Source organism: Vreelandella hamiltonii, from assembly GCF_014651775.1.
GTDB lineage: Bacteria > Pseudomonadota > Gammaproteobacteria > Pseudomonadales > Halomonadaceae > Vreelandella > Vreelandella hamiltonii.
This window is the reverse complement of record NZ_BMXN01000028.1, coordinates 1-44,879: the sequence shown is the minus strand read 5'-3', so window position 1 is coordinate 44,879 and position 44,879 is coordinate 1. Positions and strand designations below refer to the sequence as shown.

The window sequence follows — 44,879 nt, the reverse complement described above, 5'->3', positions numbered from 1 at the left end:
GCCCAGCCGTTATCAGAGACTTCATAACGTTCGACCATGACGGTTCTCCTATGCAGCTATCGCATAGGCAAATTTAGCAGATATGACTTTTCGTACAAAACCTAGTGCTGGCGACACGATGCTAGGGGCGAGTTGACGGGGCCAGTGCGCCTTGAGTCTGCCCTGCCAGCCGGATAATTCAGCTGGCAGGGGAAACCAGTGGTCGAACGGGGCAGAAAATGACCGCTGCTTCGTTGATTTGACCGCACTGAGTGCATCAGCTGCTCAGCGACGAATTGTTCAGCTGTTCCTTAAAACTCGACCGTCGCCGACAGCTTGAAGGTGCGCGGTTCGCCTTGGACCAGGTAGTTCGCAAAGGAGGTCGAGGCGCCGGACCAGTAGTTTTCGTCGGTCACGTTGTCGATGCCCGCGCGCCATACCCAGTCAGCGCCACCCAGCGGGGTGGTGTAGCGCAGGCCGAGATCGAGGCGTGTCCAGGAGTCCAGCTGCAGGTCGTTGGCGACATCGGCGTACTGGGAGCCCGTGTGCAGGACGCGACCCGTGGCCGTGAGGCGTTCGATGAAGGGCGTGTCCCATTCGCCACCGAATACAAATCGGTACTCAGGCACGCCCGTGGCGTCGTTTCCTTCGTTGCCATCCTGGGTTTTGGTGAGTTTGGCGTCTATCCAGGTCGCGCTGCTGAACAGGCGTACTCCGGGGGTCGGCTCGCCGTAAAGGCTTAGTTCCAGGCCGCGATTGCGCTGCTCGTTATCCAGGTTGCCGACGCCATCGACGACTGCAGCCGAGGGCAACTCGATCTGGAACAGGCTGATGCCTCCACCCAGGTTGCCGTAGTCGAACTTGGCGCCCACTTCGTGCTGCTCGGCGCGGGCAATGCCCAGGTGCTGGCCAAAGTTCATCGCAGTGGTATCGGTGACCGTGCCGCCATCCTGCAAGGCTTCGACGTAGTTGGCGTAGAGCGAGACATTCTCCGTGGTCTTGAACACCGCGCCCACGGCGGGAGTGACCCGACGGTCGGCATAGCGGTTGCTGCTATCGGCATTGGGGCGCTCGTCGATGTCGAGTTCCTGATAGCGTGCGCCCAGTGTCAGCAGCAGCCGGTCATCGATGAAGCCCAGCGTATCGCTCAGCGTGACCCCTTGGGAGCGGGTGCGCGTCACGCTCCCCCCCACGAACGGCGTGCCTTCCGGGCGGGATAAATCGACCGGGTTATAGATGTTGGTGGTGCCTGCCGCGAGGAAGCTCCAGTCGGTGTCGAACTTGCGATAGGCGCTGGAGTAGCCAACGGTGATGTCGTGGCTGACCGGGCCGGTCAGCACGTAGCCACGGAACCCTGCCTGGCTGGCGATGTTGTCGATGTGGTTGCTGGTTTCGAAGTCGTTGACGCTGGCGTTGCCCGCGTCATCGGTCAGGCGCGGAGTGGCCGACACGATGCCTTCGAGCGTGCGATTACCGCCTAGGGCCGCGAACGCGGTCCAGGAGTCGGTGAGGTCATATTCGCCCCGGACCATGCCGAAATTGGTTTCCAGTGCGGTTCCACCGAACGAGGGGGTGTAGTTCAAGGAGGCGTCCGGCGCAGCGGGCACCTGGGTGGCCACGCCGGTGTTGACGCTTGAACGGCCATTATCCAGGGTGAGCTTTTGATGGCCGACATCGAGCAGTATCCGGCCCTGTTCGCCACGGTAGTCGAGCCCCACGACGGCGGAGGTATCGCGCTGGTTTTCGTCATCGATGGCGGTATCACCCCGGCCGCGCGTGGCGCTTACCCGCGCGCCCCATTGCTGTTGTTCACCATAACGCTGGCTGGCATCGACGCCCACTTCGCCGTAGCCATCGGAGCGATAGCCACTGGAGAGGTTGAGCATCGGGTCATTTCCTGCACGCTTGGGCTCGATGTTGACGGTGCCGCCAATGCCGCCGTTCCCGCCGATGGGAATGCCCGAGGTAAAGGCACTGGCGCCTTTGAAGACTTCGACGCGCTCGGCCAGGTCGCTGTTGATAATCTGCCGTGGCAGGACACCGTAGAGGCCGCCATAGGCCACGTCGTCACCGGTCAGGTTGAAGCCGCGCACCTTGTACGCTTCGCCGTAGATGCCAAAGCCCAGCCCTACCGATACCGAGGCATCGTTTTGCAGCGTATCGCCCAGCGTCTGGGATTGCTGGTTCTCCATCAGCTCACTTGTATAGCTGATGACGTTGAAAGGCACGTCCATCGCGTCCCTTTCACCGATCAGGCCCACGCGGCCCCCTGCCGCGATTTGGCCACCGGCGAAGGCTGGCGGCGGCGTATCGCCGTAGGTGGGGATGGTGCCCGTGACGGTGACGGTATCCAGGGATTGGGTGTCGGCACTCGTTTGTGCCCAGGTGGCCACGGGCGTCATGCCCATTGCGAGCAGTGTCATCGCGCGCAACAGCCGTGCTTTGCGGCGCTGGGCCGCTGTGTTGGAGGTGTTCCCGAGAGGCATGGTATCGATCCAGTTTTGTGTACGGCAGCGCCTGGCGTTGGCGCCACGGCCACCTGCCCGATGTGGATCTATATGATAAACAAAATGAGAGGCATTAGCATATGCGGGTGTGATTTTTTCGTGATGCCTTGCAAAAAGTGCCTATTGACGTCTAAATGTGGTCTCTCTTTTCTGATGCTCTCGCTGCCATGTGCCACCGGTCGATGCTTTCTTTCCTGGCTCGCTGCTGTTTGATGGCCGCTTGCTGGCTGCCCTTGTCGAGTGCCCACGCGCAGTGGGCCACCCTCAACTGGACCATTGCCGAAACGCTGCTGGCCATCGACGCGCCGCTGAGCGGTACCGCTCAACACAAGGGCTACCATGAGTGGGTAGGGGAGCCAGGAATTCCCGATGGCGTTGCAGACCTGGGCCTGCGGTCGCAGCCCAACCTCGAACTCATGGCCCAGTCGCCCCCGGCGCATACGTTCATTTCACCGATGTTCGCCGGTTTGACGGAGCGGCTGGAACGAGTGGCCCCGGTCACGTCGTTTTACCCCTATTCCCCCGGCACCCATACCTGGCAAGAGATACACACACTCACCCGCCAGCTGGGGGAGTTGACCGACCGCCGAGAGCAGGCCGCGCAGCTCATCAACGAAACGCAGGCGCTGCTGGCAACACTTCGCCAACAGCGCCCCGATACGCCGCCGCTACTGATAGTGCAATTCATGGATGCCCGTCATGTCAGGGTGTTTGGCGACAACAGCCTCTATCACGCCGTGCTGGAGCAGATCGACTTGGCCAATGCCTGGGATCGGCCCACTAACGCCTGGGGATTTTCACTGGTGGGGATCGAAGCGCTCTACGACTACCCCGAGGCCACGCTGGTCGTGGTCGAGCCGCTGCCCGCCGGGGTCGAAGCATCACTGGCAAAAAGTGGTTTATGGCAGCACTTACCCAGCGTTAAAAACGCCACGCTATTGCGTTTACCGCCGGTATGGAGTTTTGGCGCGCTGCCTGCTGCGCAACGCTTCGCGCGGGAGCTGGTGGCTGCCCTGATGTTACGCAGTTCCTTGTAGTAAGGGGTTGTGCTGTTAAGGCTATTTTGGGGCGGGCTGGAGGCTGTTCTCCATACATCTGCCCAGCCTCATCAAAGCCTATCCCTCCCCAAACGGCACCACATGCTCAACAAAGCGGCGCACCTTGGCGAGTTCTCCTAGGTGTTCGGGGTAGACGAGGTAGTAGGCGTTGCGGCTGAGCAGTTGGTATGGCCATGCCAGGGCGAGCCGTTGGCTCTCCAGCTCTTCATCCACGGTGAAGTGGGGCACCAGTGCCACGCCGCCGCCTGCCATGGCGGTCCTGACCAGCATGGGGAAGGTTTCGAAACGGGTGCCGTGGTAGCTGCGCTCGGTCATGACGTGCTGGCTGGCAAACCAGTGGTGCCAGGCATCCGGGCGGGTCGAAAGGTGTAGCAGTGGGCGCTGGGTCAAATCGTCGAGTGAATGAATCGGGTGCTGGGCCAGCCAGGCTGGGGAGGCGACGGCGACCATGAGGTCGTCGGCCAGCTTGTGGCAGGCCAGGTTGGGCCAGCTGCCGTGCCCATACAAGAGGGCAATGTCGATGTTCTCCTGCTCCAGGTCGAAATCCTCGACGCGGTCATGAAACGCCAGGCTGATACCAGGATGCGCCGCCATGAATGAGGGCAGCTTGTTGGCCAGCCAGCGACTGCCGAAGCTGGGCAGGGTGGCGATGTTGAGCACTTCGCTGTGGCCGCTGTACGTCATGATGGCCTGGGTGGACATCTCGATCTGGGTCAGCACCTTGCGCACATCGCTCAGAAAAATCGCCCCTTCGGGGGTCAGCAGCAGGCTGCGGCGTACCCGGCGAAACAGCTTGTGCTCCAGGGTAGTTTCCAGCTGTGCCACTTGTTTACTGACCGCGCTCTGGGTCAGGTTCAGCTCGTCGGCGGCCCGGGTGAAGCTCATGTGACGGGCGGCCGCCTCGAAGCACTGCATGGCGGTGATGGAAGGAAGATTGCGCATGGTGAACGCGGGCGCTCCTGGGCAAGCGTCACTCAACGGAATGACGGTAAGGAATCCCACCCTACCAAAGGGCACTCCTGGGCGCCATGCTGTTGCGTACCCAGTGCTAGCCGCTCTTTATAAAAGCCTTCAAGCATTCCTTTTTGGCATGCATTGAGTGCTTTTTTTCGTTTGTGGTTCGCTCCCCGAGTCGGTTTGATAGAACGCAACGCAAGCACGTGTCATAAAGAGGCCATGAGGCTGGCGACGCTTGCCGTTCTTTATCGACCCCAGAGAGCCACAACATGTCCTTTATCACTACTGATGCAATACGCGACCGTTTCTCCAAAGCGATGTCGGCCATGTATCAAGCGGAAGTGCCGCAGTACGGTGCGCTGCTGGAACTGGTCGAGCGCGTGAACCAGGAAACCCTTCAACAGCAGCCCGCGCTGCGCCACCGGCTGGAGGCGCAGGGCGAGCTGGCTCGGCTGAGCGTTGAGCGCCACGGGGCGATCCGGGTGGGCACCGAGGCCGAGCTTGCCATGTTGCGCCGGTTGTTTGCGGTCATGGGCATGTACCCGGTGGGGTATTACGACCTCTCGGAAGCGGGCGTGCCGGTGCACTCTACGGCGTTTCGGCCCATCGAAGACGAAGCCCTGGCGCTGAACCCTTTCCGGGTCTTTACCTCTTTATTGCGCCTGGAGCTGATCGAGAGCGAGGCGCTGCGCCGTCGCGCCGAGGAGATTCTGGCCCAGCGGGATATCTTTACCCCAACGGTGCGGGCGCTCATTCAGCGCCACGAAACCCAGGGCGGGTTGAACAGTGAAGAGGCCGACCAGTTCGTCAGCGAGGCGCTGGAAACCTTCCGCTGGCATCAGGAAGCGACCGTCGATCTGGAAACCTACCAGGCGCTGCACGACGAGCATCGCCTGATTGCCGATGTGGTGTGTTTCAAGGGGCCGCACATCAACCACCTGACGCCCAGAACCCTGGATATCGACGAAGCACAGCGTCGCATGCCGAGCATGGGCATGAACCCCAAGGCGGTGATCGAAGGGCCGCCCCGCCGTGAGTGCCCCATGTTGCTGCGCCAAACCAGTTTTAAGGCGCTAGAAGAGTCGATTCGCTTTGCCGGAGACGATCAAGGCACCCATACCGCCCGCTTTGGCGAAATCGAGCAGCGCGGCATGGCGCTGACCCCTAAAGGGCGGGCGCTTTATGATGAGCTGCTGAACCAGGGGCGTGCCCAGACCGCTGGCCTGGATAATGACGCCCATCAGGCCATCATGGAGCGCGTGTTCGCCGCGTTTCCGGACCACCACGAGGCGATTCGCACCGAGCAGCTGGCCTACTTCCACTATCACCTGACCGACGCCGGGCGGGCAGCCAAGGGCCGCGCCGAGCACGCCGACCTGGAATCGCTGCTGGCCCAGGGGTGGGTCGAGGCCCAGCCGATCACCTATGAAGATTTTCTGCCCGTCAGTGCCGCCGGTATTTTCCAATCCAACCTGGGCGGCAGTGAAAACGGCGCTTACGCCGGTAACGCAAACCGCGACGCCTTCGAAGCCGCCCTGGGCGCCCCGGTGCAGGATGAGCTGGGGCTGTATGCCGAACGCGAACAGCGCTCGAAAGAGGCCGTGCTGGCGTGGTTGGGTGGAGCAGGTTAGGCGGGGAGAGAACTTATAGAAGAGTCTTGGATGAGCATATTGCGGCACGATGGTTTTAATCAGGCCACAAAAACTCAAGTGTGCCAAGAGGTCTGCAGAATACCTACTCCTCTTGGCAACCCTTTGCTTTACAGTATGGTTTGAAATATCAGTGCTTTGTTTAGGAGGGCATCAATTCATTAAAAATGAGCAATATGGCACTCAGCCTAGAAAATCAGCATCAATAGGCCTATGACGACCAGTAGGCCAATCATGAAAATGATGCCGACGGTGCTTGCCAGAAATTTCAACATGTTATCTCTCCTTGATTGTGAAGATTAGCTCCTCATGAGCTAACGAGATAGGTGTATCCTTAGTTCATATACTGTGCTCAATGTAGAAGCTAGCCGATGTTTGTGCAAAAGTTGAGCACAAGCAGTTATATGCTTTGCTCAGCTATCTTCATGAAAATGAATGAAATATTTTAAAGATAGCTGGCGGTGCGCGCATTTTTCTCGACTGCTTCACGAAGCTTGAAGCTCAATGCTAGGCACTGATCGTCGAGCGGATCAAACGCCCTTTTTCCTGCAGGAGCGGCAGGTGGTGTTTAAGCAGCGTCTCCATATCGACCCTGGCCGCATTGGTACTGATATTGATGGCGCCCAGCAGCTTTCCATTCATATCAAATGCAGGGACAGCCAACGACCTCAAGCCTGGGTCCAGCTCCTGGTCAGAGATGGCATAGCCTTGCTGACGAACCTTGTTGATGCATTTTTTAAGGTACTCTTTATCGGTAATCGTTTTCTCAGTATGGCGCTCGAGTACAATTCTCGATAAGTAGGCATCCAGTGCCGATTCAGAGAGCTGAGCAAGCAGCACACGGCCCATGGATGTGTGGGCCGCAGGCAGGCGTGTGCCCACAGAGAGCGAAATAGACATCAACCGATGGGGGGCGGCGGAGCGTGCGACATAAATCACCTCATCGCCATCCAGAATGCCTAGTGATGACGATTCCCCGCACTGCGCAGTAATATCCTCCAGATACTGCTGGATCACACTGCGATAATTGTTGGCAGAGAGAAAAGAGTAACCGAGCTGTAATACTTTGGGAGACAGCTCAAAGTAACGCTGCTGTTTTCTAACGTATCCCAGCGCATGTAGCGTCAGCAAAAATCGACGTGCTTTTGCGCGGTTCATGCCGGTACGCGCAGCCACTTCGCTGAGGGTCATTCTGGGGTGTGAATCGTCAAACGCCATGATGACTTCCAGGCCGCTGGCCAAGGCGGTAACAAAGTCTCTGTCATCAGGCTGCAGGGCATCTGCCTGTAGAATATCTGCCATGTTGCATTCTCATTGGTGGATGCTTGGTCAGGCAACAATGTAGCATATTGTTCGAATGCCGAACAATTATTCCAGGCTCAGCAGCGCCTCTTCCAGTTGACGCAGGTCATTGATGACCACGGTATCGGCAGGGAAAGGGGATGGGTGGGGCTCTGCAGCGACGCCAATGAATCGCGTGCCGTTGGAGCGAGCCGCGCGGTAGTCATTGTAAGAGTCGCCAATCATGACCGTGCGCTTTGCCGCATGGCCTTGTCTGACCAGCAGCTGCCCCAAACCAGTGGCTTTATCAGGGGGTGCCCCCACCGTCTCAATAAAGAATTGCGCAAGCTGCCCGCCGAGTTGGTAGAGGCACGCCATTGGATCTTTGACGCGGTGTACGTGCCCGCCGTCACCGAGTTTGTTGCGGCGGCGAAGCAGGTCGGTGCTGCGGTGGTGAGCGGTGTTAGCCTGTTCGTCTTTCAAGGCGTCGACGCCTTCAAGTTTTTTTGTGAAGATGACGCTAAACGCGAGGCAGCAGCACAGCAATCGGCCACGCTATTTGCCCACTATCGCCGCCAACTGCTGAAGGAGAATGATGCATGAGCCAGGCTAAAGTGCTTGTCCTGCATGGGCCCAACCTGAATTTGCTGGGCACCCGGCAGCCGGAAATCTACGGCTACGAGACGCTGGAAGACGTCAATAACGCGCTGCGTGAAAAAGCGGTCATGGCGGGATGGACGCTGAACTGCCTGCAGAGCAACCACGAGGGCGCCCTGATCGATGCCATCCACGCTGCACGGCTCGATGGCACCCAGGCGATCATTATCAATCCTGCCGCTTACACCCATACCTCTGTGGCTATCCTGGATGCTCTGAATGCCTTCGAGGGCACGGTGATTGAAGTGCACATTTCCAATGTGCACAAGCGTGAGCGCTTTCGCCACCACTCCTATGTCTCACTGCGGGCCGATGGTGTGATCGCCGGGCTGGGCACTCAAGGCTACCAGGCGGCCCTGGACGCGGTGATGAAAGCTGCCGATCAGTAACACTCGCGGGAGCCATATCGCGCCTGATGACGAGCCGCTTCCTATAAGGGCGGCTCTAACCGTCACGAAGCGCACATCATTGGCGCTATCAAAAAGCCAGCCATTGGGTAAGGCTGACCAGCCAGAGAATGAGGCTAAGGGTAAAAAAGGAGGCCACCGTGGCTACCAGCATGGCCGCCGCGCTGACACCCCCCAGGCCATAGCGTTGCCCTAGCAGTGGGTAGATACTGATCATCGGGGCCGCCGAGAACAGCAGTGCCCCTACGAGATAGATAGGCTCGATGCCGGGTACCAGCAAAAAGACGATAAGGATGGCCAAGGGGTGCAGGATGAGTTTGCCCATCACGATCTGGCTCACATCGCGCGCCATGCCTTTGATCTGCAGGCCAAAAAGAGTGCCGCCGATGACAAACAGGGCGGCCGGGCCAGCTGCATTGGCCAGCATGTCAATGGCTTTCCTCAGGGGCAAGGGGATGGTGACACCGGTCGCCGCCAGCAAAATACCCACACACAAGCCGACGAGTACGGGATTTTTAGCGAGGCTCGATACGGTCTTCGTGACGGTTTTCCATGCACTGCTCCCTTGTTGTGTCGTCATCTCTGCGAGAATGATCGCCATGGGGATGATCAGCAGTGTCTCGATGATCATGTTCAGCGCCAGCAGCACCGCCGCGGGTGACCCGATGACCATCGCCGCCACGGGGTAGCCAACAAAGCCGCTATTGGCCGCGGCCATGCCGAGTGCTTGTATCGAGCTGACATGAGGTGGTTGGTGCTGATACCGCCAGGTGAGCAGTAGCGCACCGCCAAAGATCAGCAAAGAGCCTATTCCGTAAGCGATCAGATAATTGAGCTGAAAAATCTCTTCCAGCGGGTGCTGGGTCAACGCTCTGATGATCAGGGCAGGTAGGGCACAGTAGAGCACGAAAATGGCGACCCCCTGCATCTGCTCGCGCTCAATCACCCCGCTCCAGCGGGCGATATAACCAGCACTGATGAGTAAAAATATGGGCGTGGTAATCGCAAGAATGGCGAGCATAAGATCTCGGATTGGCGGTCAGTGAAAGAATGAGCATTGCCCTACTTATCAGACCAATTTAGCATGGCGTTCGAATTGCGAACAATTGTACGTTTGTTTATTGCGCGCTACCTACCGTTTCAAACAGCGAGGTTGATATGCCTTCCGCATTTCTAAAGCATCCGTTTATGAGCCAGCACGGCCTCTGTGCCTGCGATGACTCGGCCATGTTACAGGCCATGTTGGCCTTTGAGCTTACGTTAGCCAGGGTGCAAGAGGAGAGCGGCGCCATTCCGCCCGGGGTGAGCCAGAAAATGCGCGAGGCGTTAGCAAACGCGACGTTTGATATGGATGAGCTGGCTGCAGGTATCGCGAGCGGCGGCAATGCGGCGATACCTTTCGTCAAGCAGGGGCGAAAGCGTTTATCCGATGACCTGAAGCGTTACTGGCATGTCGGCGCCACGAGTCAGGATGTGGTCGATTCAGCCATCATGCTCCTGCTGAAGCCTCGGCTAGCGGCCATGGATACGCTACTGCTGCGGTGCCGTGCAGCGGCGCTGGCGCTGATGGAGGCCCATGCAAAAACGCCAATGGTCGGTCGAACGTTAATGCAGCAGGCACTGCCCATGACCTTTGGGGTAAAAGTCGCGCATTGGGCCGTCGGCCTGGAGCGGTCCCGGCGTCGTTTGGGTGCCATCGAGCTTCCTGTGCAGTTTGGGGGTGCCGTGGGAGTGCACTCCGGCTGGGATGCTCAGGGCCTTGGGTGGATGGATGCGTTGGCAACGCATCTCGGTTTGGCAGCTCCAACGCTGTCTTGGCATACCGATCGTTACCCTGTTCACGCGCTTGGTACGGCCCTGGATGCCGTGGTCGGCGCTGCAGAAAAGGTAGCGCTGGACGTCTCCCTGCTGACCCAGACAGAAGTGGGCGAAGTCGCTGAGCCCTCTGCCCCCGGCATGGGGGAGTCCTCTTCCATGCCCCATAAACGCAACCCCGTACGCAGTGCCTTGATCCGCGGGGCTGCACGCCAGGTACATGGTCACGCCTCGGTGCTGTTGAATGCTGCCGCCCATCCTTTGGAGAGGGGGCTGGGGGAGTGGCATGCCGAATGGGCGCCGCTCATCGAAAGCGCGCTGCTCACGGAAGGTGCGCTGGAGCAGCTGGTGGTGTTGCTCGAAGGGCTGGAAGTGTATCCAGAGCGCATGCAGCGCAACTTGCGGGCGACGGGCGGCGGCATCATGGCAGAGCCCGTGGCGAAGTTACTGACGGCCTGCCTCGGGCCTGAGCGCGCGAAGGCCTTGAGTGCTGAAGCGGCAGAAACCTCCCGTCTTCAGGCGCGACCCTACGCGGAAGTCCTGCTCGAATATCCTGACGTTAACCGTCAACTAACGCCTGAAGAGCTGAGCCGGGTGTGTGACCCCGCTTTATACCTTGGTAGCAGCGAGGAGCAGGTGATACGCGCAAAAAATTGGCTTTTAAAACTGTAAGTTGTTGTTATTTAATATTTTTGTTGGGTTTTCGAGAATGCCTTTCATCATGCCCGCGAGGCATTCAGTGAAGAAGCCATTTGACCCCATTATCGTTCGACAGTAACTTGTTCGTATAGAGAATCTATGTTCGTTTAACGAACATAACGAGTTAGTACGCCAATACGAATAAGTACGCCAACGTCCAGTGAAGAGGCAACCAACAATGGCCGAGTTTCTCAGCTTGCATGACGCGGTAGCGCGCTACGTCCAGGACGGCGCTACCGTGGCCATGGAAGGGTTTACCCATTTGATTCCTTTTGCGGCAGGTCACGAAGTGATCCGCCAGAAAAAGCGCGACCTGACGCTGATTCGGATGACCCCAGATATCATCTACGACCAGCTGATCGGGGCGGGTTGCGCCAGGAAAGTGATCTTTTCCTGGGGCGGTAATCCGGGCGTGGGTTCCTTGCATCGCCTGCGCGATGCCGTTGAGAAAGGCTGGCCGCATAAGGTCGAGATTCTGGAGCATAGCCACGCCGCCATGGCCTGTGCCTTCGAAGCAGGGGCCGCTGGCCTGCCGCTGGCCGTGCTGCGTGGCTACGTGGGGAGCGAGCTACCCAGCGTCAATGAGCAGATCAAGTTCATCGAATGCCCCTTTACCGGCGAGCGCTTGGCCGCCGTGCCCTCCGTGCGCCCCGATGTTTCCATCATCCACGCGCAGCGGGCCGACCGGCAGGGGAATGTACTGGTGGAAGGAATCGTCGGCGTGCAGAAAGAAGCCGTGTTGGCGGCCAGGCAGAGCATCGTCACGGTGGAAGAGATCGTTGATGACCTGAACGCCCACCCGAATGCCTGTGTGATCCCCAGTTGGGCGATCAGCGCGATTGCCGTCGCCGAAAAAGGGGCGTTGCCCTCTTATACTCACGGCTACTACGGGCGCAGTAACCGTTTCTATAAAGAGTGGGATGCCATTGCCCGTGACCGGGATACCTTCACCCAGTGGCTCGACGACAACGTGTACCGCACTGCCAGCAATCCCGTAGGAGGCCAAGCCTGATGAGTCTGGAATATACCTCTTCTGAAATGATGTCGGTGACCGCCGCGCGGGCGCTGGAAAATGGCATGACCTGTTTTGTGGGCATTGGGCTCCCCTCGGAAGCGGCCAATCTGGCGCGCCTGACCCATGCCCCGGAAGTGGTCCTGATCTACGAATCCGGCACCCTGCAAACCAAACCCGATGTGCTGCCTCTCTCCATTGGGGATGGTGAGCTGGCCGAGACGGCGCTGACCACCGTGGCCGTGCCTGAGATGTTTCGCTACTGGCTGCAGGGCGGCAAGATCGACGTGGGCTTTCTGGGCACCGCGCAAATCGACCGCTACTGCAACCTGAACACCACCTTGATTGGTGATTATCGTGAGCCCAAAGTGCGCCTGCCGGGCGGCGGTGGTGCCCCGGAAATTGCCACCAACGCGGGCGAGGTGTTCATCACTCTCAAGCACTCTCGGCGTGCCTTCGTAGAGCGCGTGGATTTTGTAACGACGCTCGGGTTTGGCCGTGATGGCAAGGGGCGCGATAACGTGCCCAATATCGGCAAGGGCCCCACCCGTGTGATCACCGACCTGTGCGTGATGAAGCCCGACCCGGACACCAAAGAGTTGGTGGTAGTATCGCTGCATCCGGGCGTGAGCCGTGACGATGTGATTGAGGCCACCGGCTGGGAGATTCGCTTTGCCGAACAGCTCGAGAGCACACCGGAGCCCAGCGAACACGAATTAACCATCTTGCGTGAGCTGAAAGCGCGCACCGAGCGGGCCCACGCGGGCGCATGAGGAGTTTGCCATGAGTGACGTTTATCTTTGTCATCCCCGTCGCACCGCCATTGGTCGCTTTGGCGGCACCCTGGCCAGCGTGCGTCCCGACGACTTTGCCGCCGCGATTTTCAAGGCAGTACTGGCTGACGCGCCGAACCTGGACCCGGCGGCCATCGAAGAAGTCTTTATGGGCTGCGCCAACCAGGCGGGAGAAGACAACCGCAACGTGGCGCGCATGGCGTCGCTGCTGGCGGGCATGCCCACCTCGGTTCCCGGCACGACCATGAACCGCCTGTGTGGTTCGGGGATGGATGCCGTGGGCACCGCTTTCCGTGCCATCAAGGCGGGCGAAATGGAGCTGGCGTTGGCGGGCGGTGTGGAGTCCATGTCTCGGGCGCCCTACGTCATGGGCAAGGCCGACAGTGCCTTTGCCCGCAGCCAGACCATCGAAGACACCACCATCGGCTGGCGCTTTATCAATCCTGCGATGAAGAAGGCCTATGGGGTGGACTCCATGCCGGAAACCGCCGAAAACGTCGCGGAGCAGTTCAACATCTCCCGGGAAGACCAGGACGCCTTTGCGCTGCGCTCCCAGCAAAAAGCCGCCGCGGCCCAAAAGGCCGGTCGCTTTGCCCAGGAGATCACTGCCATCGAGATTCCGCGTCGCAAGCAGGCAGCGCTGCTTTTCGACCAGGACGAACACCTGCGGGAAACCACGCTGGAGAAGCTTGCGGGCCTGCCGACGCCTTTCCGTGATGGGGGCAGCGTCACGGCGGGCAACGCCTCGGGCGTCAACGACGGAGCGGCGGCCATGCTGGTGGCCAGCGAAGCCGCGGTCAAACGCCATGGCCTGACCCCGATGGCCAAAATCATCGGCATGGCCACCGCCGGTGTCGAACCGCGCATCATGGGTTACGGTCCGGTGCCCGCCGTGCAGAAGTTGCTCGAGCGCACGGGGATCGCCATGGACGATATCGATGTGTTCGAATTCAACGAGGCCTTTGCTGCCCAGGCCTTGGCCTGTATGCGCGACCTGGGGCTGGCCGACGATGACCCACGCGTCAACCCGAACGGCGGTGCCATCGCTTTGGGGCACCCGCTGGGGATGTCGGGCGCGCGGCTGCTGCTGACGGCGGCCCACGAACTGCAAAACAGTGGCAAGCGTTATGCGCTGTGCACCATGTGTGTCGGCGTGGGGCAGGGCATTGCGACGCTGATCGAACGCGTTTAACGGAGGCAAGCATGGCTTTTCATACCCTCAATGGCCGCAGCGTCGCCTATCGCCTGATGGGGTCAGAAGTGAACCCGCTGATCGTGCTGGCGCACCCGCTGGGCATGAGCCAGGCCGTATGGGATGACGTAATCCCCGCGCTGCTGCCCCGCTACCGCGTACTGACCTGGGATCTGCCTGGCCACGGTGCCAGCCAGGCAGTGAGCGGCCGCCAGGTGACACCGGCAGCGCTGGCCGACGAGGTGCTGGCCTTGGCTGCGCTGGCGGGTGCTCAGCGTTTTCACTTCGTGGGTACCTCGATTGGGGGTGTGGTGGGCCAGCAGTTGATCGCCGCGCATGCCGAGCGATTATTGACGGCCACCCTGACCAATACTGGCGCAGTGATTGGTCATCCTGATTTATGGAATACGCGGGCCGAGCGCGTTCGTCAGGAAGGCCTGGCGGCGATGTCTCAAGAGATCGTGCCGCGCTGGTTCGCCCCGGCAGCGTTCGAGGCAAGCCCCGCACTTAAAGCAGGCTGGTGTACCGAGATGGGGCGTGGCGACGACGAGTCCTATGCCCAGCTTTGCGAGATGCTGGGGCGTGATACCTTCACCGGCAAGCTCTCGGGGCAAAAGGTCAAGGTACAGCTATTGGGCGGCAGTGAAGACATGGCCACCCCGCCTGCGACACTAAAAGCGCTGGCCACGGAGCTCGATGGTGCGCCTTTGGAGATTCTGGACGGCGTTGGCCACGTGCCCTCGGTAGAGGCCCCAGTGCTGTTCGCGCAAAAGCTTCTTGCTCTGCTGGCTACGGACCTGGGCGATGTGGCGAACCAGGGCGTGGCATACGCCACGGGGCTGGAAACCCGCAAACAGGTATTGGGAGAAGAGCATGTAGCGCGCTCTACCGCCAACGCCAATAGCCTCGATACGCCTTTCCAGCAAATGATTACCCGCTTTGCCTGGGGAGAGCTGTGGAGCAACGATGACTTGACCCGCCGCGAGCGCAGCATGATTACCACCGGCATTCTCGCTGCCCTCGGCCGTGAAGAGCTGTCGCTGCACTTGAAGACTGCCAAACGCATTGGGCTGACAGAAGCCGAGCTGCGCCAGGTGTTGATGCACGTGGCGATTTACGGTGGCGTGCCGGCAGCCAATCACGCTTTTGCCCTCGCTAAAGAGCTGGGCTGGGGCGAGTAGCCTAGTGACGATGAGAAACATCGATACAAACAAGAGGTAAAGGCGATGACCCACGACAATAAACGCTTTGTGGCCCGCGACCGCAGCTGGCATCCACCCGCTTACGCGCCGGGTTACAAGACTTCCGTTGCCCGCTCCCCCCAGCAAGCGCTGGTGAGCATGCAGCAGCCTACCGTCTCCGAGCTGACCGGCCCCGATTTTAGCCACTTGCGCATGGGTCCCCACGATAACGACCTGCTGATGAACTTTAGCCACGGTCAAGGGCTGCCCCAGGGCGAACGGATCATGATGTTTGGTCGCGTCGTCGATCAGTTTGGCAAGCCCGTGCCCCACACGTTGGTCGAAATGTGGCAGGCCAATGCCGGTGGTCGTTATCGCCATAAAAACGATAAGTATCTGGCACCGCTGGATCCTCATTTTGGAGGGGTAGGGCGCTGCTTGACCGATGAACAGGGTATTTATCGGTTCCGCACCATCAAACCCGGCCCCTACCCTTGGCCGAATGATATGAATAGCTGGCGGCCTGCGCATATCCATGTGTCGGTCACGGGGCCTGCGATCTCCACCCGGTTGATTACCCAGATGTACTTTGAGGGTGACCCACTGATTCCGCTGTGTCCCATCGTCCACACATTGAAAGATCCTGACGCCGTGGAAACCATGATTGGGCGGCTCGACATGGCCCACAGCAAACCCATGGACTGTCTCGCCTACCGCTTTGATATTGTGGTACGCGGCGAGCTGCAAACCTTCTTTGAAAATCAATAAGGTCAGGGGACGAAGGATGAAGCAACCTGTGATTCAACCCAATAGTCAGCCGACCAGTGCACTCATGCTGCGCGAAACCGCCTCGCAAACCGCTGGCCCTTACGTACATATCGGCCTTGCCCTCGCGGCTGCCGGTAACCCGACGCGGGACGAAGAGATCTGGAACGAGATGGCCAGGTCTGACGCCCAGGGTGAACATATCGAGGTGATGGGCACCGTCATTGACGGCAACGGCGATCTGGTACGCGATGCGTTTTTAGAAGCGTGGCAGGCCGATGCGAACGGCGATTACCAGGCCGACTATGACCTGAGCAAGCCGTTCAACAGCTTTGGCCGCACGGCCACCACCTTTGATCGTGGCAGCGAGTGGTCGTTGACCACCATCAAACCCGGCGCGGTAAAGCACCCCAGCGGCCAGCGCATGGCGCCGCATATCAACCTGGCGATCTTTGCGCGGGGGGTGAATATCCACCTGCAGACCCGGCTCTATTTCGATGACGAAGGGGCCGCGAACGACCAGTGTCCGGTGCTATCGCGCATTGAATCACCGGCGCGCCGCCAAACGCTGATCGCCAAGCGCGAAGAGGTGGACGGCAAGGTGCGTTACCGGCTGGATATCCGCCTGCAGGGTGAGGGGGAGACAGTGTTTTTTGATTTTTAAATCACCTCGTTGACTGGTCTTTTAACGAAAAAGCGCTGCGGGTTGTTACGCAGCGCTTTTTTTGATGTTGATAACAACTCGGAAATATTTGAAAAGTCCAACTTTGTTTGCTCAAAGTGCTTTTTATATCCGTTTCTTTAAGGAGTATTCAGGGCACTGGTTTTGTTCATGAAATGGCACCGTTGTGCCGCATTTGACATAGACGAATGTCGATTGGCTTCACGTGGAATAGTGGACTAATGTGTGGGTTGTGGCGAACTTGAATTCGCTATGCGAACCACAAATAGTCCAAGAATAAGCCGGAGCCCCCATGAACAAACATTTTTCCAAATGCCTCCTTGTGGCTGCTATTACAGGCCTTGTTGCAAGCTCTGTTCAGGCCAGCACGTTACGTATGGCCCACTTCTGGCCCGGTGCTTCGGGAGTGAATGAAGATGTTCTGCAAGCATGGGCGGATACGATTGCCGAAGAGTCCAACGGCGAACTCACTATCCAGATGTTCCCATCTGGCACTTTGGCCAAACCCGATTCCATTTATGAGGCGGCGGCCAACGGTATCGCGGATATTGGGGCCACTGCCCAAGGGTACACCGCAGGCCGCTTTCCTCTTTCTCAAATTGTCGAGCTGCCAGGGATAGCCTCGACGGCTACTCAGGGGGCTTGCGTCTTGCAGACGCTTTACGATGATGGGCATCTGGATGCCGAGTATGAAGATACGCGTCCCCTCTTCATGTTTACCACCGGCCCAGGCGGTATCCACACCATTGACACCGACGTGCAGACGCCCGCTGACCTGCAAGGGCTGCGCATTCGGCGTCCCACCGCCGTGGCGGGAGAAATGCTCGAAAACATGGGAGCGAGCCCGGTGGGGATGCCTGCCCCAGATATTTATACTTCCATGCAGCGCGGGGTCATTGATGGCCTGAGCTTCCCTTGGGAAGGTCTAAAAGGATTCCGCGTGAATGAGCTGGTCAGTTATCACACCGAAGTACCGTTTTATACGCTGATTTTTGTCGCCACCATGAATCAGAGGACCTATGACAGTCTCTCTGCAGAGCAGCAAGCCGTCATCGACAACAACTCAGGCATGAAGTGGGCCGAAAAGGCCGGTGAAGTGTTTGATCGCCTTGACGTAGAAGGTAAGCAGGAAGCTGTCGACGCCGGACACACTATCCGTGAAATTGAGAATCCCCTTGAGCACCCGGATTGGCAAGCGCCGCTGCAAACGGGCATTGAAAGCTATTTGACTCAACTGGAAGAACGCGGTTTGAGCCAAGCCCGTGAGGTGTATGAAGCTGCCCTGGCGGCGAGCGAGTCTTGTGGTGCCCAACAGGGATAAGGTCTCATGACGTCTACTCTTCACTTGCAGCACGTTCTCGACAGGGCCAGCCATTGGCTGGCCCTTGTTTGCCGCCTGGTTGCCGGTATCGCGCTGATTGGTTTGCTGGCCGTCACGATTGCCGACGTCAGTACTCGCTATCTTGCTCGTGTGACCGAAGGCGCGATTTCGCTGCGGGTCTCCGGAAGCGTCGAGTTAGTCAGCTATTTAATGCTGTTTGCGCTATTAGCGGCGATGGCCGCCAATGTCGAGAAAAGCCAGGTAGTGGTAGAAGCTTTTTCACACCGCTTGCCTCAAACCATCAAGAACCGCCTGCAAGGCCTCTATTTTCTTGGTTTCATGGCGCTCGGGTTGATCCTGTTCGTAGGTCTGCTGGACTCGGCTTCGGCGGCGGCCCGTCATGGCACCACCACGCAAGACCTGCGACTGCCCATGGGCCCCATTTATCAAATGGCTGCTGCGCTAAGTCTGTTGTTAGGGGTGCGCAGCTTCCTTCATGCCCTGCTAGGCATCGTTTATGGCCGGGGTGAGGAGGCGACTCATGGGGAGTGAAGCGATCGGTGCGATTGGCCTTGGTTGTTTGCTGGTCCTGATGATCTTGCGCGTACCGGTCGCGTTGACCATGTTAGTGGTTGGCGTGGTCGGGTTTGCCAGCATCATTAGCTGGGATGCCGCGATTGCGCAGCTTAAAACGGTGCCGGTCGAAGTGCTCTCCAACTACAGTTTCAGCGCTGTACCGATGTTCATTCTGATGGGGGTTCTGGCTGCTCACTCCGGCATGGCCGGTAAGCTATTTGATTCGACGCGAACCATTTGCGGCGGTTGGAAGGGCGGATTGGCGATTTCGGCGATTGGTTCGTGCGGGATTTTTTCGGCGATTTCCGGGTCATCGCTGGCGACCGCCAGCACCATGACTCGGGTCGCGTTGCCAGAAATGGAGCGTTACGGCTATCACCGTGGTTTGGCGACAGGCGCGCTCGCTGCGGGCGGCACGCTGGGGATCATGATTCCGCCCAGTATTGCACTGCTGATCTACGCCATTCTGACCGAGCAGTCGGTGGGCGATATGTTTATGGCAGGCTTGATTCCGGGCTTGATGGGCCTGGTCATGTACGCGTTGACGGTCTCGGTCGTAATGCGCTTGCGTCCCTCTCTAGCGGTCGCCGGGGAGCCCACGCCCTGGAAAGAGAAGCTGGTGTCACTCACTGGTCTGGTTCCCTTTTTTGGCGTTTTCCTGGTCATGATTCTAGGCATCTATTTTGGTGCCTTTACGCCCACCGAAGGGGCCAGCGTGGGGGCATTCGCGACCTTGATCTATGCGCTCGTAAAAGGCATGCGCAGTGCTCAGCTGTGGCGCAGCGTGCAGGAGACGCTGGCGCTATCTGCTGTCGTGTTCTTCATGCTGGTAGGGGCTGAAACGCTGGGTTACTTCATTTCGGTGTCGCGTATTTCATTTTCCATTACGGACATGCTTTACGGGCTGGATCTTTCCCCGCTCGTGGTAGTGCTCATCATTCTGGCGCTCTACTTCGTGTTGGGCATGTTTATGGATTCTATCGCCATGCTGGTGATCACGGTTCCGGTGGTGTACCCGATCATTCAGGCCATGGGCATCGACCCGGTTTGGTTCGGTATTCTGACCGTACTGACCGTGGAGCTGGGGCTTATGACCCCGCCCGTGGGAATGAACGTCTTTGTGATCAAAGCCATGGCTCCGCATGTGCGCTTAGGAGAAATCTTCAAAGGCGTCGCGCCGTTTGTGGTCTCAGACTTGATACGTCTGGCGCTGTTAATCGCTTTCCCCATCTTGAGCACGGTATTTCTGCTGTAGGACTTTGCTGACAAGGAGCCAATACCATGATGACCATCCAGCTACTGCTCGCAGGCGAAGCAACGGCCGCAGAGCACGAAGCCACGTTTACCCGAACGAACCCTTTGAGTGGTGAGGTTGTCACCACGGCGGCGGCAGCAAGTGCAGGTGATGCGCAGAGGGCTGCTGACGTGGCGAGCCAGGCGTTTGATGCATGGTCGCAAACAGGCCCTGGCGAGCGTCGTGCCAAACTGCTGAAAGCAGCCGAGCTCATGGAGGCCCGTCAGGGTGACTTCATCGATCGCATGGTAGAAGAGACCGGTGCTACCGTGGGTTGGGCTGGGTTCAACGTCAAAGTGGCCGCCGATGTATTGCGCGAAGCGGCAGCGCTAACGACCCAGATTCAGGGCGATATCATCCCCTCTAACGTGCCGGACAGCATGGCCATGGGCGTGCGCACGCCCTGTGGTGTGGTGGTGGGCATCGCGCCCTGGAATGCGCCGATCATCCTGGGCACACGCGCCCTCGCCACCCCCTTGGCCTGCGGCAATAGCGTGATCTTGAAAGCCTCGGAGCAGTGCCCCGCGACCCATCATCTTATCGGCGAAGTGCTTCAAGAAGCGGGGTTTGGCGACGGTATCGTCAATGTGATTACCAACGCGCCGGATAACGCGGCGGAGGTCGTGAGTGCGCTGATTGCCCACCCCGCCGTGCGGCGGATCAATTTCACTGGTTCGACCAGTGTGGGCAAAATCATCGCCGAGCAAGCGTCCAGATACTTGAAGCCAGTACTGCTGGAATTGGGCGGAAAGGCTCCGTTGCTGGTACTGGAGGATGCGGATATCGAGGCTGCCGTGGATGCCGCGATCTTTGGTGCGTTCTTCAATCAAGGCCAGATTTGCATGTCCACCGAGCGTGTGGTGGTCGATCACCGCATCGCGGATGCGTTTGTGGACAAGTTTGCCGCTCGTGCGCAGGCCTTGAAAGCAGGCAATCCGCGTGATGAAGGCAATGCTCTGGGCACATTGATCAACGCGCAGTCCGGTGAGAAATTGAATAGCCTGCTGGATGATGCCGTGTCAAAAGGTGCTCGTGTCGCGGCAGGTGGTAAGGCCGAGGGCGTCGTGATGCAGGCTACCGTGGTCGATGGTGTGACCCGCGACATGCGGTTGTATCGCGAAGAATCGTTTGGCCCTGTCGTGGCGGTGATGCGTGTCAGCGGCGACGAAGAGGCCATTCGCATCGCCAATGACAGTGAGTACGGCCTTTCATCGGCGGTATTCAGCCGAGACAGTGCCCGTGCCATGAAAGTGGCCAGCCGCTTGCAAACGGGTATCTGCCATATCAATGCCTCCACGGTACACGATGAGCCGCAGATGCCGTTTGGTGGCACGAAGTCCAGTGGTTACGGCCGTTTTGGCGGCAAGGCGGGTATCGAAGAGTTCACCGAGCTGCGCTGGATGACGATGCAGCTGGGGCCGCGTCACTACCCTATTTAGGCGTCTCGTCACTCGCTGTTTGGCGCAGCCGAAACTCGCGCGGTGACAGTGCCGTATTTCGCTTAAAAAAGCGCGTGAAGTAAGCCGGTTCAGAGAAGCCCAGGCTGTCAGACACTTGGCCAATCGTCATGTTGGTATAGGTGAGCTGGCGCTTGGCTTCTAACAGTATGCGTTCGTGAAGCAGCTGCAGCGCGCTGCGGCCAGCGATCTGTCGGCACAACATGTTCAGGTGCGCATTACTCACCCCGATCTGCTCTGCCAAATGCTCGATATTGGGTTGGCTGCGGTAGTGCGACTCGATCAGTGCCTGATAACGCTCCAGATGCTGCTGCCCTTTATCGCTTTGCCGAAGAGCGGGGCGCTTCGTCGTATTGGCAGGGGGGCATAGGCGTGAAAGCTCGACCGTCAACGCTTGAATGAGGGCTTCTAGCAGCCTGTGGCGGGAGGGTGCGGGGTGCTGGTACTCCTCGTCGATCTGATTGACCAGCGTGGTAATGCGTTGCGCCTGGTGTGAGGACGACAAAGGGTAGAAATCTGCTTTTCTGAGCGCGCTATGCTCACCCATGAGTGCGTGTAAATGGTCTGCCAAGGGTTTGGCCAGCGTGATGATGTGCCCCTGAACAGTGGGCGAAAAGTGAAAGCCGTGGATGGACATGGCGGGCACGATAATCACCGTGCCGCTTTGTAATGAGTGACTCGTGCCTTCCAGTTCCAGCGTAACGGACCCCTCGCGCACCCATAGAATATGAACAAGATCCACGTGTCGGTGAGGGCGTATGTGCCAGTCATGTAGCTGGCTACGCTCCGCGATGGACTCGCAGTGCAGCAGGTCCGGCGTGGGCCAGTGCTGTGTCTCACCATAAAGCTTGAAGACTGGTACCGGTGGAGTAGAAGAGGCCGTCATCCTGAATCCCTTGCTCGTTTCGTAAAGCGATATTTACTACTAAGGTTGGGTAATAATATTGTAAAAGTCCAATAATTGATATTTAAGATGCCTTATATTCGCTTTTGTTTCATTGAAAAATACAAGTCATAGGTATCAGGATAACGATAACGAAGAGGCATCCCCATGAAGACGCAAGTGGCCATCATTGGCGCAGGACCTTCTGGCTTACTGCTTGGGCAGCTATTACACCGTCAAGGCATTGACAACGTCATTGTGGAGCGCCGTAGCGGTGAGTACGTGCTGAGCCGTATCCGCGCCGGCGTGCTGGAACAAGGCATGGTAGACCTGTTGGAGGAAGCCGGGGTAGACCAGCGAATGAAGGCAGAGGGATACCCACACGACGGCTTCGAGCTGGCTTTCGATGGCCGACGTGTACGCATTGCGCTTGATGAATTGACAGGTGGCAAGAAGGTCATGGTTTACGGCCAGACGGAAGTGACCCGTGATCTGATGGAAGCCCGGGAAAAAGCTGGCGCAAGAACCATCTACGAAGCGGAAAACGTCCAACCCCATGACCTGGAAAGCGACCAGCCGTACATCACCTTTGAGAAAAATGGGGAAACGGTCCGGCTCGATTGTGACTACATTGCAGGTTGTGACGGTTACCATGGCGTCTCGCGGCAGTCGATACCTCAGGACCGCCTCAAAACGTTTGAAAAGGTATACCCATTTGGCTGGTTGGGTGTGTTGTCTGATACCCCCCCGGTATCTGAAGAGCTGATCTACGCTCGGCACCCGCGCGGCTTCAGCCTGTGCAGCATGCGCTCCGCCACTCGCAGCCGCTACTACCTGCAGGTCCCCTCGGACGAAAAAGTGGAAAACTGGTCTGACGAGCGATTCTGGGAAGAGCTAAAACGTCGCTTACCCCAAGAGGTCGCTGACCAACTGGTAACGGGGCCATCCATCGAAAAGAGCATTGCGCCACTGCGCAGCTTCGTTGTCGAGCCCATGCAGTATGGGCGGCTCTTCCTCGTTGGTGATGCGGCGCATATTGTGCCCCCCACCGGGGCGAAAGGTCTCAATCTGGCCGCCAGCGATGTCCATACACTTTATCGGTTAATGATGAAGGTGTATCAGGAAGGCAGAACGGACTTGCTCGAACGTTATTCGCAGACGTGTTTGAAGCGTATCTGGAAAGCAGAACGCTTTTCGTGGTGGATGACTTCGATGCTGCACAATTTTTCGGATGAAGAAGACTTCAACAGCCGCATGCAGCTCGCTGAGTTGGAGTACGTGACAAGCTCTGACGCGGGCCTTGTTACCATTGCGGAAAATTACGTTGGACTACCCTATGAGTCGTTAGAGTAACGCAACGCCGTATATCCTCCTTGCCCAGGCGCTTGCCTGGGCTTTTTTAAGAGCAGCCACCATCACTGAAGTCTCTTGCCACTCCACATCCCGGTGAACTGCCCACGGCTTACCTGGGCTGCAAGACCGATCATGGTGGCGAGATTATTACGGCCTCTGCTCAGGCAAAGGTAGAGCCTTGAGCGTCTTTGCAGGTTCATGACCTCCCCAACCTTTAGCGCATGAAGATGCGGTTTCCTTGATATCGAATCCATTGAGCTGGTGCTGAGAGGTGTGCATGATGGATTGTGCTACGGCGCGATCAATGCACCAGTTCTTGCTGAATTTTATATTCAAGGATTACACATGCTTAGCCAGCGTGCGCTGTTATATCTAAACGAGGTGGTACGCCGTGGCTCATTGCGGAGGGCCGCCGCGCATATCAATGTGGATGCCTCGGCACTCAGCCGACAGTTGAAAGCCCTGGAGGAGGAGCTGGGTGTGCAGCTATGCGAGCGTCACGGTGGCGGCATGCGGGCTACCGAGGCAGGGCGGCTGCTCATTCAACACTATCATGCTCAGCGGTTGTCGGAAGAGGCCGTGCTGTCCCAATTGATGGCCATTCAGGAAATGGCTCGAGGTGAGGTGCGCATTGCCGTCGGTGAAGGGTTTATTGCTGACCTGATTGCGGCGCCCCTGGGGGCGTTCATGTCGCGTTTTTCGGGTATCAAGGTGGAAATTCGCATGGCGGGCGTCAATGAAGCCATGACCCTGGTGAAGGAGATGGAGGTCGACCTGGCGTTACTCTATGCGCCCCCCGTAGACCCGCAGATACATTGCCATGTGGAAACGCGGCAACCGCTGGACCTGATCGTGCCACCAGAGCACCCCCTTGGGCGCCTGTCACGGGCTGCCCACTTGAGCGATATCGAGCCTTGGCCGTTGGCCCTGATGGATAACCCGTTTGGTATGCGTCAGATGGTCAACATGGTAGCCCATCAGGAGCGCCGTTATCTGGATGCTCGCCTGCACACCAACTCAGTGTCGGTTCTCAAGAACTTCGTGCGTTCAGGCATCGGGGTGACCTTCATGCCTGAATTGACGGTTGCCGATGAAATAGCCAGAGGCGAGATCACTGCACTGCCCATGGCCTATCCGATCATGAGCGGTGCGCGGGCACAGATCGTGAGTCTGGAAGGCCGCCAGCTGACCGTCGCCGCGACTACCTGTGTCGAGCACCTGCGTCGGGGCATGCGTTTTTTCTCTGCCGATGCCCCTCGCTTGTGTTAACGGATGTGACGTCGCCAGCGGTTTTCGATGGTATCGAGCTCTGCCGGACCGTAACGGGCGTGCGGGTGACCTCCATAATGAGCCCATAGCTGGTCACCCAGATCGAAGTGCCACCATTCGCTGGGCAAATTGGTGAAGCCTTGTTGGCGCATGGCATGGTAAAGCAGCCGACGGTTGTCGCGTACGTGCCTTTGCTCTGTGGATGACGTGTCGAGGTGCTCGTAGTGGTCGGTATGTGACGCGGGCACTGCTTCGTCGAACAGCGTTCCCATGTCCAACGGGATGCCATCGTCATCGCAGAGCGTGACATCCACCGCGCCTCCGGTGAGGTGGGGGCTAGGCGCAGCAGGGTCACGACTGGGCAAGGAAACGAATTCACGTGTTCGGGTCAGTAGCTCTGCCTCTTCTGCCTGAGGGTGCTGATGCCGAATCGCTTCATGCAGCGTATCGAACAGGTATTGCTGAACACGCCAGGGTCGCCATCCATCGAGCACCAGTAGCTTGATGCCCTCAGGGAGAGCGCGCGCCACGGCTAGCAAGGCTCGATATACCCCTTCACGTACGAAGCACTCAGGAATGGCGCCGGGAATGCCCAAACGGGCGTAGGCGGGAAATACCACGATAGGGGAAGGTGCCAGGCTCATGGGAAGCAGCCGTTCGTGACACTCCTGAATAGCAATACGGCTGACGGTGCTCCAGTCGGGTGAGGGCTGACCGGGAATGGCCGTCAAGGCCGTCGAAGCAGTGGCTGAAGCAGTGGGCATCTCGGTTATCCAAGTAGTCTAGGCAGAAGTAACGTCAACGATGGGAAAAAAATCAGTAGCAGCAATACGGCAATGGCAGTGAGCACGAAGGGCCAGATGGTTTTAAACAGCGAGACGATTTCCAGTCGGCTCACGGCGGCTGCCACAAAGACGCAGGCACCCATGGGTGGGGTGATGAGCGCAATCGTGATGTTCAGCGTGATGATGACCCCAAGGTGCACCGGATCGATACCGGCCATCATGGCGACGGGGGCAAAAATGGGTGTCAGCAACATGAGGGCAGACACTTCTTCCATGAACATGCCCGTCATGAAGGTGATGGCGCTGAGCAGCAGCAAGATGATGACTGGGCTCTCCGCATAGGGGGCGAGCAGCATGACGAACTGCTGAGGCACCTGGGCGTAGGACAATAACCAACTGATCGTGGCCGAGGCGGCCATGATCAGGAAAATAGCCGAGGTCAAACGGGCGGTATCCTTGATGGCTTGCCAGCACTGAGTGATGTTCAGCCCGCCTAGCACGACACCGCACAGCGCCACGTAGAGCGCAGTGAGTGCTCCAGACTCCGTTGGAGTGACGATCCCCAGGACGATACCCGCCACAATGATCACCGGTGCGATGAGCGCTGGCAGCGCGACGAGCGTGGCCAGACCAATCGCTTTGACGCTGGGCAGTTTGCCGCTTTTCGGCAGGCCCACTTGCCAGGCGTACCAGGCGTTCATGCCCATGAAGGCGGCGCCGAGCAGCAGGCCTGGAATAATGCCCGCCAGGAATAGATCACCGACAGAAGTATTCGTTAGCGACGCATACAGGATCATGAAAATACTCGGAGGGATGATCGGCCCTATGAGCGAACTACCGGCGGTGAGGCCTGCGGCAAAGGCGCGTGAGTAGCCCTCTTTTTCCATGGCGGGCACCAACAGTGAACCAAGTGCCGAGGTATCCGCGACCGCAGAGCCATTGACGCCTGCAAAAAAGACGCTGGACACCACGTTGACATGCCCCATGCCTCCGCGTAGGTGGCCGACCAGCAAGCGGGCCAGCCCCATCAACCGCTCGGTCAGGCCGCTGGCATTCATCAGGTTGCCGGCCAGGATGAAAAGGGGAATGGCCATGAGAGAAAAGGCATTGATACCGCCAAAGAATTGCTGCGGCATCATGCGTGGGATCATGGTCGGGTCAACGAATAAAAAGCCGACCAGTGCCGTCGTGAGCAGCGCGATGAACAGCGGTAGCCCGAGCAGCATGTGTACCAGAAAGACGCCCAACATGGCCAGAATCATGACGGTTCCCCTGCATCGGTTTGCTCTTGGGGAGTGGGCTCCAGAAGGCCTGGCAGCGGCGCGGGCCCATACCAAAAGACGTGCCAGGCCAACAGCGAAAACCCAATCGGCATGGACATGAGCGGCAGGGTGCGGCTTACGCCTAACCCTGACGTCGTAAACATGCTGACCGACTGCGCATAGCGATAGCTTACCCAGGCAGCCCCCACGGCCACGCCCAGGGTCAACAGCCATTGATAGAGGTTGAGCAAACGTGCCAGTGGTGCAGGCAGCAGGCGCTCCATCAATGCGACACGCATATGGCTGCCTTCGACCCACACGGCCCCGGCAGCGATGAGTACCGTACCAATGATGAGAAAGCGGGAAAGTTCGTCAGTCCAGATGGGGGCTCCACCGACGAAGTAGCGCATGATGACGCCATAAATGATGACCCCCAGGTTGGTGAGCAGCAGTAGGGCAGCCACCGTCAGGGAAAGCGGGCGGGTCACCGCCAGCATGCGAGTTCGAAGCGCGTGCATGAGAGTCTTGTCCGCAAGGTGAAGTCAGCGAGGACGGCTTGACCATTGTCCCCGCTGAGTGGATGAGCGCAGTACGAGAGGCTAGTCGAGCAGCTCTTCTTGCCCGGCATCTTCCAGAGCCAGTGCTATCCAGTGCTGGTCAATGCCGCGTTCGCTGAGCCATTCGAGGTAAGCGGGCTGACCAATTTCCCGAAAGGCCAGCAGCTCTTCCTCCGAGGGGCGAATGACTTCCATGCCTTGCGCTTCCAGGTAGGCAATGCGTTCTTCGACCTGGGCCTCATTATGCTCGCGAGCCTGCTGGTTGGCTTCCGCGACGGCTTCCAGGAAAGCGTTGCGCGTCTCTTCCTCCCAGCTCTCGATCATCTGGCCGTTACCCACCAGAAACTGATTGGAGTACTGGATGTTGGCCAGCGTGAGGTAGGTTTGTACCTCATGCAGGCTGCCCAGAATGATGTACATGGGGGGATTCATTTGGCCATCGGCGACGCCCGTACGCAGCGCCATATACACTTCAGTCCACGGGATGGGGGTGCCGGATGCGCCAAAGGCTTCGTACAGGGCGACCTGGCTGGGGTCCATGGCTCTAAAGCGCAGACCTGCGAAGTCATCAGGGTGAGAGATAGGCGTCTTGTTGTTGGTAAAAGCTAAAAAGCCGCCCTCTTCAACGACCGCCAACATGTCGATGCCTGAACGCTCTTTGACGACTTTCTCGACTTCCTGCCAATAGCTGCCTTCATCGAAGAAGTCGCGTGCAGCATCGAAGTCATCGAATAGAAACGGGATGGCACTGACAAAAATTTCATCGGCAATCGGCGACACGCCTGCAAAGGACGCGATATTCAGCATGGGCGAGCTCATGGTCTGCTCCATGCGCTCCTGCTCTTCACCCAACATGCTATTGGGGTAAAGGCGAAGCTGGATCTCGCCATTGGTTTTCTCTTCGACCAGTGATTGCAGGTTGGTGGCAAACACATGTACCGCATTTTTATCGGGGTCCGGTGCGCCGTTGTAACCCAGGTTGATGGTGGTTTGCGCCATGGCCTGTGTGGCCATCATGGTGCTACCCACCAGGCAGGCAGTGGCTAGTGTTTTGATCGACTTGCGAGATGCATCAAACATCATGTTCGTCTCCTGTGTTCCCGTGCGAGATGACGACGGGAAGTTGTTGTGACGCTGTTTTTTTTAATAAGTCATGAGCCGAGTAAACTGCTGTGAGTTGTCAGTTAAACGAATAGGCTGGCAGTCACGGGCCTCTCAAGCAGCGTAGAGGTTGTCGTGTTGACTATGCAATCCTGAAGGTGTTGTTTTAATTGCAACGAAAGAGCGCCTTTTCCACGCCTGGAGACGATTCTGGTGACGCCTATGACCCTTCTCGATAAACGGGCCTTCTACCTGCTGGAAGTCAGTAGCTGTGGGGGGATTCGCGCGGCGGCCGAGCATCTTCAGCTGAACCCTTCCGTGGTGAGTCGGCAGGTGCGCTCGCTGGAGCAGGCGCTGGGCATGGCGCTGCTGGAGCGCCAGGGGCGTCATGTGATGCTTACCGAGGCTGGCCAGTTGGTCGTGGAAGGCTTTCTGGCCCAGCGGCGCTTGAATGCCGAGCTGACCGATACGCTGGCGCGGCTGCGCAATTTGCAGGCGGGCAAGGTCGTGGTGTCGGTGGGGGATGGGTTCGTGGACAGTTTCATCAATCACGTGATGCGGCGCGCTGCCGAGCATTACCCTGAGGTGCTGATCGAGATCAAGACCGGCATCTACTACCCGCGTGAACCCCATGACATGGTGGCGAACGATGAAGTGGACATCGCCATTACCTATGGCCCTATTTCGGACCCTCGGCTGGTGGTGCACTCGTTCGAGCGGGGGCCGCTGTGTGCGCTGGTGGCGCCGTTTCACCCTTTGGCCAGGCAGTCCAGCGTGAGCGTGGCAGAGCTGTTGCAGCAGAAGTTGATCTTCCTGCCGGAGGTGTCCGGGTCGCAGCAGTTCGTGAATGCCCTGTTTGCAGCAGCGGGGCAGCCAGCCACGCCTGCGTATCGCTGCAATTTGCACTCGGTGGCCCGGCGCATGGCCAGTGCGGGGGTGGGGGTCGCGTTCATGACGGCGGCGGCGGCGCGCAGCGAGATCGAGGCAGGGTTGCTGCAGGCGGTGCCCATCGATCACCCCATGGCCGCCCGTAGCCAGGGCAATCTGGTACGTCGCGTCGGCAGAAGGCTGTCGCCCGCTGCCGACTATTTGTGGAAGCTGATGAAAGCGATGCAGTAAGGCTAGTTCGCCATCATGTAGACCCCTGGGCCGATGGGCCAGCCCATCATCAACCAGAACATCAGAAACGCCGACCAGGCTAGCAAAAAGCCCATGGCCAAGGGCAGCATGGTGGCGATCAAGGTGCCTAGCCCCATGTCCGGTTTGTAACGCTGCATGTACACCAGTGCCACCGAAAAGTAGGGGCTCATGGGCGAGATGATGTTGGTGCTGGAGTCGCCGATGCGGAACATCGCCAGCACGAAGGCCGGGTCGAAGTCGATCATCATCAGCATGGGCACGAACACCGGTGCCATCAGCGCCCACTGGGCCGAGCCGCTGGTCATGAAGATGTTGAGGGTGGCGCTCATGACGATGAACGCGCCCACCAGCGGCAGCCCGGTGAAGCCCGTGTTCTGGAGAATGTTGGAGCCCTCGATGGCGATATACTGCCCCAGTGCCGACCAGCCGAAATAGGCGATGAACTGGGAAATGGCAAAGAACAGCACCAGCGTGGGGGCCAGGTCGCTGGCAGATTCGGCCATGCGCTGCGGAACGTCGCGACTGCTGGTGATCTTGCCCGTGGTGATGCCATACACCAGGCCAATCGTCACGAAGTAGAGAAACATCAGCGGAACGAGAGAGCTCAAAAACGGCGAGGGAATCAAACCGCCGTCATCGTTGCGCAGCGGTGAGGCCTCCGGCAACACGGCCAGTAACACCAGCGCGATGTACGCCAGCGTTGCCAGCCCCACGCGCTTGAGGCCCCGGCGTTCCGAAGCGGTCAGCTCAGGGGTTACCACGTCGGTCTTGAAGTCCTTGCTCATGGGCAGCGTGCGCTGCAGGCGGGGCTCCACGACCTTGTCGATCAGCAAGGTGCCGACCATCGCCAGCACGAAGACCGAGCAGGCAACGAAGTAGTAGTTGTCGACGGGCGAGACATACGCCTCGGGGTCGACCAGCCGCGCTGCTTCCGTGGTGATGCCCGCGAACAGCGCATCCCCGACGGTGATGAACAGGCTGGCATCGAAGCCAGCCCCGGCGGCGGCATAGGCCGCCGCGGCCCCGGCCACCGGGTGGCGGCCAACGGAGTAATAGACCATGGCCGCCAGGGGGATCAAAATCAGGTAGTTGGCATCTGATGCAATGCTGCCGCAAATGCCTGCCATGAAGACGCAAAACGTCAGCAGTGACGGGGGAGCCTTGGCCACGCTGACCTGCATGAGCGTCGACATCAAGCCCACCTTGTCGGCCAGGCCGATACCGAACATCACCACCAGAATCAGCCCCAGCGGCGGAAAGTTCACGAAGTTGCTGACCACGCTGGTCAGCATGAACTCGACCCCCTCGGCCGATAGCAGGCTGCGCACGACGACCTCGTCGCCGGTTTGGGGGTTGATGGCCGAGACGCCCAGTGCCGACAGCAGGGCCGAGACCACGACCACCAGGGCGGCGAGCACAGTAAACAGAATAAAGGGGTGCGGCAGCTTGTTGCCCACCCGTTCAATGGAAGTCAGAACACCTTGCATGAGTGAATCCTTGTTGAGACGTTGTTATTGCAATCGTGTTGGAGGTGTCGCTCAACGGCGCTGGAGCAGTGAACGGGCCAGCGCGACGAACATCCCGGCGGCCACCGGCAAGATGGCATCGTTGAAGTCGTAATGTTCGTTGTGGAGGTACGCGCTGTCGCCATTGCCCACGAAGAAGAAGCAGCCAGGCACCTCTTGCAGGTAGAAGGCAAAATCTTCGGCGCCCATGGTGGGCATGTAATCCAGCTGTTGGATGTCTGGGCTGACCCCCTGCTCGGTAGCGATGGCCAGCACCTGCCGTGACCATTCGTCGTCGTTGACCAGCGGCGGAATCTGGTGCTGATGCTCCATCGAGAAGTGGGCGCCGTGGGCGGCACACACCCCGGCCACCACTTGTTCCAGTTTGCCCACCAGAGAGTTGCGCGAGCTTTCACGGTCGCTGCGAATATTGACCAGCAGCTCTGCCGTGCCCGGAATGACATTGGCGGCATCGCCCGCATGAAAGGCGGCCACGGTGATCACGCCAGCTTCCAACGGTGATTTGTGGCGGCCCACCAGCCCTTGCAACTGCTGCACCAGCGACGCCCCCACATAAATGGGGTCGACCGCCAGATGCGGCATGGCAGCGTGGCCCGATACGCCCGACAAGGTGATCTTGAAGGTATCGTTACCGCCCATGGCCGGGCCGGGTTTGACGAACAGCTGCCCTGCGGGAAAGCCTGGGCGGTTGTGGTAGCCAAAAATGGCCTCTACCTGCGGGTGCTGGAGCACGCCGGCCTTGACCATTTTATCCGCACCGTTGCCGCCCTCTTCACCGGGTTGAAACAGCAGCTTGATGTAGCCGCAAAGCTGGTCGCGCTGGGCGATGATGGCTTCTGCGGCCAGCAGCAGCGTGGCGGTGTGCCCGTCGTGGCCGCAGGCATGCATCAGCCCGTCGCGCTGGGAGCGGTGCTCGAACGCGTTGGCTTCCCTGATGGGCAGGGCATCCATATCGGCCCGAAAGGCAATCACGGGGCCGGGGCGGCCGGTGTCCAGCTCGGCCATGACGCCGGTGGTCGCCAAACCTTCGGTCACGTGATACCCCAGGTCGCGCAAGCGCTGGGCCACGAGGCGGGCGGTCTGCATTTCCTCGAACTTCAGCTCTGGGTGTTGGTGCAGCTGGTGCCGGATGGCAACTGCTGCTTCGATCTGTGCGTCATTGAAAAAGGGGGAATAAGGCATTTCCTGTCCTCTGGTGCCGTTGTCTGTATCGTTATGGGCTTCTATAACGCTAAGCGACTTGACGGGCAGGAACGAGTGCCTGGCAGGGTGAGTTTGTTGCCTTGAAAGCAACACTCGATGATAGCGAGCGGCTGGATGTCTGACTGTCAGTCAGCCGCTCATGTCATGAGGCTGCGGGAGAGGGTCGTTCAGAACGAGTAGTGGAACGAGGCTGTGACGCTGCGCTCGGCACCGAAATAGCAGAAATTCAGGTCGTAGCAGGAGGCCACGTACTCTTTATCCAGCAGGTTGGTGGCATTGAGCCGCGCTGACATGTTGTCGAGGCCCACGCGACCCAGGTCATAGCCCAAGGTGGCATCGACCAGGGTGTAGTTGGGCACTTTTTCGGTGTTGGCATCATCGGCCTGGATATCTGCGTGGTAGCGAAGGCCAAGACCTGTGTCCACACCCGCCAAGGCACCTGACTGGAAGGTATAGTTGCCCCACACGGCCAACTGGTGTCGGGGAACCTGATTACTGCGGTTGCCTTCATTGGCATCGTCGGTCTTGGCTAACGTGACATCGGTGTGGCTGTAAGCAGCCTGCACGGAGAGGGCGTCGGTGAACCGATGGTGCGCCTCTAGCTCGACGCCACGGGACTCGATTCTGCCGGTGGCGCGATGGAAGGTTTCATTGGGCAGTTTGGTGGCCACATTCTCTTGGGTGATATCAAAGAGGGCAATGCTGTACTGGTCGCGAGTGCCAGGAGGTTGATACTTCACCCCCAGCTCCACCTGCTCGCCTTCGGACGGGGCCAGCAGGTCGCCGTTCTGGTCGGTGGTGCTGTTGGGGCTGAACGATGTGGTATAGCTGAGATAAGGCGCGAACCCGCTGTCGAAGCGATACAGCAGCCCGGCGCGGCCACTCGACTGGGTATCATTCAGTGAACTGGTGTCACCGCTGTCCTGGTCGGTATTGGTGATGTCGACCCAGTCGTGGCGCAGGCCCAGGTTGGCGTGCCAGTGGCCGTAGGACATCTGATCTTGTAGATAAACGCCGGTTTGCTCCAGCGCACGGTGCTGGCGCACCTCTGGGTACATGACGCTGGGGCCTGCGCCGTAGGTTGGGTTGAACGCATCGATGGTCGGGAAGGCGCCTGAGGTCTAGGTCACGTCGTTGTCGCGTTGCTGATAGTCCAGGCCGAACAAGAGCGTATGGTTCAAAGCACCGGTGGACAGCCTGGCTTCCAGCTGGTTGTCGACGGTGAGGGCATCAAGCGACTCGTCGCCACCAGAGTAGTAGCGCGCGAGTTCGGTGGCCGAGGCCCAGCCAAAGGCATATACCTGATCCAGCTCGACATCGGTTTCGGTGTAGCGCAGCCGTTGGCGGGCGCTGAGTGCATCGTTGAAACGGTGCTCGAATTCGTAACCGACCATGGTTTGATCGCGGCGGAATTTTTCAAAGGTATCCTCGCCTTCGAAGAAGGCATTAGAGATACGTCGTCCGTTGCGGTCTACCACCGTGCCTTCGTAAGGAAGCCCAGAGTGATAGCCTCCTTCAGGGTCTCGCTGCAAGTAGGCATGGAGGTTCAGGCTGGTATCGTCGCTGATATCCCAGCTCAACTGCGGAGCAATGGCATAACGCTGCTCTTCGACAGGGCCGAACTGCGTGTCGGAAGCCCCCGCCAACCCCGTCAGGCGGAAAGCGACACGCCGTTCGGCATCCAGTGGGCCAGTCACGTCAAATGCGGCGCTGCGCTGAGCGTTATTGCCCACGCGCAGTCGTAGCTCGCCACCTGGTTCGAATTCGGGTCGACGACTGGTCTGGGCCACCAATCCCCCAGGCGAGGCGCGTCCGTAAAGCACGGAGGCAGGTCCCTTGACGACTTCGATGGCCTCTAGAAACCAAGGGTCGATGGAGAGTGAGCTATAGGAGCCCCCATCGCTCATGACCTTCAATCCATCCAGGAACGTGTTGTTGATACTGCCGTCGGCGAAACCACGCAGCACCAGGTAGTCGTAGCGGTTGGAAGCACCGATCTGGTTGGTGAAGACGCCAGAAGTGTAGTCGGCTGCTCGCTGAACGGTTTCTGCGCCACGGGCCTCCCAATCGTCACGCTCGACCCGCGAAACCGCTTGTGGCGTCTCGATGAAAGGTGTGTCTGTCTTCGTGGCAGCGCTGGCGGTCACGGTGAGGGTTTCCAGCGATGTATCGGCCTGAAGCGGCATGGAAAGTGTGACGGAGGCCATGGCGACGGCTAGGGAAAGGCGATTTAACGGGGGCATGGATAATTCTCGACGTGAATTATTTTGGTAATGAGAATTATTCCATTTAAACGTCCCGTTGGGTTATGCAAGCTGAGCAATTCGTTATGCATAGCCAGCAGGCGGCGCTCAAGGTGAGGGTTTCGTCAGAGCGCTTGGTGAAACGCCAAAAGCGCGCCGAAACGCGGTCGTAAAGTTGCTGGTATGACGATAACCGCTCAAGTGTGCTGCCTGCTGGATGGTGTGCCCATCGAGCAACAGTTTGCGGGCTCGGTTCAGGCGCAATCGGCGCAGGTAGTCGGTGGGTGAACAGCCATAAGCCAGCTTGAAGTGACGCACTAATGTACTGGGGCTCATGGCCGCCCTGGCGGCTAATACCTCTAGTCGATGCTCGTGTTCGGGGGATTCCTCCAGCAGGCGCCGAATAGCCGCTAAGCGGCCAGGAGAAGCCGTGGCCTGAAGCGGCGCTTGGTGGGGGCGGGAGAGCCCCTGAGCCATTAGCTGTAGGGCCAGCCCTTGGAAGAATAGGCGTCGGGCATGGCCCGTCAAGGGCGACTGAACGCCATGCTCCAACGACAGGTGCAGGGCAGGCGGCAGAGACCAGGTGATGGACTGGGTGGGCAGCGGCTCGCCGCACCACTGCTGCAAAGCAGTGGCATCAAGGGAGAGCGAGAGGGTGCGAAGCCTTTGCCCTTCTGGCTGGTAGGCGTCGAGAAAATGTTGGTCGCTCAGGCAGACAGTATGGGCTTGTCCTGCGGTCAGCCAGTGCCATTCATTGTCGGTTCCCAGGCGTACACGCCCTTCGATCACGACGATGACCAGACATGCAGCCGTGCCCAGAGAGTGAGAGGCATAGGGGTGCACGACCTCGATGTCAGAGAGCACCAGCTTGACGCCAGGAAACAGCAGGCTTTCCTCGACTCGCCCTTGGGCGACAGGCAACTGGCCGGCTCGCTCCAGTGGGTATGCCAACGCAGGAAAGCGGTATTCGATACAGTAGCGCTGGCCGTAATCGAGAAAATCCGCAACGGTGATCCGATCAATGGCAGCCCGGGTCATCTCGCTGTCTCCTGTCGGGGGCGATGCTTACCTTGGTCGAGAGGGCCAATGACGGCAGTCTGGTCGGCACGTGTCATGGTGGGCAACGGATGAGGGCCACGCCCACGAAGCGATGGGAACGCATCGTCCGTAATGATTCACCGATATTAATATTAATGCCAATCATTAACAATAACGACTGTTTTGCTTGTGCGGTGGGCCGAGGATATTTTCTCGTGGCAGGTGGTGGCTCGTGAGAAACAATCGTTCACGATTTCGGAGTGTCCATCGCCATTTCGTTATGTAACGATGGCACAGACGAGAGTATGAACGATGGCGGGCATGACCGGCAGGAAGGTGGATCAGGCCCTGGAGTGACCTTTGGTATGGCACGGTGTGCCACCAGGTGAGGACCTATGCTGACCAAAGAGCGGGTGATGTTTCGTAATAACGTGAAGATCCTGGGAAACGGCGACACCACGCTGATCCTGGCCCATGGGTTTGGCTGTAATCAGAACATGTGGCAGTACCTGGTACCCAGGTTGAAAGACACCTATACCCTGGTGCTGTTCGATTACGTCGGGTCGGGGGATTCGCTGAAATCCGACTTCAACGAGGTACGCTACAGCACGCTGGATGGCTATGCCCGAGATGTCATCGAAGTGTGTGAAGCGCTGGAATTGACCGATGCGGTGTTTGTCGGCCACTCCGTCAGCAGCAATATCGGTTTGTTGGCTGCCGCGCAGGCGCCTGAACGCATTACCCGGCAAGTGATGGTGTGCCCTTCGCCGTGCTTTTTGAACATGCCCCCCGACTATTTCGGTGGGTTCGAAAAGGCCGACCTGGATGCGCTGATCGACTTGATGGAGAGCAGCCATACCGGCTGGGCCGAGTACCTGGCGCCTATCGTGGTGGGGGAAGAGGGCACTGAAGACCTCGTCGGCGAGCTGTCGGAGAGTTTCTGCTCCACCGATCCGACCGTGGCCAAGACCTTTGCCGTGGCAACGTTCTTTTCCGATTATCGTTACCTGTTGCCCATCTCGGAACACCCGACGCTGATTCTGCAAAGCGAAGATGACAAGCTGGCCAGCGTGGCCGTGGGCGAGTTCGTGCATCAGCTGATGCCCAACAGCCAGCTTTGCGTCATGCCGACCAAAGGGCATTGTATTCACATGACCCACCCGGACGCCGTCGCCGAGCAGGTCATTCGCTGGCTGAACAAAGCTGCCTGAGCGATGGCCCAGGCGGCTTTGCCATCACTTGACGGGCTTGGAAGCCGCCAGCGTGTAGAGGAATTCCAGCCCTAACGTGGCGGCGGCCAGCGAGGTAATGTCGCCGTGATCATAGGCCGGATTGACTTCCACCAGGTCCATGCCCACCAGCTCCATGCCGACCATGCCGCGAACCACCTTGAGCATCAGGTCCGTGGAGAGACCACCGCACACGGGGGTGCCGGTGCCGGGCGCAAAGGCCGGGTCGAGGCCGTCGATATCCAGCGTCACGTAGGCGGGGTGATGACCTACCCGCGCGCGAATGCGCTCCAGTACTGCCGCCGGGCCGTGGTCGTTCACCCAGTCGGCGTCCAGCACCTCGTAAGGGTGGTTGTGGCGGTCATAGCTGGTACGAATACCAATCTGCAGTGAATGCTCCGGGACGACCAGGCCTTCCTTCAGTGCATGATGGAAGATGGTGCCGTGATCATAGCGTGTGCCTTGCTCGTAGGTATCGGTGTGAGCATCGAAATGAATCAGCGCCAGCGGGCCGTGTTCACGGGCATGGGCACGCAGCAGCGGCAGGCTGATGTAGTGGTCGCCACCCAGCGTCAGCATCTTTTTACCCGCTTTCAGCCAGCGCATGGCGTGGCTTTCCAGGTTGTCGATCAGGCTTTCTGGTTCGCCATAGGCGTAGTCCAGGTTGCCGGCATCGCACACCCGCAGGCGCTCTTCCAACGCAAAATCCCACGGCCAGCGCTTGCCTTCCCAAATCAGGTTGGCCGTGCTTTGGCGAATCGCATTAGGCCCCATGCGCGTGCCCGAGCGGCCGGAGCAGGCCAGATCGAACGGCACACCGCTGACCACGACCTCGGCGTCGGTAGCGCTTGGGTCGGTGGCTTTGGGTACCCCCATGAAGGTGGAGATGACGTCACCAAACAGGCTCGGCATGATCTGCGATGGGTTCACCTAATGTGTTCTCCTATCAGCGTGCAGCGGGGGAAACGTGGGTTCGCGAGGCGAGAAAGCGCGACGATAAGGAATTTTTGGCGATGAATGAAATGAATGTTTAGAATGAAATCATTCATCTTATGGATAGTGAGCCCTCATGCGTTCGTTACGCCATTTTGACCTGAATTTGCTGCTCGTCTTCGAGATGCTGATGCGCGAGCGCCATGTCACCCGTGCGGCGGAAAAGCTCCATTTGAGCCAGCCTGCCCTGAGTCATGCGCTCAAGCGCCTGCGTGAAGCGTTGGATGACCCGCTGCTGGTGCGTTCCGGGCAAGGGCTCCAGCCGACCCCTCGTGCCTTGGCACTGTTGCCGGTCGTGCAGCAATCCCTGGCCGCCCTGCAGGCGGGGCTGGCGCCCCCCGCGACCTTTGCAGCCGCCACCAGTACGCGGCGCTTCACCCTGGCCACCACGGATTATTTCGAGGAGGTCATGTACCCGGCGTTTTTGAGCCAGCTGCTGCGCAGTGCGCCCGGTCTCAGTTTTTCGATAGAGCTGATTACCCCCGACGTGCTGAACGAGGCGCTGGAGCAGCGCCAGGTGGATATGGTGGTGGGGCTGGATCGCCAATCGTCGCTGCCCAGTGGCGTGGTGCAAACCCCCTGGCTGCATGAGGAGCTGGTGTGCCTGGTGGCGCAGCACAACCCCCACGTGGGGGATGCGCTGGCGCTGGAGGCGTTTGCTCAGCTGGCGCACGTCGAGTTGGCCGACATCAGCGGCTTGCTGCCCAGCCCCATCGAGAACTGCCTGGCTCAGCACGGGTTGACGCGCCGTGTCATCTCCAAGAACTTGAACTACATTGCCGCTGCCCGCGTGGTTGCCCTCACCGATGCCATCATGACCCTGCCACGCCAGATGGCCGAGCGCTTCGTGGCCATGCTGCCGGTACGCATGGTGACGCCGCCCGCCGCGCTGCCCGCCCTCACCATGACGCTGATCCAGCATCAGCTTTACCTCAATGCCCCTGCCAACGTGTGGCTCACCGATCAACTGATGGCCTTTGCCAGCAGCAGCACCCGCTAGCAGTGCCCTAAGATGTCGTCGCTCTACAACCGGGTTGAATCGAAGGTTGAATGGCCACTGGCGGGCTTGGCGTTAGATCCTAAACTGCTAACGAGCAACGCCATGACGTTGCCATGACACGACGGCGTACCCGCTTCTGAGGTTGGCAATACACGGGGAGAGGCGTGCGCAGGGCGGGCTAACCAGGGAGAACGCGTGTGAAAATAGGCGCACCAAAAGAGAGTGCTAAAGGCGAGGCGCGGGTCGCGCTGACGCCGGACAGCGCACAGCAGCTCCATAAGCTGGGCCATGAGTGCCTGGTAGAAGCGGGTGCGGGGGCTGGGGCAGGCTTCAGTGATGAGGCGTACCGGGCGGCTGGCGTCACCGTGGTCGAACATGCCGAGGCGCTATGGCAAGAAGCCGACGTGGTCGTCAAGGTACGGGAGCCCTCCGAGCAAGAGGCGCAGTGGCTGCGCGAAGGCCAAACGCTGATCGCGTTCTTCTGGCCAGCCCAACACGCGGCGCTGCTGGAAACCTGCAAAGCCCAAGGCGCCACCGTGATCGCCATGGACATGGTGCCGCGTATTTCTCGGGCCCAGAAAATGGATGCGCTCTCTTCCATGGCCAACATTGCGGGCTATCGGGCGGTGATCGAGGCGGGCAACAATTTTGGCCGCTTCTTTACTGGCCAGGTGACCGCTGCGGGCAAGGTGCCCCCTGCCAAGGTGCTGGTGATCGGGGCGGGCGTGGCGGGGTTGGCGGCAATCGGTACCGCTACCAGCCTGGGCGCCGTGGTGCGCGCCTTCGATGTGCGCCCGGAAGTTTCCGAGCAGATCGAGTCCATGGGCGCCGAGTTTCTGTTCCTCGATTTCGAAGACGCCCAGGACGGCGCGGAAAGCGGTGGCTATGCTTCGCCCTCCAGCCCTGAGTTTCGGGAAAAGCAGCTGGCATGTTTCCGCGCGCAGGCGCCCGAGGTGGACATCGTCATCACCACGGCGCTGATTCCCGGAAAACCCGCGCCCAAACTGTGGTTGGACGACATGGTGGCGGCCATGAAACCCGGCTCGGTGATCGTCGATCTGGCCGCCGAAAAGGGCGGCAACTGCGACCTCACCCAGCCCGATGCGCGCGTGGTGAGCGATAACGGCGTGGTGGTGATTGGCTATACCGACTTCCCCTCACGCATGGCCACCCAGGCGTCGCTGCTGTATGCCACCAACATTCGCCATATGCTCAGTGACTTGACGCCGGAGAAGGATGGCGTGCTCCACCACAATATGGATGATGACGTGATTCGTGGGGCCACGGTGACCCACCAGGGGGAAATCACCTTTCCACCACCCCCGCCCAAGGTCAAAGCCATTGGCGCGGCCAAGCCGAAGAAGAAAGAGAAGCAGCCCTCTCCGGAAGAGAAGAAGGCCACCGAACAGGCGGCCTTCAAAGCACAGACCAAACGCCAGGTCGGCCTGTTGGCGGCAGGCGGTGCCGTGATGCTGCTGCTGGGGCAAGTCGCGCCAGCGTCGTTCATGCAGCATTTCATCGTCTTCGTGCTGGCCTGCTTCATTGGCTTCCAGGTGATCTGGAACGTGAGCCACTCGCTGCATACGCCTCTCATGGCGGTGACCAATGCCATTTCCGGGATCATCATCCTGGGGGCCATCCTGCAGATGGGGTCGGGGAGCGGTGTGGTGAGCGTACTGGCGGCGATTTCGGTACTGATCGCGTCTATCAATATCGTGGGTGGCTTCCAGGTGACACGCCGGATGCTGGCCATGTTCCAGAAATCCTGAGCGGCGGAGAAACGATATGCTAGGACAAGGGTTCGTATCTGCCGCGGCCATTGCGGCCAGCGTGCTGTTCATTCTTTCGCTGGGTGGGCTGAGCAACCAGGAAAAGGCCAAACGTGCCGTATGGTACGGCATCGTCGGGATGGCGGTGGCGGTGCTGTTCACCGCCTTCGGCCCCGGTATTGGCGGCTATGAGTGGCTGATCCCGATGATGGTGATCGGCGCCGGGATAGGGATTTACGTGGCGGGCAAGGTCGAGATGACCGAAATGCCTCAGCTGGTCGCGGCGCTGCACAGCTTTGTCGGGTTGGCGGCGGTGTTCGTGGCCTGGAGTGCCGACCTGGAGCGTCGCCGGGTGATGGCCGCGCGGGCTGCCGATGGCGTGATGCAGGAGTTTTCTGCGTTTGCTGCGCTGGTGGCCACCAAGGCACCGGACGAGCTGACCTTTCTGCAGATCGAGGTCGTGTTCGCCATCTTCATCGGCGCGGTGACCTTTACCGGCTCCGTGGTGGCCTTTGGCAAACTGGCTGGCAAGGTAGATGGCAAACCTCGCCAACTGCCCGGTGGGCATAGGCTCAATGCCGGGGCGGCGGCGCTGTCGCTCTTGCTGGCGATCCTGTACCTCAATGGCGCGGGCTTCTGGACACTGCTCCTGCTGGCGGCACTGGCGTTCTTCATTGGCTACCACCTGATCATGGGCATCGGCGGGGCGGACATGCCCGTGGTGGTGTCGATGCTCAACAGCTACTCCGGCTGGGCGGCGGCGGCAGTGGGCTTCACTCTCTCCAATGACCTGTTGATCGTGACCGGGGCCCTGGTGGGCTCCTCCGGTGCCATTCTCTCCTACATCATGTGCAAGGCGATGAACCGCAACTTCATCAGCGTGATTCTGGGGGGCTTTGGGGGCACTCAGGGGCCTGCCGCCGAGATCGAAGGCGAGCAGGTGGCCATCGATGCCAGCGGCGTTGCCTCGGCCTTGAACGACGCCGATAGTGTCATCATCGTGCCCGGGTACGGTATGGCCGTGGCGCAGGCGCAGGCGGCGGTCAGCGACCTGGTACGCAAGCTGCGCGCTGCGGGTAAAACCGTGCGCTTTGCGATTCATCCGGTGGCTGGGCGTTTGCCGGGGCACATGAACGTGCTGCTGGCGGAAGCCAAGGTGCCCTACGATATCGTGCTGGAAATGGACGAAATCAACGACGACTTCGCCACCACCGACGTGGTCATCGTCATCGGCTCCAACGACATCGTGAACCCCGCCGCCGAAGAGGACCCCAATAGCCCCATCGCGGGCATGCCGGTACTCAAGGTGTGGGAAGCCAAGCAGGTGTTCGTCAGCAAGCGTGGCCAGGGCACCGGCTACTCGGGCATCGAGAACCCGCTGTTCTTCAAGGAGAACACGCGAATGTTCTACGGCGATGCACGGGATAGCGTGAATGCCCTGCTACCGCTGGTCGAAGGATGAGTGACGCTGGAAGATGAACTCGTGGAGCCCATGGGCTCCCCGATTTGTTGGCAGGTTGGTCAGCCGTCGGTCTCTTCTTCGGTGAGCTGCCGCCAGGCGCGACGGCCCAGGTGGTCGGCGTTGAAGCCGATGGTGATGGAACCATCGCCATTGGGAGATGCGCTGGGATCGTCGGGGTTACCCACGAACAGGCGCTCTACCTGGCCATCGTTGACTCCGACCAGCCGCTCGCCGGTACCTGCCTGAAGGCCTGTGATGGCATCGCCGTTGATGGTGGCGTCGCTGTCTGGCTGACCATCGCCTTTGAAGTCGAAGGTGGTCATGCCACCACTGCCGCCGGTATCGGCCAGCAAGGACATGAAGAAGCCTTCCCGGCCGCCGCCGCAGGGGTCGGATTCATCGGGGAGCAGCGTCGAGAAGCGAACACGGCGCGGCAGGCTGCTCGAAATCGAGGGTGCAGCAATCACGCGCTCGCCGGGAGGCAGTTCGATGCGCCAGCCGCGCTGGTTACTGGAAGGCGCAAGGTTGGTGCTCGCCCGCAGGTTGAAGCCATCTCGCGACGCATTGCCGCTAATGCGCTGGGTCAACAGGTCCGATGTGCCATAGGTCGTCGTGCGGCCGACACGGTCCTGAATGCCCAGAAACTGCTGCGTGGCATTGTTGCCAATGTCGCCCGAGCGGAAATAGCTGCCGGTGCCGAACATGACCATCAGCGTATCGGGGGAGCCGCTGCTCAGCGTCACCGCTGGGGCAGAGGTAATGGGCTGGCTGGCGCTGCCCTGGTAAAGCCGATTGACGCTGCTGCCTGCCGTAAGCGGGAAGCGCCACATATTGCCTGCCAGGTCGCCGGCGTAAGCAAAGCGTGCACCGTTGTAGCTGGGCCAGGCCGTGACGGTGGGCGTTGCCAAACCGTTGGGGGCCGCTTCGCTACCGGTGTTGGTTTTGAGATGCGCAATGAGGCGCCCGGTCGTGAGGTTGACCACAAACAGCGAGGCCTGATAGCCAACGCTGTTGTAGCCATTGCCGAAGATGGCCGCCCAGGTGCCGTCGGTGAGCTGGGTGATGGTGGGCTGGCTGACCCCTGTACCCAGTTCCGGATGGCGGAACTCCCAGAGCACGCTGTTGGCTCCCATGTTGGCGGGGTTGCTCACATCCAGTGCAAACACCGTACGGCCACCTGCACCCATGGTGCCGACGGCAACGGCTGAAGGCCCACCGGAAATGTTGACGTCGCGAACGGCTGGGGTGCCGTCGACGAAGTAGCGGTGGTTATAGTCGGTACGCGTCAGGGAGCGGATGGGCGGCGCTTCCCCTTGTGTCAACTCTGACGGCAGATACGCGAATAGCTCCTGTCCCGTGTTGGCATGAAAACCATGCAGCATGCCGTCGTTGGCGGCCACCATCAGCAGCGGCGGGCGGCTGCCAGCCCCTTGCAGAAGCACCGGATTGGCGTTGATGATATCGCCCAGCAACGACTGCCGAGTGCGTAACCCCTGCACGTTTTCGCCCTGCAGCCAGCGCACCTCGGCGCTGGTCAGGCCGCTGGTCTCTGCGCTGAGCAGGGCGCCTGCGCGGCTGCCGTTTTCCAGCCGTCGAGTCGTCAGCAAACGGCGGTTGCCTGCCTGCTGGGCAAGCTGCGTTTCGGCATTCCAGCGGCTGCTCCTGCTGCCATCTGCTTGAACGGCAAAAGCCGCCAGGCGGCCTGACCAGTCCTCGCTTCTAAACCCCGCCGTATAGAGCAGATTGCCGTCTTCCACGCCGAATTCGTCGCTGTTGACTGCCGCCGAGGTATTGGATTGAGACGCGGCGATGATGCTGCCCAGCACCTGCTGCATCACCTGATTCAACGAGGCTTCGTCGTTGGCAAAGTAGGCACGCTCGGTGCCTCCGGCGCGGGCCAGGTCGCCCAGCGGGTCGTCCGAGACATTGGGGAGGTTGGCGATGTCCGGCGGCAGGTTGAAGCCGACTACATAGGTGCGCACAGGGTTCGAGAGCTGTGCCCCCGTGTCGTCATAAAGCCGTTTGATGGCCGCTTCTGCGCTGGCCAATGCGCCACTGACGTTGTTGCCCAGCGAGTTGCCAAAGCGGTCCACTGAAGGTAAGCCATCGGTCAGCCAGATATTGGCATTGATCAAGCACTGCTGGGCGTCGGGATTATTGAGGTTGGGAATCGAGATGCCTGCACGGCGCCCCTGGTTGGTGCCAAACGCACTGCCGCTGCCACTGTTGTTCAAGAAGTAATCACGCGCGGTGTACATGGTGCCTTCGATAGGGGTCAAGCCAGCGGAGATAAGGGGCCAGCTTGGGTCTGTCATGGGGTTGCCGCGGCCATCCCACTCATGGCGCTGTGGGCTGAGCTTGGTTTCAATGGCTGTCCAGTGATCGATGTTCAGCGTGCCATCGTCATTAAGTCCACCAATGGGTACATGTAAATAACCGAGTCCAGGTGACGATGTGGTTCGCCACTCGAGTTGATTGAGTTGGAGGGATAATACGTGTGCTCCCCAGTTAGGAATACCGCGCTGGCGCAAGCTGTCTACGAGTGGAAGACCGGCTGTTGAAACGCTACCCCAGCTTCCTACAGGGTTTGTGTAATAGAGACTCACTGGTGCGCTAGGGCGTTGTTCATCACGGCAAGTAAATACACCGCAAACACGACGATGGGAATCTGTTGTTAGTTCGTAACTATTCAGGTGGTTGCGGATAGCCTGTCGACAACCACCTGATTTTTCTGGCATAGTGCACAGCATCATTCGGCACACCTATGCGGCGATATGACCATC

At 59.4% G+C, this 44,879-nt stretch carries 40 protein-coding genes; 22 read left to right on the top strand and 18 right to left on the bottom strand.

The window, feature by feature from the left end; genetic code table 11:
- Window positions 1-290: 290 nt before the first annotated feature.
- Window positions 291-2,465: a TonB-dependent receptor gene (locus IE091_RS16390; protein ID WP_189464137.1), complete on the bottom strand. Its 2,175-nt coding sequence runs from the start codon at window positions 2,463-2,465 to the stop codon at window positions 291-293.
- A gap of 203 nt (window positions 2,466-2,668) precedes the next feature.
- Between IE091_RS16390 and IE091_RS16385 the strand changes: the two genes are divergently transcribed.
- Window positions 2,669-3,523 (top strand): iron-siderophore ABC transporter substrate-binding protein, encoded by an 855-nt coding sequence (locus IE091_RS16385; RefSeq protein ID WP_189464136.1) that lies wholly within the window; start codon window positions 2,669-2,671, stop codon window positions 3,521-3,523.
- 78 nt (window positions 3,524-3,601) lie between these two features.
- On the opposite strand, the gene IE091_RS16380 is transcribed toward IE091_RS16385, so the two are convergent.
- Entirely contained in the window at window positions 3,602-4,486 is an 885-nt protein-coding gene (locus IE091_RS16380; protein ID WP_189464135.1) for a LysR substrate-binding domain-containing protein, read from the bottom strand.
- A 284-nt stretch (window positions 4,487-4,770) separates the two neighbouring features.
- Here IE091_RS16380 and hglS point away from each other — a divergent pair, with 284 nt between their 5' ends.
- Window positions 4,771-6,132 carry a 2-oxoadipate dioxygenase/decarboxylase HglS gene (gene hglS, locus IE091_RS16375; RefSeq protein WP_096921922.1) on the top strand — a complete coding sequence of 454 codons (1,362 nt, stop codon included), beginning with the start codon at window positions 4,771-4,773 and terminating at the stop codon, window positions 6,130-6,132.
- A gap of 206 nt (window positions 6,133-6,338) precedes the next feature.
- On the opposite strand, the gene IE091_RS18705 is transcribed toward hglS, so the two are convergent.
- The 3 genes from IE091_RS18705 to IE091_RS18470 form a co-directional block, all read right to left on the bottom strand.
- Window positions 6,339-6,425 carry a small membrane protein YohP gene (locus IE091_RS18705; protein WP_443089279.1) on the bottom strand — a complete coding sequence of 29 codons (87 nt, stop codon included), beginning with the start codon at window positions 6,423-6,425 and terminating at the stop codon, window positions 6,339-6,341.
- A 232-nt stretch (window positions 6,426-6,657) separates the two neighbouring features.
- Window positions 6,658-7,452: an IclR family transcriptional regulator domain-containing protein gene (locus IE091_RS16370; RefSeq protein ID WP_096921923.1), complete on the bottom strand. Its 795-nt coding sequence runs from the start codon at window positions 7,450-7,452 to the stop codon at window positions 6,658-6,660.
- 66 nt (window positions 7,453-7,518) lie between these two features.
- On the bottom strand, window positions 7,519-7,677 hold the full coding sequence (locus IE091_RS18470; RefSeq protein ID WP_229800872.1) for an HAD family hydrolase: 159 nt from the start codon (window positions 7,675-7,677) through the stop codon (window positions 7,519-7,521).
- 18 nt (window positions 7,678-7,695) lie between these two features.
- Between IE091_RS18470 and IE091_RS16360 the strand changes: the two genes are divergently transcribed.
- Entirely contained in the window at window positions 7,696-8,034 is a 339-nt protein-coding gene (locus tag IE091_RS16360) for a hypothetical protein (protein WP_229800871.1), read from the top strand.
- Window positions 8,031-8,477 carry a type II 3-dehydroquinate dehydratase gene (aroQ, locus tag IE091_RS16355; protein ID WP_016915326.1) on the top strand — a complete coding sequence of 149 codons (447 nt, stop codon included), beginning with the start codon at window positions 8,031-8,033 and terminating at the stop codon, window positions 8,475-8,477. The genes IE091_RS16360 and aroQ overlap by 4 nt, the downstream gene beginning before the upstream one ends.
- 88 nt (window positions 8,478-8,565) lie before the next feature.
- Here the strand turns inward: aroQ and IE091_RS16350 are convergent, their stop codons facing one another.
- Window positions 8,566-9,516, bottom strand: a complete 951-nt coding sequence (locus IE091_RS16350; RefSeq protein WP_096921924.1) for an AEC family transporter — start codon at window positions 9,514-9,516, stop codon at window positions 8,566-8,568.
- A 167-nt stretch (window positions 9,517-9,683) separates the two neighbouring features.
- On the opposite strand from IE091_RS16350, the gene IE091_RS16345 reads away from it, so the two are divergent.
- From IE091_RS16345 to IE091_RS16295, 11 genes are all read left to right on the top strand, one after another.
- Window positions 9,684-10,982 (top strand): class-II fumarase/aspartase family protein, encoded by a 1,299-nt coding sequence (locus IE091_RS16345; protein ID WP_229800870.1) that lies wholly within the window; start codon window positions 9,684-9,686, stop codon window positions 10,980-10,982.
- Between the two features lie 205 nt (window positions 10,983-11,187).
- Window positions 11,188-12,021 (top strand): CoA transferase subunit A, encoded by an 834-nt coding sequence (locus IE091_RS16340; protein ID WP_096921926.1) that lies wholly within the window; start codon window positions 11,188-11,190, stop codon window positions 12,019-12,021.
- The gene (locus IE091_RS16335; RefSeq protein WP_189464133.1) at window positions 12,021-12,794 is read left to right on the top strand and encodes a CoA-transferase subunit beta; all 774 of its coding nucleotides are present in this window, start codon (window positions 12,021-12,023) and stop codon (window positions 12,792-12,794) included. Before IE091_RS16340 ends, IE091_RS16335 begins: the two co-directional genes overlap by 1 nt.
- Before the next feature lie 10 nt (window positions 12,795-12,804).
- Window positions 12,805-14,007 (top strand): 3-oxoadipyl-CoA thiolase, encoded by a 1,203-nt coding sequence (gene pcaF / locus IE091_RS16330; protein WP_081194442.1) that lies wholly within the window; start codon window positions 12,805-12,807, stop codon window positions 14,005-14,007.
- Between the two features lie 11 nt (window positions 14,008-14,018).
- A complete protein-coding gene (locus IE091_RS16325) occupies window positions 14,019-15,188 on the top strand; it encodes an alpha/beta fold hydrolase (protein ID WP_189464132.1) in 1,170 nt (389 codons plus the stop codon).
- A 45-nt stretch (window positions 15,189-15,233) separates the two neighbouring features.
- On the top strand, window positions 15,234-15,956 hold the full coding sequence (gene pcaH, locus IE091_RS16320; RefSeq protein WP_039174913.1) for a protocatechuate 3,4-dioxygenase subunit beta: 723 nt from the start codon (window positions 15,234-15,236) through the stop codon (window positions 15,954-15,956).
- 16 nt (window positions 15,957-15,972) lie between these two features.
- Complete coding sequence (pcaG, locus tag IE091_RS16315) at window positions 15,973-16,617, top strand: protocatechuate 3,4-dioxygenase subunit alpha (RefSeq protein WP_229800869.1); 645 nt, start codon at window positions 15,973-15,975, stop codon at window positions 16,615-16,617.
- 310 nt (window positions 16,618-16,927) lie between these two features.
- Window positions 16,928-17,956: a TRAP transporter substrate-binding protein gene (locus tag IE091_RS16310; RefSeq protein ID WP_039174915.1), complete on the top strand. Its 1,029-nt coding sequence runs from the start codon at window positions 16,928-16,930 to the stop codon at window positions 17,954-17,956.
- Between the two features lie 6 nt (window positions 17,957-17,962).
- Window positions 17,963-18,508 (top strand): TRAP transporter small permease, encoded by a 546-nt coding sequence (locus IE091_RS16305; protein WP_227407223.1) that lies wholly within the window; start codon window positions 17,963-17,965, stop codon window positions 18,506-18,508.
- Window positions 18,498-19,787, top strand: coding sequence for a TRAP transporter large permease (locus IE091_RS16300; RefSeq protein WP_189464131.1), 1,290 nt, complete (start codon window positions 18,498-18,500; stop codon window positions 19,785-19,787). Before IE091_RS16305 ends, IE091_RS16300 begins: the two co-directional genes overlap by 11 nt.
- Before the next feature lie 26 nt (window positions 19,788-19,813).
- Complete coding sequence (locus IE091_RS16295; protein ID WP_189464130.1) at window positions 19,814-21,265, top strand: aldehyde dehydrogenase; 1,452 nt, start codon at window positions 19,814-19,816, stop codon at window positions 21,263-21,265.
- Here the strand turns inward: IE091_RS16295 and IE091_RS16290 are convergent.
- Window positions 21,258-22,169: a helix-turn-helix domain-containing protein gene (locus IE091_RS16290; RefSeq protein ID WP_189464129.1), complete on the bottom strand. Its 912-nt coding sequence runs from the start codon at window positions 22,167-22,169 to the stop codon at window positions 21,258-21,260. The genes IE091_RS16295 and IE091_RS16290 overlap by 8 nt on opposite strands.
- Window positions 22,170-22,334: 165 nt before the next feature.
- Between IE091_RS16290 and pobA the strand changes: the two genes are divergently transcribed.
- Together pobA and IE091_RS16280 are read left to right on the top strand one after the other, a co-directional pair.
- Window positions 22,335-23,519 carry a 4-hydroxybenzoate 3-monooxygenase gene (gene pobA / locus IE091_RS16285; RefSeq protein WP_189464128.1) on the top strand — a complete coding sequence of 395 codons (1,185 nt, stop codon included), beginning with the start codon at window positions 22,335-22,337 and terminating at the stop codon, window positions 23,517-23,519.
- A gap of 345 nt (window positions 23,520-23,864) precedes the next feature.
- Window positions 23,865-24,788, top strand: a complete 924-nt coding sequence (locus tag IE091_RS16280) for a LysR family transcriptional regulator (protein ID WP_189464127.1) — start codon at window positions 23,865-23,867, stop codon at window positions 24,786-24,788.
- Here the strand turns inward: IE091_RS16280 and IE091_RS16275 are convergent.
- From IE091_RS16275 to dctP, 4 genes are all read right to left on the bottom strand, one after another.
- On the bottom strand, window positions 24,785-25,552 hold the full coding sequence (locus IE091_RS16275) for a M15 family metallopeptidase (RefSeq protein WP_189464126.1): 768 nt from the start codon (window positions 25,550-25,552) through the stop codon (window positions 24,785-24,787). The two genes, IE091_RS16280 and IE091_RS16275, sit on opposite strands and share 4 nt — an antisense overlap.
- 5 nt (window positions 25,553-25,557) lie before the next feature.
- Window positions 25,558-26,835: a TRAP transporter large permease gene (locus IE091_RS16270; RefSeq protein WP_189464125.1), complete on the bottom strand. Its 1,278-nt coding sequence runs from the start codon at window positions 26,833-26,835 to the stop codon at window positions 25,558-25,560.
- Complete coding sequence (locus IE091_RS16265; protein ID WP_081135974.1) at window positions 26,832-27,353, bottom strand: TRAP transporter small permease; 522 nt, start codon at window positions 27,351-27,353, stop codon at window positions 26,832-26,834. The genes IE091_RS16270 and IE091_RS16265 overlap by 4 nt, the downstream gene beginning before the upstream one ends.
- 81 nt (window positions 27,354-27,434) lie before the next feature.
- A complete protein-coding gene (dctP, locus tag IE091_RS16260) occupies window positions 27,435-28,475 on the bottom strand; it encodes a TRAP transporter substrate-binding protein DctP (RefSeq protein WP_422822542.1) in 1,041 nt (346 codons plus the stop codon).
- Window positions 28,476-28,715: 240 nt separating this feature from the next.
- Between dctP and IE091_RS16255 the strand changes: the two genes are divergently transcribed.
- Window positions 28,716-29,612, top strand: a complete 897-nt coding sequence (locus tag IE091_RS16255) for a LysR family transcriptional regulator (RefSeq protein WP_189464124.1) — start codon at window positions 28,716-28,718, stop codon at window positions 29,610-29,612.
- 2 nt (window positions 29,613-29,614) lie between these two features.
- Here IE091_RS16255 and IE091_RS16250 read toward each other — a convergent pair whose 3' ends face one another.
- The 5 genes from IE091_RS16250 to IE091_RS16235 form a co-directional block, all read right to left on the bottom strand.
- Entirely contained in the window at window positions 29,615-31,120 is a 1,506-nt protein-coding gene (locus IE091_RS16250; RefSeq protein ID WP_039174934.1) for an AbgT family transporter, read from the bottom strand.
- Window positions 31,121-31,171: 51 nt separating this feature from the next.
- Window positions 31,172-32,341 carry a M20 metallopeptidase family protein gene (locus IE091_RS16245; RefSeq protein WP_189464123.1) on the bottom strand — a complete coding sequence of 390 codons (1,170 nt, stop codon included), beginning with the start codon at window positions 32,339-32,341 and terminating at the stop codon, window positions 31,172-31,174.
- Between the two features lie 188 nt (window positions 32,342-32,529).
- Window positions 32,530-33,462: a TonB-dependent siderophore receptor gene (locus IE091_RS18620; RefSeq protein WP_308428149.1), complete on the bottom strand. Its 933-nt coding sequence runs from the start codon at window positions 33,460-33,462 to the stop codon at window positions 32,530-32,532.
- 21 nt (window positions 33,463-33,483) lie between these two features.
- On the bottom strand, window positions 33,484-34,605 hold the full coding sequence (locus IE091_RS18615) for a TonB-dependent receptor plug domain-containing protein (RefSeq protein WP_308428148.1): 1,122 nt from the start codon (window positions 34,603-34,605) through the stop codon (window positions 33,484-33,486).
- Between the two features lie 108 nt (window positions 34,606-34,713).
- The gene (locus IE091_RS16235; protein WP_189464122.1) at window positions 34,714-35,643 is read right to left on the bottom strand and encodes a helix-turn-helix transcriptional regulator; all 930 of its coding nucleotides are present in this window, start codon (window positions 35,641-35,643) and stop codon (window positions 34,714-34,716) included.
- A 395-nt stretch (window positions 35,644-36,038) separates the two neighbouring features.
- Here IE091_RS16235 and IE091_RS16230 point away from each other — a divergent pair, with 395 nt between their 5' ends.
- Entirely contained in the window at window positions 36,039-36,854 is an 816-nt protein-coding gene (locus IE091_RS16230) for an alpha/beta fold hydrolase (protein ID WP_189464121.1), read from the top strand.
- A 24-nt stretch (window positions 36,855-36,878) separates the two neighbouring features.
- Here IE091_RS16230 and speB read toward each other — a convergent pair whose 3' ends face one another.
- Entirely contained in the window at window positions 36,879-37,784 is a 906-nt protein-coding gene (gene speB, locus IE091_RS16225) for an agmatinase (protein ID WP_050980309.1), read from the bottom strand.
- Between the two features lie 157 nt (window positions 37,785-37,941).
- On the opposite strand from speB, the gene IE091_RS16220 reads away from it, so the two are divergent.
- The 3 genes from IE091_RS16220 (at window position 37,942) to IE091_RS16210 (ending at window position 42,096) form a co-directional block, all read left to right on the top strand.
- The gene (locus IE091_RS16220; protein ID WP_016915317.1) at window positions 37,942-38,865 is read left to right on the top strand and encodes a LysR family transcriptional regulator; all 924 of its coding nucleotides are present in this window, start codon (window positions 37,942-37,944) and stop codon (window positions 38,863-38,865) included.
- Between the two features lie 197 nt (window positions 38,866-39,062).
- On the top strand, window positions 39,063-40,634 hold the full coding sequence (locus IE091_RS16215) for a Re/Si-specific NAD(P)(+) transhydrogenase subunit alpha (protein WP_100731488.1): 1,572 nt from the start codon (window positions 39,063-39,065) through the stop codon (window positions 40,632-40,634).
- Window positions 40,635-40,650: 16 nt separating this feature from the next.
- Window positions 40,651-42,096, top strand: coding sequence for an NAD(P)(+) transhydrogenase (Re/Si-specific) subunit beta (locus tag IE091_RS16210; protein WP_100731489.1), 1,446 nt, complete (start codon window positions 40,651-40,653; stop codon window positions 42,094-42,096).
- Between the two features lie 59 nt (window positions 42,097-42,155).
- On the opposite strand, the gene IE091_RS16205 is transcribed toward IE091_RS16210, so the two are convergent.
- Window positions 42,156-44,411 carry a pilus assembly protein gene (locus IE091_RS16205; protein ID WP_229800868.1) on the bottom strand — a complete coding sequence of 752 codons (2,256 nt, stop codon included), beginning with the start codon at window positions 44,409-44,411 and terminating at the stop codon, window positions 42,156-42,158.
- Between the last annotated feature and the right edge of the window lie 468 nt (window positions 44,412-44,879).

Bases quoted from the DNA above. Each gene is read 5' to 3' on its own strand.
- IE091_RS16390 (WP_189464137.1), bottom strand. From the start codon at position 2,465: ATGCCTCTCGGGAACACCTCCAACACAGCGGCCCAGCGCCGCAAAGCA.
- IE091_RS16385 (WP_189464136.1), top strand. From the start codon at position 2,669: ATGCTTTCTTTCCTGGCTCGCTGCTGTTTGATGGCCGCTTGCTGGCTG.
- IE091_RS16380 (WP_189464135.1), bottom strand. From the start codon at position 4,486: ATGCGCAATCTTCCTTCCATCACCGCCATGCAGTGCTTCGAGGCGGCC.
- hglS (WP_096921922.1), top strand. From the start codon at position 4,771: ATGTCCTTTATCACTACTGATGCAATACGCGACCGTTTCTCCAAAGCG.
- IE091_RS18705 (WP_443089279.1), bottom strand. From the start codon at position 6,425: ATGTTGAAATTTCTGGCAAGCACCGTCGGCATCATTTTCATGATTGGC.
- IE091_RS16370 (WP_096921923.1), bottom strand. From the start codon at position 7,452: ATGGCAGATATTCTACAGGCAGATGCCCTGCAGCCTGATGACAGAGAC.
- IE091_RS18470 (WP_229800872.1), bottom strand. From the start codon at position 7,677: ATGATTGGCGACTCTTACAATGACTACCGCGCGGCTCGCTCCAACGGC.
- IE091_RS16360 (WP_229800871.1), top strand. From the start codon at position 7,696: ATGGCCTTGTCTGACCAGCAGCTGCCCCAAACCAGTGGCTTTATCAGG.
- aroQ (WP_016915326.1), top strand. From the start codon at position 8,031: ATGAGCCAGGCTAAAGTGCTTGTCCTGCATGGGCCCAACCTGAATTTG.
- IE091_RS16350 (WP_096921924.1), bottom strand. From the start codon at position 9,516: ATGCTCGCCATTCTTGCGATTACCACGCCCATATTTTTACTCATCAGT.
- IE091_RS16345 (WP_229800870.1), top strand. From the start codon at position 9,684: ATGAGCCAGCACGGCCTCTGTGCCTGCGATGACTCGGCCATGTTACAG.
- IE091_RS16340 (WP_096921926.1), top strand. From the start codon at position 11,188: ATGGCCGAGTTTCTCAGCTTGCATGACGCGGTAGCGCGCTACGTCCAG.
- IE091_RS16335 (WP_189464133.1), top strand. From the start codon at position 12,021: ATGAGTCTGGAATATACCTCTTCTGAAATGATGTCGGTGACCGCCGCG.
- pcaF (WP_081194442.1), top strand. From the start codon at position 12,805: ATGAGTGACGTTTATCTTTGTCATCCCCGTCGCACCGCCATTGGTCGC.
- IE091_RS16325 (WP_189464132.1), top strand. From the start codon at position 14,019: ATGGCTTTTCATACCCTCAATGGCCGCAGCGTCGCCTATCGCCTGATG.
- pcaH (WP_039174913.1), top strand. From the start codon at position 15,234: ATGACCCACGACAATAAACGCTTTGTGGCCCGCGACCGCAGCTGGCAT.
- pcaG (WP_229800869.1), top strand. From the start codon at position 15,973: ATGAAGCAACCTGTGATTCAACCCAATAGTCAGCCGACCAGTGCACTC.
- IE091_RS16310 (WP_039174915.1), top strand. From the start codon at position 16,928: ATGAACAAACATTTTTCCAAATGCCTCCTTGTGGCTGCTATTACAGGC.
- IE091_RS16305 (WP_227407223.1), top strand. From the start codon at position 17,963: ATGACGTCTACTCTTCACTTGCAGCACGTTCTCGACAGGGCCAGCCAT.
- IE091_RS16300 (WP_189464131.1), top strand. From the start codon at position 18,498: ATGGGGAGTGAAGCGATCGGTGCGATTGGCCTTGGTTGTTTGCTGGTC.
- IE091_RS16295 (WP_189464130.1), top strand. From the start codon at position 19,814: ATGATGACCATCCAGCTACTGCTCGCAGGCGAAGCAACGGCCGCAGAG.
- IE091_RS16290 (WP_189464129.1), bottom strand. From the start codon at position 22,169: ATGACGGCCTCTTCTACTCCACCGGTACCAGTCTTCAAGCTTTATGGT.
- pobA (WP_189464128.1), top strand. From the start codon at position 22,335: ATGAAGACGCAAGTGGCCATCATTGGCGCAGGACCTTCTGGCTTACTG.
- IE091_RS16280 (WP_189464127.1), top strand. From the start codon at position 23,865: ATGCTTAGCCAGCGTGCGCTGTTATATCTAAACGAGGTGGTACGCCGT.
- IE091_RS16275 (WP_189464126.1), bottom strand. From the start codon at position 25,552: ATGCCCACTGCTTCAGCCACTGCTTCGACGGCCTTGACGGCCATTCCC.
- IE091_RS16270 (WP_189464125.1), bottom strand. From the start codon at position 26,835: ATGATTCTGGCCATGTTGGGCGTCTTTCTGGTACACATGCTGCTCGGG.
- IE091_RS16265 (WP_081135974.1), bottom strand. From the start codon at position 27,353: ATGCACGCGCTTCGAACTCGCATGCTGGCGGTGACCCGCCCGCTTTCC.
- dctP (WP_422822542.1), bottom strand. From the start codon at position 28,475: ATGATGTTTGATGCATCTCGCAAGTCGATCAAAACACTAGCCACTGCC.
- IE091_RS16255 (WP_189464124.1), top strand. From the start codon at position 28,716: ATGACCCTTCTCGATAAACGGGCCTTCTACCTGCTGGAAGTCAGTAGC.
- IE091_RS16250 (WP_039174934.1), bottom strand. From the start codon at position 31,120: ATGCAAGGTGTTCTGACTTCCATTGAACGGGTGGGCAACAAGCTGCCG.
- IE091_RS16245 (WP_189464123.1), bottom strand. From the start codon at position 32,341: ATGCCTTATTCCCCCTTTTTCAATGACGCACAGATCGAAGCAGCAGTT.
- IE091_RS18615 (WP_308428148.1), bottom strand. From the start codon at position 34,605: ATGCCCCCGTTAAATCGCCTTTCCCTAGCCGTCGCCATGGCCTCCGTC.
- IE091_RS16235 (WP_189464122.1), bottom strand. From the start codon at position 35,643: ATGACCCGGGCTGCCATTGATCGGATCACCGTTGCGGATTTTCTCGAT.
- IE091_RS16230 (WP_189464121.1), top strand. From the start codon at position 36,039: ATGCTGACCAAAGAGCGGGTGATGTTTCGTAATAACGTGAAGATCCTG.
- speB (WP_050980309.1), bottom strand. From the start codon at position 37,784: ATGCCGAGCCTGTTTGGTGACGTCATCTCCACCTTCATGGGGGTACCC.
- IE091_RS16220 (WP_016915317.1), top strand. From the start codon at position 37,942: ATGCGTTCGTTACGCCATTTTGACCTGAATTTGCTGCTCGTCTTCGAG.
- IE091_RS16210 (WP_100731489.1), top strand. From the start codon at position 40,651: ATGCTAGGACAAGGGTTCGTATCTGCCGCGGCCATTGCGGCCAGCGTG.
- IE091_RS16205 (WP_229800868.1), bottom strand. From the start codon at position 44,411: ATGACAGACCCAAGCTGGCCCCTTATCTCCGCTGGCTTGACCCCTATC.